Genomic DNA, 57,671 nt, shown 5'->3' with positions numbered 1-57,671 from the left:
ACGCCACGCTGGCGGCAATAAATGGGTAGGTACTGGCGGCACATCACCTTTTGGTGCATACGGCTATAACCCAGAAGGTGTGCGTATAGGGCAAGACGGTAACCGTAACCGCCAAGCAGTAAAAGTCTGGGATAAGCGCGAATACCGTAACCTCGACACCGACAGAGAAATTAGTTCGCGCACAGTTAAACTCGCCCTTAAAAAGTTACGAAAATTTGCCCGCACTGGCGCAAGCGACACGCTTGATTTAAACGAGACCATTCGCGCTACCGCAAAGCAAGGTGGCATGCTGGATGTAAAAATGGCACCTGAACGCCACAATGCCGTAAAAGTATTGATGCTGTTTGATATTGGCGGCTCAATGGATGACTACATTCATACCTGTGAAGAGTTATTTAGCGCCGCCCACAGTGAGTTTAAACATTTAGAGTTTTACTACTTTCATAACTGTTTATACGAGCATGTTTGGCAAGACAACGCGCGCCGCCATTCAAACGTAATAGACACCATGACGCTCATAAACAAATTTACCAGCGACTATAAAGTAATTTTTGTCGGTGATGCCACTATGGGCCCTTACGAAATAGCTTATGCGGGCGGCTCGGTAGAACACTACAATGAAGAGCCCGGCAGTGCCTGGTTACAACGTGTCACAAACCACTTTGATAAAGTCGCCTGGCTCAACCCACAACCGGTTGAACACTGGCCATACTATCAATCAATTGGCTTTATAAAAGAGTTAATGAACAAACGCATGTATGCGCTGAGCTTAGATGGAATAAGTAAAGCGATAAAAGAGCTGAGTTAAAATAAATTAGCAACTACTTCTAAATCTATAGTGCTTAGAAGTAGTTGAGCTATATGATTTTGTTATACACATTCGTTTTCTGAGTAATAATTCACCAGATTATTAGATAGTATATCCCATTTAAAACCTTTCCCACTATTTACGGTAAGTGGTTTTAAAATACTAAAGTCTAATAAACATGATTTAGAGCCATTTCCATAAACTCCATAAATCGAGCTTTCTAGTATTTGAACATTTTGTTCGGATTTAACAAATACCCTTGCTAAAAGTTCAAATGAAAATGTTTTTATTACTTCTGAATTAGAATTTTTGAAAATTTTATAAAACGAATGCCCCATAGATTCCAGTATATTATCGTAGCTTTGAGTGCTTTTGCTTTCAAAAATATGTTCAAATACTTTAATTTGGCTATTTAATATCTCAAATATGAAATAGCCAGCTCTGCTTTCGAATTCACAATTTTTTTGAACCTTCGCTGCATTTTCGTTAGAGAGTTCAATCAATTGCTCTACAATTTTTGTTAGTACCCAGCTAGGATGTCGAGAAGAAAATGATTGTTCTTTTTTGCTTACTTCAACTGAAGAATGGAATACGCAGTCTATATAAAAATTTAATCGTGTTTGCTTTATAAATGAGTCATTTGGTATGTACTCATGTGCCTCAACAAGTTGATTTTTGTTATTTAAAATATACGTTTTTACTATACTTTCTAGCCTATCAAAAAACTTAGATTTATCAATAAAACCAGCATTTCCAATAGACTCATCTAATAAAGGAGAAAATCCAAGAATATTTTCATAAAAATAGTAATCTTCAAAGAAAGTCTCTAACTCATGTTTAAAGTGTGAAGAACTTATTAATATTTCAATATCCTCTTCTGAAAAGTCATTTCCAGTAAGTGAAATGAGTTCGAATGCAACTCTAGGATTATTTTTCAGGATATGAGCTTTAACTCTAGAGGTGAAAAATTCTTTTTTCAGTACTTCAATTAATTTTTCTTGCCTGCTGCTTAACCTACTAAGTTGCTCAAATTTAGTTAAGGGAACTATAAGAAAGTGGTACTTGAAAAAGTTTTTGGCACTCAATGACTCTTGTTTAGGCTGCTCATTGGTGAGGGCAATCAATGGTTCGTTAAAGTAGTTTGATATATCTTGATTTAATAACTTTACCCTTAGTGATTTAAATAAAGTTTCCTTTATCAAATAACGCTTCAAAGTACAAAGATTTCTATTTAATAAGGAGTCAATGAGGCTCATTTTTTGTTCGTATTTAATATCATTTGAAATTGCATCAATAAGGTGAGGTATCTTATTTTCTCTGATTGATTTAGCTAAAATCAATTTAAAGATATACCCCAGAAAAAGAATCGAAATAAGCAGTAAAGCACTTTCTTGATCAAAGCCTTTTATCCATTTTAAAGGTATTATTATTCCCCAAGCAGAAAAAACATCATAAAGCAGGAAATAAGTAGAAAACGAACAAAATAATAGAAAAATGGAACACGTAACTTTTGATTTAAGATTAAGTGATAATTCTAATTTTTTATCTTCAGGTAATAAGGTGATTATTGCAGCTAGCACCGCGAATAAAGTTAAAAAGCCAGAAACATCCATTTATTGCCTACCCTCTTGTTCAAATCTATTTCATATTTCAAAGTGTGCGAAGCTCTATAACTCAGCTATATGGTTCAATGTCTCAGGATGACGCTGTACAAGCTTTAGCAAAGTTATCGCTTGCCCATTCGGTGCGCTGCGTCCTTGTTCCCAGTTTTCGAGCGTTCTTGCTGATGTATGTAGAATGTTTGCAAATACCCCACGCGACATATTAAATGTTTCTCGAATATTTACTATTTCATCCTATGAGATAGCAAGGTCTTTGATATCATTTACCTTATGGGAACGTAACGTAAGCTTTTCTAGTGAATGCGCTTTAGCATCTACAAGTGCTGTAATTAATTCTGAAAATAAATCACGTTTGCTCATTACGCTATACCTCTAAAAGCTATCTTAATAGTCTTGATATCATGCAGCAATATTTATTATTACTTGCTAATAAACTTACACATTCCTAATCCTAAACCATCTCCATCACGCTTTACATAACCATATTGTGTATAAAAGCTTTCTTTACCGTGAGCACTTAATAAAGCTATTGTAGCGCCATTAGAACAGGTGTTGCTTAGGTAGTTTTTAATGTGAGTCATAACTAAATGACCAATACCTTTGCTTTGATAACTTGGCGCAATAATTACATCTTGAATATAAAAATACATTGCGCCATCACCAACAATTCTGCCAGTGCCTATCAACTTATCAGTGTCGTACACTGTAACCCAAAAAAGTGAGTTTTCGATGCTTGCTTTTAATCTTTTATCGTCAGGATTTCGCCACTTTACTTGTGTACGTAAATTGGCAAACTCATTCAGTACTGGGGCTTTAAGTTCAACGTTATAAGCCATAATATCTCTTACTCACTTTTAAAACCCTTTACTCATAAACAAGCTATACGGGTCTAGCTCATAATCACCAAACGGTTCGCACTCTCTAAAACCAAATTGAGTATAAAGTTTTTGTGCGGGCAAAAATGCCTTTGCCGTGCCGGTCTCTAAACTTAGTGTTTTATAACCTCGCAAAGTTGCTTGCTCAATAATATGGGTGAGTAACTTAGCGGCTATGCCTTGGCGTAAATAGCTGCTTGATGTGCGCATTGATTTAATTTCGCCTTCGGTCGTATTTAGTGCTTTTAAAGCACCAACACCCGCTAAATTATTTCCAATCCATAAGCTATAAAAGGTTATATCGGGCTGAGTGAGTTTGCTCACATCAAGTGCATGTACGCTCTCAACGGGTGAATGTTTTAGCATATCGTTATGATGCGCTTGTAGTAACTTTATAACCTGTGGGTTTGAAAGCTCGCCTGTTCTAATTTCCATTTATATTTCTCGCAATTTAAGGTTACATTAAGCCCATAACATTATTTATCTAATTAACTCAATTTACACAGCTAGCTTCCACACTATAAACGCTACGGCAAAGCCGATTAAATAGACTAAACCTAACCAGCTTAAAATACGCAGTAATACACTGTGTTTAATATCGAGGTCTGAGCGTATTAGGCTAAAGTTAAGCCATGCAAATACAGGCGTTGTGACAAATGAAAGCGTCATCGCAAAGGTAAGCATTGGGCCAAGGGCTGATTTAAAAAATAATATAACTGCCATACCGGCAAGTGCTTGTAGTATTAACCAAATATTTAGGCTGTGTTTTGATTGCTTAAAGCCAAGTAACTTATGAGATTCGTTAAGCGTACGGGCGTAGCCATCAAGTACAGTAAGTGTGGTGCCAAACATACATAAAAACGCAATTGCAGATACCAGCGGTCTTGCCCATTCGCCTATTGTTAATGCGTACATATCAATAAGCTGCTTAGCAAAGGCGACTCCACCGAGTTCTATACTGCTGGTTTGCCCGTATTGCACTAATACACCTAAGCTAAAAAACACTAAGGCTAAGCCTGCTGTAAGCCAATAGCCTACGTTAAAGTCAAACAAGCCTTGGCTTTTAGTAATTGTTTGATGCTCTTGTTTTTCTTTTAGCCATAAAGAACTTAATGCGGATATTTCGATAGGCGCTGGCATCCAACCCATTAAAGCCACCATAAAGCTAAGCATTGCAAGCTCGTACGGTGAAGGGCCCACATAATCAGCAGGTGCCATTGGACCGTTATTAAACGCGATGACAAGAGCAATTAAAGTCGCGAGCGTAAGCAGCCCCATAATGCCTTTAGCCACGTTATCGAGCGCTTTGAAGTGCCCAAGTAATAATATAACTAAGCACACGCCCAATAGCATCCAACAAAGTAAGGTTACTTCAATGACAATAGGTAGAGCGTAATGCAGTAAGCTTGCGGTTAGTAATAATACGCCGGCGGTATTTACAATAGCAGCAATAATGTTTAAACCAATAAAGCTGTAAAAATAAAATGGACCTTTGCTTTTGTAACCCTCCACCAAGCTATTTTTAGTGGCCAGTGTGTATTCCATACCAAAACGAAAAAATGGATACTTTAAAACATTAACAACAAGTATTAGCCAAAATAATTGCCAGCCAAATATTGCTCCTGCTTGTGTAGAGGCAACTAGGTGAGAGCCGCCAATAGCGGCTGTTGCCATGAGGATTCCAGGTCCAAGCGCACCTAGTCGAGACTTCCATACTGCTTTTATTGTGTGCATTAATTTCTCAAAATATGTGTGTTGTACGCTACTTTTATTAATTCTTTTGATTAATAAACTGCAAGAACGCATAACTTACCTAAATTACAGGCAATAAAAAAGAGCCATACGGCTCTTTTTTATAATACTTTGGAACTAAATTTTATTTAAGATCCATCTCTTGGATGATCTCGTGTGCGATTTCAGGTGTCGTGCTAACAGGCTTTTCGTGTAGGTTTGCTTTTATCTGCCCTTTTCGATGTTTTAGTGCCGCATCGAGTTTTTTAGCTGCACTTGCAATGGCTGGGTACATAACTTCGTTTTCCCCTTTTACCGATATGCGCGTGCCTTCGTAATTAGTGCTAATTTCAGCTTGGATTTTATGATGCTCTTTAGACAAAATAATATCGAGTGCAATAAGCGATGGAAAGTGGCTCTCGATTTTTGAAAATTTTTCGTTGATGTGCTCTCTAATAGAGTCAGTAACTTCAACATGGTGACCAGAAAGATTAATTTTCATAGGGTATCCTTTTATTTGTTACCTCATAAATAGTATTGGGGGCTATTTAGATTAACACAAGGAAAAAAGAGAGATATTTGAGGTTTATTTGCGGCTTTTGGTGATTTAAATCATGTGTTGCGCAAAGTTTATGCAAAGCCCATAGTGCATGGGCTTTCAGACGTCTACTTAACTTAAGCTCTGATTGATTAATCTGTGTACGAACAACAGTAGTCAGCAAAATCAGATACTTTTACTTTAAAGCTTACGTTCGCATCTACGTTAAACGATTCACCTGCGTTAAATGTCTTCCACTCGCTCGCACCTGGTAATAAAATATCCCATTGGCCAGCTAAAAGCTCCATACACTCTTTTTGGTTTGTATCAAAAACAAACTCACCTGGTTGCATAAAGCCTAACGTTTTCGCCTCGCCATCACCTAAAATAACGGTACGGCTAGACACTTTTCCGTCAAAATATACATTGGCTTTTTTTACTACACTCACGTTATCGAACTTTGGCATTTTTAGCTCCTGCTATTAATTTAAGATTTTTATTTATAAATTTTATCGCACTACATTGCCTGATAGCTTACTTTCTTGCAAGGAAAGCTGCATTGTTCAAGGTGAAGTTGTTTCATGTAAGGGCATAAAAAAACCCGCAACATGTACAGGTTTTTCAATTACTTACTTTATTTAATCAAAAGCGATTAAAAAAGCTCGTTTGCTTTGCTTACAATGTTTGCCACTGTAAAGCCAAAGTGCTCAAACAGCTCACCAGCAGGCGCCGACTCACCAAAGGTAGTCATGCCTACTACTGCGCCGTTTAGGCCTACGTATTTGTACCAGTAATCAGCAATACCCGCTTCTACTGCTACGCGGCGTGTAACAGATGCCGGTAATACACTTTCTTTGTACTCTGCGCTTTGATCTTCAAAGGCATCAGTACATGGCATAGATACAACACGTACCTTTTTGCCTTGGCTGCGTAGTTCGCTTGCTGAATCTTGTGCTAGTTGCACTTCAGAACCCGTTGCAATAAAGATAATCTCTGGGTTGCCGTCACAGCTAAGGATGTAACCACCCTTTTTAACATCGCTTAATTGCTGTGCGTCACGCGCTTGTTGCTCAAGACCTTGGCGAGTAAAGATTAACGATGTAGGACCGTCTTTACGCTCAATAGCTTGTTGCCATGCAATTGCCGACTCAACTTGGTCACATGGGCGCCAGTTGTATAAGTTAGGCGTTAAACGCATGCTTGCAATTTGCTCTACTGGTTGGTGAGTTGGACCATCTTCACCTAGGCCAATTGAATCGTGCGTGTATACAAAAATGCTTGGTTGCTTCATTAATGCAGCCATACGTACAGCATTTTTTGCATATTCAACAAACATTAAGAACGTTGCACCATAAGGAATAAAACCTTTATGAAGCGCAATACCATTCATAATTGCCGACATACCAAACTCACGCACACCGTAATAAATGTAGTTACCGCTTGCATCATCGTGTGTTAAACCTTTAGAGCCATCCCAAATTGTTAAGTTTGAGCCAGCTAAATCGGCTGAGCCACCCATAAATTCTGGTAATAACGGACCAAACGCATTTAACGCATTTTGCGACGCTTTACGAGACGCTGGGTTTGCTGGGTTTGCTTGTAGTTGCTCAATGTACGCTTGAGATTTTTCAGCCCAATCGCCAGGTAGTTCATTATTAATACGACGCTTGTATTCTGCTGCAAGCTCTGGGTATGCTTTTGCGTATGCTGCAAATTTTTCGTCCCAGCTTGATTCAAGCTGTTGACCTTTTTCTTTGCTATCCCACTGTGCGTAAATATCAGCAGGAATTTCGAACGCATCGCCAGTCCAACCTAAAAATTCGCGAGACGCTTTAATTTCGTCATCACCTAGTGGTGCACCGTGACAATCGTGGCTACCAGATTTGTTAGGTGAGCCGTAACCAATAATTGTTTTACAACAAATTAGTGATGGTTTATCGGTAACGCTTTTAGCTTCTGCAATTGCAGCACTTATAGCATCGCTGTCGTGGCCATCAACACCACTAATTACATGCCAACCGTATGCTTTAAAGCGAGCTGGTGTGTCATCTGTAAACCAACCTTCTACTTCACCATCGATTGAAATGCCGTTGTCATCCCAAAACGCAACAAGTTTACCTAGGCCTAATGTGCCTGCAAGTGAACCTGCTTCATGAGAAATACCTTCCATAAGGCAGCCATCGCCCATAAATGCATAAGTAAAGTGATCAACAATATCGTGACCTTCACGGTTAAACTGCGCAGCAAGTGCTTTTTCAGCAATCGCCATACCTACGGCATTTGTGATCCCTTGTCCTAATGGACCCGTAGTAGTTTCGATTCCTGGTGCATAGCCGTATTCAGGGTGACCTGGTGTTTTAGAATGCATTTGACGGAAGTTTTTAATTTCGTCCAATGGTAAGTCGTAACCACTTAGGTGCAATAGAGAATATATAAGCATTGAACCGTGGCCGTTTGAAAGAATAAATCTGTCACGGTCAGCCCACTCTGGATTAGTTGGATTATGTTTTAGATAATCGCGCCATAATACTTCTGCGATATCAGCCATGCCCATAGGGGCTCCAGGGTGACCAGATTTGGCCTTTTGTACTGCGTCCATTGACAAGACGCGAATAGCATTTGCAAGTTCTTTGCGAGATGGCATGAATTCTCCTACCTTTATGTGTATTTGCGCGGGTATTTATGTGTTTGTTTATACACCCAAGTAACTTGGGTTTGTTTATAGTGACCATTCTTACTTATTGTGGGTGCAGTGTGCAATTAAAAACCCTATAAAAGTGAGGCATTATGAATATTTTTTAAGACCAAAAAGTTATTAGTAATTTTATTTAGACGTCTAGGCGTAAAAACACTATGCAAGGTGTTTTGTTTTCGATAAAATACGCCCCTTAATTTTTTAGCGCTAATACCGACGTTTGTGAAGCGCAATATTTGTGAGCAGAAATACAATGGCAAAACATTTATTTACTTCTGAATCAGTTTCTGAAGGTCATCCGGATAAAATCGCCGATCAAATCTCTGATGCGGTACTTGATGCTATCCTAGAGCAAGACTCTCATGCCCGTGTTGCGTGCGAAACTTACGTAAAAACAGGTATGGTTATGGTTGGTGGTGAAATCACGACTAGCGCATGGGTTGATATCGAAGAAATTACACGTAAAACAGTACGTGAAATTGGCTACACGCATTCAGACATGGGTTTCGATGCAGACTCGTGTGCTATTTTAAACACCATCGGTAAACAGTCTCCTGACATTAACCAAGGTGTTGACCGTACTAGCCCAGAAGAACAAGGTGCTGGCGACCAAGGTCTTATGTTTGGTTACGCATGTAACGAAACAGAAGTGCTAATGCCTGCGCCAATTACTTACTCACACCGTTTAGTACAGCGCCAAGCTGAGGTTCGTAAAAGCGGCGAGCTTAACTGGTTACGTCCAGATGCAAAATCTCAAGTTACTTTTGCGTACGAAAATGGTAAGCCAGTAGGTATTGATGCAGTAGTACTATCTACTCAGCACAGCGAAGACATTTCGCAAAAAGATTTAGTAGAAGCGGTGATGGAAACTATCATCAAGCCAGTACTTCCTGCAGAACTTGTTACTAGTGCAACTAAATTTTTCATTAACCCAACAGGTCGCTTTGTAATTGGCGGACCAATGGGCGATTGTGGTTTAACTGGTCGTAAAATCATTGTAGATACCTACGGTGGTATGGCTCGCCACGGTGGTGGTGCTTTCTCTGGTAAAGATCCATCAAAAGTTGATCGCTCAGCTGCATATGCTGCACGTTACGTTGCTAAAAACGTAGTTGCGGCTGGCCTTGCTGATAAATGTGAACTACAAGTGTCTTACGCAATCGGTGTTGCAGAACCTACATCTATCAGCGTTGAAACGTTTGGTACAAGTAAGTTAGAAGAAAGCCGTTTAATCGAGCTTATTCGTGAACACTTTGACTTGCGCCCTTATGGCTTAATTCAAATGCTTGATTTAGAGCGCCCTATCTACCTTCCTACAGCGGCTTACGGCCACTTTGGTCGTGACGAATTCCCTTGGGAACGTACAGATAAAGCTGATGCACTTCGTGCAGCCGCTGGCCTTTAAGTTAAAAGTGTTGAAGTAAATTAAAAACGGCCCTTAATAGGGCCGTTTTTGTATCTAAAACTTATCAGTTACATTATTTGTAGTGCGTCTACAAAATAACTATAAAATCGACCTCGAATTCTTTTGTACTTTAGGTATATACTCATTTCATTATAAAGCTTTAGGGATAGTTAAATGGCCGACAATTTTCGCGTTATATTTGTAGAACTTGCACAAGATGTTGATAGCAAAACAGTATGCGTAAACTTAGCAACTAAGTTAAAAACGTCAGAAGAAAAAGTGGCTCTTTTTTTAAAAGGTAAACCACTTTTTGCGCCAAATAATAAAGACAAAGCACTAAAGCAAGCCAAGCTTCTTACAAGCTTTGGTATTAATTGTAGACTTCAAGCTGTTTCAAGTGCGACTCAAAATAGTTCAGTCTCTATTACAAACAGTCTACGTGATGAACGTATTTTTGATGCACTAGATTACATCACAAGTAGCTTAATTCGTCTTGAAGAGAAACTTGAAGATCTTGAACAACGCCTTCCTGAAGCTCAATTAAAAACACCAGACGAAAGTGTTGACGAGTGGCAGAGTGATGACTTAATGCTTGAGGAGGATTTAGTCCCGCCTAAAAAACGCAGCAACATACTTTTGTATTCATTGATAACCACTGCGGTAATTTTGCTAATTGTATTGGCTGTTTATTTAGTTTTCCCAAATTTATTTTCTTTTTAGGGATAGTTAATTAGCCTTATGAGTAATAAACGCGCACATATAAGAAAAATGATTCGCGAGACGCGCAATAACCTATCAAAAAATCAGCAACATTTAGCTGCTCAATCGTTAATTATGAATTTCATTCAACATTTAAAAAGCGAAAAAACAGCGAATTCAAAGCATATTGCTATTTATTTAAGTAATGATGGAGAACTAGATACCTCACTGTTAATTAAGGAATTATGGAACTTAAACCATACTGTTTACCTACCTATAATACACCCATTCAATGGCGCTAATTTACTGTTTCAGCGCTATGAGAAAAACTCACCCATGAGGGCAAATCGCTATGGTATCTTAGAGCCTAAGCTGAACTGCTCTCAAATATGCCCATTACCAGCGCTTGACTACCTCCTTATGCCATTAGTTGCATTTGATAAACAAGGTAATCGCCTAGGAATGGGAGGTGGGTTTTACGACCGGACATTGGCGCGTTTACATGAACAAAGTTGGCAAAAACCACAACTAATTGGTCTTGCACATGAGTGCCAAAAAGTTGATTCTCTACCAATCGAGTCGTGGGACGTACCACTTAAAACCATTATCACCCCAGATAAAACATACTGTTGGTAACATTTAATTTTGATTACTAACCGCATATTTCTGACATATATGAGCACAAAGCAATGACACAAGACGAATTAAAAAAAGCAGCTGCCTGGGCAGCACTCGAGTTTGTAAAAGAAAACACTATTATAGGTGTCGGTACAGGCTCTACTGTTAATCACTTTATAGATGCCCTTGGCTCAGTAAAGGACACTATTGTAGGCGCTGTATCAAGCTCAGAAGCGTCAACTGTACGCCTACAAGAGCTAGGTATTGATGTGTTTGAACTTAATAACATTGATGCTTTAGATGTATACGTTGACGGCGCTGACGAAATAAACGCTCAAAACGAAATGGTTAAAGGCGGCGGCGCAGCACTAACACGTGAAAAAATAGTAGCGGCAGTTGCAAAACAGTTTGTGTGTATTGTTGATGACACAAAGCTGGTAGATACATTGGGTGACTTCCCGCTTCCAGTAGAAGTTATTCCAATGGCGCGCAGCTACGTTGCACGAGAATTATTAAAACTTGGTGGTGACCCTGTTTATCGCCAAGGCGTAGTTACCGATAATGGTAACGTAATATTAGATGTATTTAACTTAAAAATTACCAATGCCAAACAACTTGAAACACAAATAAATTCAATTGTCGGCGTAGTTACCAACGGCCTATTTGCGATGCGAGGTGCTGATAAAGTGATTATCGGTACTAAAAATGGGCCACAAATTAAATAGGATGTAGTTATGAGTAAGGTATCGTTAGCAAAAGACAAAATTAAAATTCTCTTGCTTGAAGGTGTTCACCAAAGCGCTGTTGAAACGCTAAAACGTAACGGTTACAGCAATATCGACTACGTTAAAACATCCTTACCTGAGGACGAGCTTAAAGAGCGCATTAAAGATGTCCACTTTGTAGGACTTCGTTCTCGTACTCATATTAACCAAGCCGTATTAGACTCAGCTGAAAAGCTAGTTGCTATTGGTTGTTTTTGTATTGGTACAAACCAAGTTGATTTAGATGCTGCACGTGAGCGTGGTATTGCTGTATTTAACGCCCCATTTTCTAATACTCGTTCAGTTGCTGAGCTTGTACTTGGTGAAATCCTACTTTTATTACGTGGTATTCCAGAGCGTAATGCAGCGGCTCATCGTGGTGGCTGGTTAAAAACAGCAAATGGTTCGTTTGAAGCACGTGGTAAAACACTAGGTATTATTGGTTATGGCCACATTGGTACTCAGCTGGGTATTATGGCTGAAAATATTGGTATGAATGTAGAGTTTTACGATATCGAAGATAAACTATCGTTAGGTAACGCAACGCAAGTTCATAACTTAACCCAGCTGTTACAACGCTCTGATATTATTAGCTTGCATGTACCAGAAACACCGCAAACAAAAAACCTTATTGGTAGTGCAGAATTTGCTGTTATGAAGCAGGGATCTATTTTAATCAATGCTTCACGCGGAACTGTTGTTGATATTGATGCACTTGCTGAAGCACTAACAGAGAAAAAACTAAGTGGTGCTGCAATCGATGTGTTCCCTGTTGAGCCAAAATCTAATGAAGAAGAATTTGTATCGCCACTGCGTGAATTCGACAATGTTATTTTAACGCCGCACATTGGTGGATCTACACAAGAAGCGCAAGAAAACATTGGTATTGAAGTAGCAGGTAAATTGGCTAAATATTCAGATAATGGCTCAACTATCACTGCGGTTAACTTCCCTGAAGTATCGCTGCCTGAGCTTGCTAATCGTAGCCGTTTATTACATGTACACCACAACCGCCCAGGTGTTCTAACGCAAATTAACCAAGCGTTTGCACAGCACGGTATTAATATTGCTGCGCAATACCTACAAACAGACGCATCCATTGGTTATGTAGTTATTGATGTTGATACAGATCAATCTGAAGTAGCACTTAAAGAACTAAGCGCTGTTGAGGGGACAATTAGAGCACGTATTTTACATTAATTTATTGTTATTAAGTTTAGATATAAAAAGGTCCTAATGGACCTTTTTATATTTAGATTACATATACTTTCTTAAATATTTTTTGAATACAGGATCTGTTGCAGCCAACTCTTTTTGCTCAGCTAATATCTCTTTTAAAATAGCGCCTGAGGTAAGCGGGTTAGCAAGTACCACTCTAAATACAACAGTTGGTTGATTATCGTATTGGTTTGGCGTTAAGCGCGTGCGTGATACAAATGAGCGACCTGACTCGCGTTGACGCTTTTGCATACTGGCAGTAAAACGGTTCAGTGAAGCAAAAATGTCTAACCGAGTTGCTGCATCAGCATCAGCTATAGCTTGTTTTATTTTCTTGGGTACATAACGATACGTTAATAAGCACAACTCAGGCTCAGAAATAAGCTCAAAGTCTTCATCAGCTTTAATTAAATCAGCAAAATAATGTGCTTTTTTGATGCTTCGATCAATCAGCATTTCGTAGCCTTTACGACCAATAACACGTAAGCAAGCGTGCACTAACATTGCCATCCCTGGTCGGCTGCCTTCAAGCGTATGGCTACCTAAGTCTTTTGAACCTTTACGTAATATGTACTCAGCGTGATGCTCTATAGCATCAGTTGCAGCGGGGTCTTTAAATAAAACCAAGCCCGCTCCCATTGGTACATACATTTGTTTATGTGCATCAATAGTAATTGAATCTGCTCGCTCAATTCCTTTGAGTAAAGAACGATGCGTGTTCGATAAAAGCGTTGCTCCTCCCCATGCAGCATCTACATGAAAATGACAGTTAATATCTTGTGCTAAGTCGGCCATTTCATCAAGTGGGTCAATATTACCGGTTTCAGTTGTTCCCGCGACCCCAATAATTGCCATTACTTTAATACCTTGCGCTTCAAGCTCACGTGCTTTTTCGCGCATTGCTTTTACATCGACTTTATTATTTTCGCAGGTCCTAATACCAATTAAGTTATCGCGACCAATGCCCAGTAAATCAACCGATTTACCTAATGAATAGTGTCCGCGTTCTGATATTAATACAGCTAAACCTTTATAGCCGTAATGTAACATACCAGCAACAATACCTTGAGCGCCTATTCCCCTAAAATCGCCATCGGGTTTTAATAAACAATTTCGTGCAATCCAAAGCGCTGTAATATTAGCAATAGTACCACCAGAGCAAAATGCGCCTAATGAGGTTTTAGCACTGTGCATCCATTTAGAATAAAACGAGTCTTCTTGCCCATAAGCTAGATGGTGCATCATCCCAAGTACTTGACGTTCAAGAGGTGTAAATGCTTTAGACGTTTCTATTTTTACTAGGTTTTGATTTAGCCCTACCATCAGTTTTGACAGCGGTAATAAAAAATGCGGCAAGGCTGAGGTCATGTGACCAATAAAACTAGGCGCAGCTGTATGCACAGAATGCGCAACAAGTTGCTCCATTATGTCTTGGGCATAAGCAGATACAAATGTTGGATCTTCAGGGATCACTGCCGATTGAAAATCTTTTTCTATTTCATGTAATGGTTTTTCAATTGCTGCTATATTTTCGTTTAAAAAACCTGCTAAATTACTCGAAATTTCAAGCTCGATTTTGCTTAAAGTTGAGTCTGGCGCTTCAGGTACAGTAAATATACGCTTAAGGCTTTCTTTAGAGGCGACGGCAAAACGCTTTTGATCCATCTTTATACCTAGTGTGTGTAGCTAGAACACCTGTTTATCTATCTAATAATGCCAAATTCAGACAACAGTGCTTCTTTAAAAATTGCGCTAACTTTACTGCAATATAAGCAAAATGTCTCGCTTAAACCTCTAAAAGCATTCAAACCGATGACAAAAAAATGATAATTTAGTTAAAACTCTACTAAACCTAATTACTTATTGGGCATTTGTTTATTTTGGGTATAATAAATTCAAAACAAAAAGGGACCCATATGCCAGAAGGAAGAGTCAAAATTAGTTGGATAATAGCAGGCTTTAGTCTGTTTTTAATCAGCCTACTTACCTACGTTTACTATACTTACCAAACTACGCGCACTGAGATAATGCAGTCGGTTGACAATCGCTTACTTAATGCCGCCACCAGCGTTAAGCATATCTTAGGCGAGGAATATTTAACGTCCGTTAACCAAGGAAATAACATAAGCTTTTCGGATTATCACAGCAAAAGTAAACAACTATCTGAGTTTGCTCAAGCACTTGATATTGCCTATGTGTATTCAATGATTTTAAAAGACGGTAAAGTTCTTTTTAGTTCATCAAGCTATACACAAGACGACCAGAATAATGGCAAAGTAACTCAGTTTATGGATTTATACCCAGAAGCAACTGACACAAACATCAGTGCTTTTTACTCTACAGAGCCAGTCTTTGAAATATCAAGTGATCAGTGGGGGGACTTTAAAAGTATTTTTATCCCTTACGTCGATCCAATTAACGGCAAAACCTATTTAACAGGCGCTGACATAACCATTTATAACCTAAACAAACAGCTAAAAGAAAGTGTATCAAAAGCAGCTGCAATGGCTAGTTTCTTCTTTTTTATAGCAATACTTGTTGCCGCTATTTATATCTATTTGTTAAAACGCTCTATAACCACCGATTCAAGTACAGGTTTTGCAAATCATATTGCACTAGAATACTTTATCAAAAAAAGTAATGCTCACCACATGCAACTAGCGGTAATTTGGATTAACGAAATTGAAGATATAAATAGTTTCTATGGTACTGAGGTGGGCGATAAAGTAATGAAAAATTTACTTATACATTTTAAAAAACGTACCTCTTCCCATTGTCATATATATCGTTTAGCGACGAATAAATTAGTATTACTCGCCCCTAAGGAAATTCCATCCGATGAGTTTAACAGCCTAATTGAAACTTATAACCTTAATACCCCGCTACTAACTGACCCATTTATTTATATTACGCTATGCGCAGGTATTGCAAGTGGCAATAAACACCTACTACTAGAAAACGCACATATTGCAGCTCTACAAGCAAAACAAGGTCGCCATACTGTCGTTAATTACTCAAAAGCGCTACATGATGTGAAGGCACAATATCAATATAACGTAGAGATGGCTAAAGAAGTCCGTGAAGCATTTGATAACAACCGTATAGTTCCTTATTTTCAAGCTATTTTTGATACCATTACCAATAAGGTTATTCAATATGAGTGTTTACCCCGCCTAGTGACCGCACAAGGCGAGATACTAAAACCCGAAGCATTTATAAATGTAGTGAAGCGTTCAAGAATGGATGGTTTATTAACACGTACCATATTTTCCCAGTGCATTAGCCGTTTCAGAAAGACAGATATTTGCTGGAGCTTAAATATAACAGCCCAAGATATACTTGATCCAAGTTTGAGTGAATTTATTGCGGACGAACTTAAGCGCTACCCGCACCCGGGTAATATCACATTAGAGCTTTTAGAAACCCAAGCTATTGCCAACTTTTCTGAAGTAAAAGCATTTATTGGAATGGTTAAAACGAAAGGCGTTAAGGTTATTATTGATGACTTTGGTAGTGGTTATTCAAATATATCAAACGTACTTAAGCTTGAAGTAGATGGTATTAAATTAGATCCCGCACTAATAAAGCAAATAGTGAATGACAAAGATATCTACTTGTTTATTGAGCATATAGCCAGCTTTGCTAATCAACTTGGTTTACAGTTAATGGCGGAATCGGTAGAAAATACAACTATAGTAACTGCACTTAAAAAGGCGAATGTGACACTAATGCAAGGTAATTATTTTGCCTACCCAGTGCCACATGTTAATACGGTTACAGAAGAATTCGCACTTTAACTTACTTTAGCTAAGGTAAGTTAATAACGAATCGGTGGCTTTGCTGGCCACTGGCCCAGTATTTACGCTCAAAAGGCGTAATTGCATCGTCAGACTCATAAAGTGTTACATCGCAAGGATTGCCTGTTAATTCAAGCGCCCGAGCAAACTCCTTAACGTAAATATCCCAATTACTGCGCACTTCTAATTGCCCACCTAACTTAACGATAAACGGAAAAATAGCCGCGCCATGCCAGCGCCTACGAATATGCTTAGACTTAGGCCACGGGTTTGGATACAACAGATAATGGTGCGTAGGTTGCCAATTAGCAGCAACCGCTAAACGCCAAAAGTCATTTAAGTCTGCTTGCACTAAGATGTACTGACCACTGTCGGTTTGCTTATATTCAACATCGTGCTTATCTAATCGGTGCGACGATTTATCAATACCAATTATAAGTGCATCAGGGTGGCGCTTAGCTAAGTTAGCTGAGCTTTCACCCACGCCACAACACGAGTCTAAAATAAGCGGGCCATTAAAGGCTTGTACTTTAGCATTAACCTCGTCAAATGCAGCTTGAGTGTGCGCTGCAATTGGTTTTTTAAATTCAGCATCTAAGTGCTTATTTACTATTTCATCAAGTTTTTCGTGAATACCCGCTTGATTGGATACAATACTACGTGAATTTGCATCACTCATTAGTGTCTTAGCCCCACACCTTTTTTAATTAAAGTTAGCGCTAAAGTAAATAACACCGTAATAAACACCAAAATAACACCTAACGCTACACTTAAATCAACATCCGACACGCCTAAAAAGCCATAACGGAACGCGTTAACCATATAAATTATAGGATTGATTTGTGATACATTTTGCCAAAACTCAGGCAGCAACGTAATTGAATAAAATACACCACCTAAGTAAGTTAATGGCGTTAAAATGAAGGTGGGTATAATGCTTATATCGTCAAAGCTATTTGCGTAAATTGCATTAATTAAACCACCTAAAGCAAACACAGCTGAGGTTAAAATAACCGTCGCCATAATTACAAAAATATTGTGAATTTGAATATCAACAAATAATAACGACACACAGGTAACTATAAAACCCACCATAATACCGCGCGTCATACCGCCACCCATATAACCTAGAACAATGATGTAGTTAGGTACAGGTGCAACTAAAAGCTCTTCAATGCTTTTTTGAAACTTTGTTGAGTAAAAACTGGAGGCTACGTTGGAATAAGAGTTAGTAATAACCGACATCATTATAAGGCCGGGTACAATAAACTCCATATAACTAAAGCCGCCCATTTCGCCAATGCGTGAACCAATTAAATTACCAAAAATAACAAAATATAAGCTCATTGTAATTGCCGGTGGTACTAAGGTTTGCACCCAAATACGTAAAAAACGAATGCACTCTTTAATCCACAAACTCTTTAAGGCTACGCCATATTTAAACATTTATTCGCCCCGCCCTTGCTCTAATAATCCTACAAATAACTCTTCTAATCTGTTAGCTTTATTTCGCATACTCAACACAGTATTACCTTGAGTTGTTAACGCACTAAATACCGCGTTTAAACCCTGTGATTTAGCTACTTCGACTTCAATAGTATGATCGTCCGTCATGGTAAATTTATAGCCGTCTAGCGTGACAGGATTTGCTGGCATTTTTAAATCTAAAATAAAGGTTTCTTTATCAAGTTTTGCAAGCAGTGCTTTAATAGTGGTGTTTTCAACAATTCGACCAGAATCAATAATAGCGATGTTTTTACACAGTAACTCTGCTTCTTCAAGATAATGCGTGGTTAAAATGATGGTAACGCCTTGCTCATTTATTTGACGTAAAAAATCCCACATCGAACGACGAAGTTCTATGTCTACACCCGCCGTTGGTTCATCAAGTATAAGTAATTTTGGTTCGTGCATAAGGGCACGCGCAATCATTAATCGGCGTTTCATACCGCCTGAAAGCGTACGTGCTTGTTTGTCTTTTTTCTCTAGTAAACCAAGCTGCGCTAAGTACTTATCAGCACGTTTATGGGCTTCGCTACGTGGCACACCATAATAACCAGCTTGGTTAACAAGTATTTGTCCTAATGTTTCAAACTGGCTAAAGTTAAACTCTTGCGGCACTAGGCCTAAATGCGCTTTTGCAGCTTCTAAATCAGTATCAATATCACAACCGAATACTTCTACTTTGCCTTTTGTTTTATTAACAAGTGACGAAATAACACCAATAGTGGTTGATTTACCGGCTCCGTTTGGACCAAGCAAAGCGAAAAAATCACCTTCATGAACTTGTAAATCAACGCCCTTAACAGCCTCAACACCATTTTTATAGACCTTGGTAAGGCCTTCTATATTTAAAGCAATATTTTGCTTATCCATTACTTACCCTCACCATAACCCCAACGTTTTGTTAGGTTATGTTCAATATTTAAATGATCTAAAACTCTCGCCACCATAAAATCCACTAAGTCTTCAATACTTTGTGGTTTATGATAAAAACCTGGGGCTGCTGGCATAATTGTCACCCCTAAACGAGATAACTTAAGCATGTTTTCTAAATGAATTTCGTTAAACGGGGTTTCACGCGGCACTAAAATTAACTGTCCGCGTTCTTTAATTACAACATCAGCGGCGCGCTCTAGCAGATTATCTGACGCCCCTACTGCAATTGCAGAAACCGACCCAGCGCTACATGGGCATACCACCATTTTTTTAGGTGCAGCAGAGCCCGAAGCCACAGGGCTAAACCAGTTATCTTTACCGTATACTTTTAGCTGCTCAGGTTTAGCATTAAGCAGCGTACTTAACTGCTCAGTGGCTTTATCTTCATTACCAGAGAGCTTAATATTTGATTCTGTATCAAGCACCACTCGTGCTGCACTTGAGATAAGTACGTAAACTTGAAATTGCTGCTCAAGCAATACTTCAAGTAACCTTAAACCATAAGGCGCACCTGATGCACCGCTAAAAGCGAGCGTAATTCTATCTTTAAATTGCACACTATTCTCCGCTGTATTTATCAGCTAAACCATCAACAAGATGTTGATGAAGGTCATTAAAACCGCCATTGCTCATAATTAAAATATGTTGATTTGGCTCAATATTTTCAAGCACCGTATCAATGATTGTTTGTGTACTGCTAAAGCATTGCATGCCCGCTTTATCTGCTTGCTCTTTTAGCGACCAATTTAGATTCTCTGGTTCAAAAAGCAGTACGTCGTCAGCATCACGCAGTGAATCTAATAATGTATATTGATGCACACCCATTTTCATCGTGTTTGAGCGCGGCTCCAAAATAGCGATAATTTTTTCATCGCCTACTTTTTCGCGCAGTCCTGCAAGCGTAGTTTTAATTGCTGTTGGGTGATGCGCAAAATCGTCATACACCTTAATATTATTTATATCAGCCTTTAGCTCCATACGCCTTTTAGGGCTAATAAATTCTCTTAAGGCATCAATACTATGATCAACAGCTATACCCACATGGCGCGCTGCTGCGATAGTCATAATTGCATTTTTAACGTTATGCACACCAATTGCTTGCCAACGGACAGTACCCTGCTTTTCGTTATTTAAAAGCACATTAAACTCACTTCCATCGGCTTTTATTAACTCATAGCTCCAATCATCGCCTAGAGTTTCGCTTTCGCTCCAAAGCCCCTGTGCTATTACATCATTAAGCGCTACATCTTGCTTTGGCCAAATTACCTTGCCACTTTGAGGTAATGTACGCATTAAGTGATGAAATTGTTTTTTTATCGCGTTTAAATCTTCAAAAATATCAGCGTGATCGAATTCAAGATTATTTAAGATAAGTGTACGCGGGAGGTAATGCACAAACTTACTGCGCTTATCAAAAAAAGCAGTGTCGTATTCATCGGCTTCAATAACAAAAAATGGCGTTTCACCTACTTTGGCCGATACACCAAAATTTTGCACAACACCGCCAATTAAAAAACCTGGCTTTAAACCCGCATATTCTAAAACCCATGCCAGCATACTCGCCGTGGTCGTTTTTCCATGAGTACCCGCTACAGCAAGTACCCATGAGTTTTGTAATAAATTATGCTTAAGCCACTCAGGGCCTGAAGTATAAGGCAGACCTTTATCAAGTACATATTCTACACATGGGTTACCACGGCTCATTGCATTACCAATGACTACCATATCTGGCCTTGGCTCTAATTGAGATACGTCGTAGCCTTGAGTCAGTTCAATGCCAAGCTCTTCAAGTTGCGTACTCATTGGTGGGTAAACGTTTTGATCAGAACCCGTTACTTTATGACCCAATGATTTAGCAATGGCAGCAATACCGCCCATGAACGTGCCACAAATGCCCAAAATATGTATATGCATATATTTTCCTTAAATCGTATGCTCACTTTACAGCTATGCAAAGTTTAATGGCGCTATAATGCCAAAATTCGTGCTTAGTTACTATGTACGTCTGCACAATTCACTCGTGCCAAAAATACGTTAATTAATTTTTTAAACACTAAAAACTTTAAAATAGGCACGTTCACTTAACCTGTATTGCTTTTAATCAATTATTATCAATGTTATAAACCAGCTTGCTGTATAACTTTAAAACTTAAAAAGGACTTAATATGAAAAAACTATTCTTTATAGCCTGTATTTTACTTAGTCAAAAAAGCTTTGCTTTGGAATTTGCTAAGTACCCAATAGAACTTAGTTCAGGCGAAGGCGTTAGTGTTGTTATTGCCCCAACAACAGATAAAAAACAAGCCTTAGTAAAAGTAACAGGTATAAACCATGATATTGATGGTATTGTATTTTTAACCGATTTAAAGCCTCACGGTAGTAATAATGCTTACAAGTATACTTACGATGGTACACAAAGAAGCTTAGTAAGTGTTGATGATGGCTATCGCTGCTGCAATTACACCCTTTATATCCCAGATACTCGTGATGGAACTTACTTATCAAAAAAAGAAGAATCAAACCCTGCCATTGTTGAAGATTTAAAAGCACAATACGATCAACAGTTAAATAAAGGTACTCAAGCTAAACTAGCAGAATTTAACCGTAACAAACATTTGGGGTATCAACAAAAAAATATAGCAGCCGCTAATAGCGAAATAAGTAAACAATGCGGATTAAAAATAAATACCAGTGTAAATTGGGAAAGCATTGATGATGAAAACTTAAAGAAATATGCCGTAGGTTCATTTTGTGCACAAGTTGCAAACGAAATGGCTTACATGTGCGAAAAAGATCAAAGCTTTAAAAGTGACATTGCACAATTTAATGCTATTGAATGTAAATTTACTAATGAGCTTAAATTACGTAAAAATGGTAATACTTTGATATTTAAAACAGCGCCAAAAGCAGCTAACCAACGTCAGTTTATAGAATCTTATTTGTTAAATTTATAAGCTGGATTTGAAACTCAAAAAGCACTTTAAGGTGCTTTTTTAATTTGTGTATACCAATTGCATTTAATACCAACCTGCATAAATCTTTGATCAATTTAACGAATTAAATTGCACTATAACGTCGTTAAAAATTTTTTATTTACGACTGCATGGATGCAGAAGGTAGAGCAATGCAGGGAGCAATTGCCGAGAACAACTAGATACAAAAATTTTTGCCTAGTTCTAGCGTAATTTTCTCAACGTTAAATAGACCCAGTATATAAGCAGATTGGTATAATTAGTGATTAACGACTACTTACAACGATAAAAATACAATTAAACCTACACCAAGTAATAAACGATATATTACAAATGGAAGCATCCCCATTCGTTCTATTACTTTTAAAAACATAAATATACATGCATAAGCCGATAAAAATGATAACACTACACCTAGCAATAATGTGCTCCAATTAACTACATGGTCACCCAACGCAAGCTCTGCAGTATAATAAAGTCCCATCATAGAAATAATCGGGATAGCTAGTAAAAACGAAAAACGCGCCGCGCTTTGCTTATTCATTCCAAGCATTAGACCAGCGGTCATTGTAATACCTGAGCGAGAAGTACCAGGGATCATAGCAACAGCTTGTGCAAAACCAATGATAAGTGCCGTTTTCCAATTGAGCTGATGAATAGTTTTCATTTGCTTACCTTTTGCATCGGCGCACCAAAGCAATAAGCCAAATACAATTGTGGTGGTAGCAATTACCCAAGCGCTTCGCAGGTATAACTCAACAAAGTCTTTTAAAAGCAAGCCTAGAATAGCGGCAGGTACAGTGCCTAAAATTATCCACCAGCCTAGCTTACTATCATCAGTTGTACCTTGTGAACCAAAGGATTTAAACCACGCACTGAGTATGTCGACGACCTCTTTGCGAAAATAAATAATAACGGCGATTAAAGTACCAACATGGACTGCAACATCAAATGCGAGCCCTTGATCTTCCCAGCCTAAGATTTGTGATGGGAGAATTAAGTGCGCAGAACTCGATATTGGTAAAAATTCGGTAAACCCTTGAATGAGTGCTAAAATAATTATTTCGATAATACTCATGGGTTAGAAAACTCCACCTTCCATAGCTTTTGTTGAGGGTTATTATATTCATTCCATAACTGCGCAATCGTTTGTTTGGCTACAGGATGATAAAAATCTGGGGCAATCTCGCTGAGAGGTTGCAATACAAATGCATTTTTAGTTATTTCATCACGTGGTAATTGTGCTGGAGAACCGCAAATTACATCATCATAAAATAGTAAATCTAAATCGAGCGTTCTTGGGCTAAATTTTTTATCGTTCGCTGTGCGTCCATTATCACGCTCTATTTTTTTTAATAAAGCACATACATCAACAAGCGACATATCAGTTGTAGTGCCAACAACTGAATTATAAAAATTATTGCCAGCAAACCCAACAGCTTCACTTTCAAAAACAGACGAGTGCACAATGTGTTCAAAGTGCTGCTTAAGTGCAATTAATGCACATTGTATATAATGCGCTTTATTTATATTTGACCCTAGGCTGATATAAATTTGAGCCATTTAGCCAGCTACCTTAACACGTGTAATTTCAACACCCACAGTTTGTGCTTGCGCTACTGCTGCTGGTTTACTTACTCTGATAGTAACTTGTGGAGTATTGAATTCAGTTAAAATAATATTTGCCAATTGCTCAACTAAAGTTTCTAGCAACTCTACAGGTTTTAATGTGCAGTGCTCAATAACTCGCTCACTTACTTTTGAGTAATCGAGTGCTAAATTAATATCGTCATTTGCGGCTGCAGGCTTAATATCGCTAAGCATTTCAATATCAAAATAAAGGCTCTGTTTACTTTCTTTTTCAAAGTCGTACACTCCAATAATAGTGTCGACGTGCAATTGAGATATAAAAACCTTATCCATTGATACTCCAAATAAAAACAAACGGCTAAGCAACTATACACAGCATCAATAAAATTAATACTGACTATGGTTTAACCAGTGTTTAAATATGTGAAAATAACTTCTACAATAGCAAAATAAACAAACTAGCTACTAAATAGCCTGTTAATAATTTTCACAATAAATTTTGCTGCCAATAATAGCTTAAAAGTACTATCAATTGGTATAGCGATTAAAAAATAAGGAAGCGTGTGTTAGCCACTTTAATGTTTGTTTTAGCTTATTTACTTGGGTCGATTTCGTCGGCTATTTTAGTGTCGCGGTTGTTCAAACTCCCTGACCCTCGTAATAGTGGTTCTAACAACCCAGGGGCTACAAATGTTTATAGATTAGGCGGAGCATTTCCGGCTTGCTTGGTTTTAGTGTTTGATATTTTAAAAGGCACTATTCCAGTATGGGGCGCTTATTTTTTAGAAGTTGAACCTTTAGAGCTTGGTTTAGTCGCTGTAGCAGCTTGCTTAGGCCATATGTACCCACTGTTTTTTAGCTTCAAAGGCGGTAAAGCTGTAGCAACTGCATTTGGCTCATTACTACCTATTGGCCTATCATTGGCTGGTTTACTTGTTTGTACATGGCTGGTTATAGTCGCAATAACACGCTATTCATCACTTGCGGCGCTTGTGGCAGTCTCTTTAGCGCCCTTATATACATGGCTGATAAAACCACTTTATACACTTCCTGTTGCTTTTATTACGCTGTTAATTATATTTCGTCACCGTACTAATGTTATTAGACTATTTAGTGGAGACGAACCAAAAGTGGGCGCTAAAAAAGCACCCACTGATGAAAACAAAAATCTTTAAAATATGAGCAGTTAAATCGGCTCAAGACTATCTAATGGCCAGCGAGGTTTTGTTTTCATATCAAGACTTGCAAACTGACCTGCTTTTAAACGTTGCATTCCTGCATAAGCAATCATTGCACCGTTGTCGGTACAAAATTCAGTACGCGGATAAAAAACTTCGCCTTTCATACCTTTCATTACTCGTTCTAGCTGTAAGCGTAATTGCGTATTAGCACTTACGCCACCGGCGATTACTAAACGCTTAATACCTGTTTGTTTAAGCGCTCGCTTGCACTTAATAACAAGTGTATCAATAACCGCTGTTTGAAATGCATGCGCTATATCTGCTTTAGTTTGATCGTCGTCGTCATTTTCACGAATGGTAATTGAGGCCGCGGTTTTTAAACCACTAAAGCTAAAATCAAGACCTGGTTTATCGGTCATCGGGCGAGGAAAAATAAACCGCTTCGCAACGCCTTGTTCTGCCATTTTAGCTAAGCGCGGGCCACCTGGATAGTCAAGACCAAGTAACTTAGCTGTTTTATCAAAGGCTTCGCCTGCCGCGTCATCTACTGACTCTCCTAGTACTTCGTATTGACCAATACCCGCAACTTTAACCATCATGGTATGGCCGCCCGATACAAGTAATGCAATAAACGGAAACTCAGGGATGTTTTCTTCAAGCATCGGAGCAAGTAAATGCCCTTCCATGTGATGTACTGCTACGGCAGGTATATCCCAACCGTATGCTAATGAACGACCAATAGAAGTACCTACCAATAATGCACCAACCAAACCTGGGCCTGCGGTATAAGCAATGCCATCTAAATCTTCGGGGCCACAACCTGCTTGTGCAAATGCTGCGTCTATAAGTGGTAGCGTTTTACGAACATGATCGCGCGATGCAAGTTCCGGCACTACACCGCCATAATCAGCATGTACTTTTACTTGGCTGTATAATTGATGAGCTAACAAACCTTTTTCGTCATCATATATTGCAATGCCCGTTTCATCGCATGATGATTCAATGCCTAAAATTCGCACTGTACTTCTCCTGCCTTTAAAATTTTCACTTCGCTGTTTTTTATAACGTAAGACCAATATTTGTTTGGCCATCTTCAAGGGCAAACTTTTTAAGTGCTTTTACACTATCTGAGGTGATACGCCCCATATTTTCTACAAAATCGATTAGCTCACCTAATACTTCAATTTCGTATTGCATTAATGGATGCTCCCTAACAGCTTTGTTATCTGCAACTTCACCTTCAACAGTTATTTGATATTCGATAAAGCGAGCCACTGTTGCTTGAGATATTTTACTGACACTAATGAACTCTTGCTCATCTTGCGCCATTAAACCGTGCATTAGACTAAGTAAAGACGTTGCAGCATCAATAGCAGGGTAAGTACCAAACATATCAAAATCAGCAAGTTCAGGAACATTCGGCTCTATTTTTTCAACTTGCTTTTCGAGATCTATTTTACTTTTAGGCAGTAATATTTTTTCCCAACAAACATTAAGCGAATTACGTAATAAGGTTTCGTCACCAAACCCCGTTGCTTCGCTAAATAAACCGTAATTTGGCAGCATTCGCTCTATTAAAGCACTTGCTAAAACAGCTTTTTGTAAATAGTTAAGCTCTCTAATACGCTGAAAATTATTTGCTTTAGTCATTCTTTAACGTCTCACACGACCAACAAAAATCAAATGTTGATCCATTATGCTCATTACAGTTAGGGCATACCCAATCTGGAGCGGATTGTTTTACTTGTTGATAGTTTACCAATATTTGCCGCGCATGGCGCTCTTTTATCGCATAAACCTGCACACTAACTTGCGCCTGATCATATGGAATTTCTCCAAGCGCCCCTTGGAGCATCTCGCCTTTAATTTTACACTCTATTGCGGCAGTTTGTATTAAACCTTTTATGATATTCGCTTCCAAGGTATTTTCAGCTTTATAAATTGTAACCCATTGAAAAGAGCTATCTGTTGAACTGTTATTATTAATATTTTGCAATATTCACCTCATTTATTTTGTGTTAACAATATCCTACGCTAAATTACTATGGCGCGTTGCACTTTTAAGGAATAAACATGACACTAACAACTCCTGGCTTACTTTTTCCCGCCATATCGCTGCTATTACTCGCCTATACAAACCGGTTTTTAGTTTTAGCGCAATTAATTAGGGAGCTAAATGCGCGTGAAGGTGAATCTATTCGGCCTGTTGTAGTGGCTCAAATCACTAATTTAAGAAAGCGAATTAATTTAATTAGAACGATGCAAGTATATGGTGTAGCGTCTTTTTTACTTTGCACACTCTCAATGTTTGCCTTATTTATTGAGTTTAATACCACGGGTATTATTTTATTTGGTATCAGCTTAACTTGTTTAAGCTTGTCGCTATTAACATCTTTATTCGAAATACATATTTCCTGTGATGCAATCGAAATTGAGTTACAAAGCATAGAAAACAAACCATTGAGTAGTAGAATTAATCGTAACTTTGTCAAATGATACTCGTGCACTTCAAATATTCTACCAATTGCCATAATAACTATTTATGAACGCCCCATTTTAGGGCGAACTTTTTTACTAATTAGAATATTAAAATCAAATTTTTAAAACTAACTAACTGACTACAAATAACTTTGAAAAAACATCAGCTGTATAAATGTAAACAAAGAATAATAAACAATGAGTCCTCAATTTAAAAAGCAATACTATTTGGTCGCTTTTCTCTTTAATTAATACTAAAAGGGGAGTATCCTGCCCAAATAATGCATGAACTTGTAAACGTATTTTCAGTATTAAATTTCACTAATTTTTAGAATGAAAATTAGTAAAATTTATGTTCGCGGTACCTGCGACTTACTTATAAAAAGGGACTATAAAGTGAGATTTGAACAATTAGAGCAATTTGTTGCACTTGGTATATTACGTCATTTTAGACAAGCTGCTGAACAAACCCAAATTAGTACTTCAGCGCTAACGCGCAGCATTCAAACACTTGAAGATGAAATGGGATATGAGTTAGTAAAACGCTCAACACGCTCTGTTAAATTAACGCCAGAAGGCGAGCTTTTTCTAGAATATGCTAAAACGGCCCTATCTGAACTTGAGCTAACGAAAAAGCGAATTTTTCAATCAGTAAACGGTAATGCCAATGAAAAACTCGTTATTGGGTATACCAATAAGGCAAGCAGCATAGTTCCTATTTCTTGTGGACAGTTTTTAGCTCAATACCCTCATATAAAAATTGAGATGCAGCTACAAGATCAGCAAGAGCTAACACGCAAACTCCAACAGGGTGAAATAGACATTAGCGTATACTCTCAAGCTATTAATAGTATTGGCAGTGACATTCACTTACCTGATCAGCTTGTATTATTTGTTTCAAAAAACCACCCTCTTGCACATAAAAACGATATAAGTAAACAGAACCTTGATAGCTATCCGATGTTTGGCTGTTTCTCTGAGTCTAAACAAGTGCAAACTATGATTAATGAAGCAATTGATTCTTTAAATAAATCATCAAGTATTAAGGTGGGCAGTATTGAGCAAGTAATGGCAGGTGTAGTTAAATCAGATCATTTTGCTATTGCAAGCATTGAACATGCTAATGCAATCGCAGAGAATTCTGAATTAGTACAACTTAAAACAAATAAAGATTTAAACCACGAACAACTCGTTGTACAAACAAGCCAACAAACGTCTATTACTGAGCATGTAGAGCATTTATTATCGCTTATAAAAAAAGCGGGTGCTACATTTAGCTAATCTGATATTTCAAAAAGTGCGGCGCAATAAACAGTAGCTTTTAACGGCTTTTCGGCTACACTGTCGCACCTTTTTTAAACAACTGATGTGAATGAACACACTTTTTGGACCTGGTGTCTATTTAGATGATATAGAACGCCAAGGATATACCGTAATTCATAACGCGCTTATTGCCGATTTAGTTAACGATTTAGTTGCAGACTGTCACCGTATAAACCCTCACTTTAGCCTTGCCGCTATTGGTCGATTAAATGACTTACAAATAGATAAAACTGTACGTACTGATAAAACCTATTGGTTTGACGGCAGTTCTCAAGCACAGCTTACCTATCAAGCAATAATGCAAAGTATAAAGACCACGTTAAATCGCAGTTTTTTTATGGGATTATTTGATTACGAATGCCATTATGCAAAATATACACAGGGGGACTTTTACAAAAAGCACTTAGATGCATTTAAAGGTCGCTCTAATCGAGTATTTACAACGGTGCTTTATTTAAATACGCCTAAGCAAGGTGGCGAACTTATTATTTATAAACCTAAAAGTAAAGAGGTAGAAATCACAATTAAACCAACTGCTGGCACATTAGTAATGTTTGAAAGCGAACGTTTTACCCACGAAGTACTTCCCGCCGTTGACGAGCGCTATTCTATTGCAGGGTGGTTTAGAAAAAACGCCTCTATTAGCGGTATTATTGATCCGCCCCGATAGCCCTAAATAGAGAACTTTAACAGGCTTTAAAATGCTATTGGGTATGAGAACAATAACCCTATAAAGATAGCCAACCCCACGTAATGATTATTTAAAAACGCTTTAAAACAGGCATCTCTTTCACGTTTATGAATAAGCGCTTGTTGATATGCCAATAAACCCGCAGCAATGCTTAAACCAACGCCAAACGCGACACTTAAATGATTGCTTATACCAATAAAAGCAACCAACGCTATAAATACGGCATTAAGTAAAAAGATAATATGGCGGTCGTATTTACCGAATAAAATAGCGGTTGATTTTACCCCTATTTTTAAATCGTCGTCTCTATCAACCATCGCATACATAGTGTCGTAAGCCACCGTCCAGCAAATATTGGCTATAAATAATAACCACGCTTGCTGTGGTAGTACATTAATTGAAGCCATATACGCCATAGGTATAGCCCAACCAAATGCAGCCCCTAAAACAACTTGAGGTAATTGTGTATAGCGCTTCATGAAAGGGTAACAAAAGGCTAAAACCAAAGCCCCAAAAGAAAGCAAAATAGTATTAACGCTAAGCATTAATACTAAAATGAGCGCAATAACTATGAGCAGTAAAAATAGACTAAGCGCTTCACCACTACTAACCAGCCCTGATGCTAGCGGCCGTTGAGCTGTGCGTTTTACCGAGCCGTCTATTTTTCTATCTGCAAAATCATTAATTACACACCCAGCACTACGCATAACAACAACGCCCAGCGTAAATATAACAAAGTTTAGTAAGCTCGGCATCCCACTATTAGCAAGCCACAAAGCCCAGTATGTTGGCCAAAGTAATAACAAGGTACCAATGGGCTTATCTATACGCATTAACTGTATATAATAAGGAATATGTTTTGGTTTTAAAGCGGCTAACTTCATGAGTATAAATATGCTCCAGGTAAAAAGACTTCACACACTAAAAATTTATATTCTTTGAGTGAGAATACGCTTCTACGCCCTAGTAATTTTTTCTCGGGTAAGTTCAATTTTGTAACTAATTGCTGAATAAGGTGCGTGTCATCAAAATAAGCAATTTCTATATCCGCTCGTTTGAGTGCTGGGTCTTGAAAAATCACATCACCTAAAGGACGCTCGCCCATATTGTGCAAAGGATTAATCGAATCATTTTTAGGAAGCCAGCTTTGTGCGTAGACCATAGGTTTGTTATCGCACAATAAGAGTACTTCTCGATTAATAGCGGTTTTAGCTGTGCTATTTAGTAGTAAATTTTGTTCTGGACTTAAAGTAAATAACTGCTCACTTAATACCTTTACATTAAAATTTTTTGAGTTGCTTTTTAATTTAGCCGTTAATGAATTCTGTTCAAAAAGCCACTCTTGCTCTAGAGGAGATAAGTCACTTATATAAGAAGTAGACTGCCAATTAGCAGATATAGACAGAGGATAAGTAATCACAATAGCTCAACAAAATAAAAAACAACGAGATGATACCATTGCCAAAGCTTTTGAAAAAGTGATGTTTTATAACCATAAATAATTGCTTGGCGCTGTTTATTACCTACTATTAAGTATAAACTATTTGTAACAAGTTTTAAGAAACGCTCTAAATATGAAAAAAATAGTATACGCAGGTCTTTTTACGTTCTTTGTAAGCGTTATTAATTTTACAGCTCGTGCTGAATCCACAGTTGGTTATTTTGGTTTTGAGCCAGATATAATTACCAATTACATTGGCTATTCCAATAGAAAAATGGGGTATGTTCGTGTCACTGTTGATTTAATGCTTGATAAAACAACCGATATAGTAATTGTTGAGCACCATACCCCACTACTTCGTGCTGCACTTGTTGAAATATTGTCAAAAGAGCCTGAAGAAAAAATAAAATCACTGACTGGTCGTGAAGAAATACGTGCAAAGTGCGCCGAAAAACTAAAAAGTCTGCTAAAAGAAGAAACAGGACAAGAGATCATCCGTGAAGTATTGTTCACTAAATATTTATATCATTAATATTTAACGTTTTGCGTTAAATATTTTGGCGGTATAGGCAAAAGCCATACCGCTAACTAACCCACCTAAGTGCGCCCAATTAGCCATACCTACAAACAATACATCAGCAAACCCAAGCACTAACCAAATCAACATAAAGCCAACAATAGCCGTACTTACAAGTGCTGGCTTATTAGGATTTAAAAAGCTATGGATCCAGCAAAAACCAAGTAGCCCATACACAACACCACTCAAGCCGCCAAAATTGGGGCCAACCATTAAGTATTGTGCCCAATTACTTATAAGTGCAGCCACTAAAAACAAGCCTATTAAGCTTAGTTTTCCGCATTGCTTTTCGATATTGTCACCAAGCGATATCCACCAAATTAAATTAAACACAATATGCATCGCACTAAAGTGAACGAGTGCGGGGGTTAACCAGCTAAGTGGTTGTGTTGGATTAAATTGCAGAGCTGTATAAATCTCATCAAATCCACCCAATAGAAAAGCAATATAAATAACAATACTCAATATGCTAACCGTTTGATTAAGCCAGCTAAGCGCTTTAAATCGCGTCATTAAATTAAGTGATTGCCCTTGATATTTAAGCGGCGATTGTGTGCTACCTACATCCCATGAAGCTTGTTGGTAGCGTTCATGGTTAGGGTTTTGTGTAAATTCAGCCCATAACGGTTGTATTTGATGAAAATGCTCAGGCGCAACACTAATAATGACATTGCTGCCATCTGAAGAGCTTAATTGCCCTTGTAAACCTTGGCTTTTTAAATAATCTATAAAGCCCTGTGCGGCGCGCGGGTTATTTAAACTGCCAAGCTCTATCATCGCTCTACTTTCTCGCTGTAAGCAGCTTCCCAAGCTGTAAAGCCGCCATCCATACTGTAAACGTCTTCAAAACCTTGCTCAACTAAGTAGTTAGCTGCACCTTGAGAGCTCATACCGTGGTAGCAGACAATAATAATTGGCTGATCAAATTCTTTTTCCATCATAAATTGTGCGATATTACCGTTAGAAAGTACTTCTGAGCCTGGAATGCGACCGGCTTGATACGAGTTAGGATCGCGAATATCTGCAATTACCACGTCTTCTTTATCTAAAAGCTCTAACGTTTGCGCTATAGAAATATGTTTAAATGCCATTGAAGTCTCTTTAATTAATAGTATAAAAAAGGCGGCTAGCGCCGCCCTTCTTGTAATTTAGTGAGGAACTAATCCCAGTTTAAAATCACTTTACCTGACTGACCTGAAACCATCATATCAAAGCCAGCTTGGAAGTCATCTACAGAATACTGATGTGTAATGATTGGATTTAAATCAAGACCTGATTGAATCAGGCTTGCCATTTTGTACCACGTTTCGAACATTTCGCGACCGTAAATACCTTTAATTACTAAGCCTTTGAAAATAACTTGGTTCCAGTCAACTGCCATATCAGATGGTGGAATACCTAGCATGGCAATTTTACCGCCGTGATTCATGTTATTAAGCATTGAATTAAAAGCGCTTGGCACACCTGACATTTCAAGACCAATATCAAAACCTTCTGTCATACCTAGCTCTTTCATTACATCTTCAAGCTTATCGCTTGCAACGTTTACAGCGCGTGAAGCACCCATTTTACGTGCTAAATCTAGACGATATTCGTTTACGTCGGTAATTACAACGTGGCGAGCACCAACATGTTTCGCAACAGCTGCCGCCATAATACCAATTGGGCCAGCACCAGTTATTAGTACATCTTCGCCAACTAAGTCAAACGATAGTGCGGTATGAACTGCGTTACCAAATGGGTCAAAAATAGAAGCCAGTTCGTCAGAAATATTATCAGGAATTTTAAATGCGTTAAATGCAGGAATAACTAAATATTCGGCAAATGCACCTTCACGGTTTACACCTACACCCGTTGTATTACGGCATAAATGTACACGCCCTGCACGACAATTTCGACAGTGACCACACGTAATATGCCCTTCGCCAGATACGCGGTCGCCAACCTGAAAGCCACGAACTTCTTGTCCCATATCAACGACTTCACCAACATATTCGTGACCAACAACCATAGGAGTAGGAATCGTTTTACTTGCCCATTCATCCCACTTGTATATATGTACGTCAGTACCGCAAATAGCTGTTTTGCGAATTTTAATCAGTAAGTCGTTATGACCCACTTCTGGCTTTGGTGCATCTGTCATCCAAATGCCAGGTTCTGCTTTTAATTTAGATAATGCTTTCATAATCCACACTCAACTAAAAAACCGAAGCGAGGCTTCGGTTTAAAATAAAATTAAATAACGCCCATTTCTTTACCAATACGGGTAAATGCATCAATAGCAATATCAAGTTGCTCAATGCTATGCGCCGCTGAAATTTGTGTACGAATACGAGCTTGCCCTTTTGGTACTACAGGGAATGAAAAACCAGTAACGTAAATACCTTCAGCAAGTAGCTTATCAGCCATTAACGAGGCTACTTTTGCATCTCCTAGCATTACGGGGATGATGGCATGATCTTTACCTGCACACGTAAAACCAGCAGCTTCCATTTGCTCACGGAAATATTTTGCATTTGACCAAAGTTTAGCGCGAAGCTCGCCGCCATTTTCTAGCATTTCAAGTACTTTAATTGATGCCGTCACAATTGAAGGTGCTAATGAATTTGAGAACAAATATGGGCGTGAGCGTTGGCGTAACCATTCAACAATTTCTTTTTTACCCGATGTATAACCACCTGATGCGCCGCCTAGTGCTTTGCCTAATGTACCGGTGATAATATCTACACGGTCTAATACATTACAGTACTCTGGTGTACCTTTACCGTTTTCACCAACAAAGCCGACTGCATGAGAGTCATCAACCATAACAAGTGCATCGTATTTATCGGCTAAGTCGCACACAGCTTCTAAATTACAAATAACGCCGTCCATAGAAAACACGCCATCGGTCGCTATTAACTTTGTTTTAGCACCAGCTTCATCTGCTGCAATAAGTTGCTTTTCAAGATCAGCCATGTCGTTATTTGCATAACGAAAACGCTTAGCTTTACACAAACGTACACCATCAATAATTGATGCATGGTTTAGAGAATCAGAAATAATAGCGTCTTCTGCGCCTAAAATAGTTTCAAACAAACCGGTATTTGCATCAAAACACGAAGAATATAAAATGGTGTCTTGCGTTTCTAAAAACTCACTGATTTTTTTCTCTAACGTTTTATGAATATCTTGCGTGCCACAAATAAAACGAACAGACGCAACACCAAAACCATGATTATTTAAACCGTTTTGCGCAGCTTCAATTAGCTCTGGGCTATTAGCTAAACCTAAATAGTTATTAGCACAAAAGTTGATTACTTTACCTGACGCAACTTCGATTTGAGCTTGCTGCTGAGATTTAATAATACGTTCGCTTTTATACAAACCTTCGGTTTTTACGTCTTCAATTTGCTGTTGTAGCTGGCTAAAAAAAGCAGATGCTCTCATCTAGGTTCTCCATTTATTTGAACGGGTAAACAACCACATTTAAGCGACTGTTTATTATGAGGGGTATTGTAAAAGTTTAATGGGGAAAATGCACGGTTTGTAGTTCGTAGTAAACGCCATAAACTGGAAGGAATTCCTGCCAGTTTACAACCTAATCTGTTTAGTTTATTTATGTATTTAAAAGTGCAGGTAAGCTGTTTATAGAATCGATAATTAAGTCAGCCTCTTGTTTTGCACTTTCATCAAAGCTTTGTCCTGAGCGAACTAAAATACGAGTTGAAATACCCGCTTTTTTCGCGGCCTGCATGTCACTGAGTTTATCGCCCACCATAATGCTGCAAGCAGGGTCGATATTATGCTCTTGTATGCCTTGTAATAACATACCTGGCGCAGGCTTTCTGCAACTACACTCTTTCAAATATTCAGGGTGCGCTTTTTTAGGGTGATGAGGGCAAAAGTAGACATCGGCAACTTCAATACTGTTATCGCTAAATTGGTCTTTCATCCAATCAGTTAGTGCTAAAAAATCAGCTTCGGTGTAATAACCTCGACCAATTCCAGATTGATTAGTGACGATTATGATTTTATAACCTGCATTGTAAAATGCTTTACAAGTACTAAAAACACCTTCAATAAATTCAAATTTATCGCTTTGATACACATAACCATGGTCAACGTTTACTACGCCATCTCGATCTAAAAAAAGCGCTTTACTTTTTTGTTGTGCATTCATTACAAAGACTCTTTTTGTACAACATGATCAAACATTGCTTTTACATCATCAACTGTAATTTGGCTCATTAAATCATCGCCTTTTACCCGCGTACCCCACGGTACTTGCTCAGCCGTTTTACCTGTTTGCTTAAGCAAATTTGGATGATAAACCTCAACCACGTAATCTTGATATAAGTAAGGACCCGTGCGTGCTGGGTTTGAATGTGCATATAAACCAATAACCGGCGTACCAACAGTTACTGCCATATGTGCAGGACCTGTATCGGGCGCGAGCACTAAACTGCCACGCTTTAACACGCACAACAACTCTTTGAGTTTCGTTTTGCCCACTAAATTTAAAATAGGTGTTTTGCTATACTCAATAATGCTATTTGCTAGGTTAATTTCAAGCTCTGTTGGACCACCCGTCAATACAACTTTAAAGCCTTGCTCATTTGCATAATCAGCCAATGCTGCATAACGCTCAGCTAACCAATTGCGCTGTGCTTTACTAGCTGCGGGCGATATTACAAATAGTTTATTAGTTAGGTACTCTGGTGTTAGTAACTCATCCGCAACCGCTTGGTCTTGCTTTGTATATGGCATGTTCCAACTAGGCTTATAATCAGCTACACCAATGGCTTTTGCAAAACCTTTAAATCCTTCAAGCACATGCGCCTGAGCTTCTGGGGCTATTCGTTTATTAATAAATAAACTGTGCAATTCTTTTGAGCGCGCCCAATCGAAGCCTATTTTCACTTTTGCCGGAATACAACGTGCTACAAACCCAGCCCTTAATGCAACTTGCATGTTAAGTAGTACATCAAACTGTTGATCTTTAAAGCGCTGTTTTAAGCTTTTAAGCGCTGCTTTGCCTTGCTTTTTATCAAATACTACCAGCTCAACACCCGGTAAATCGGCAAGTAGCATCGCTTCTATTTTGCCAATAACCCAGGTGATTTTTGCATTAGGGTGTGCTTTTTGAATAGCTTGTACAGCACTCACACCATGACATACGTCACCAATGGCTGAGAGTCTTAATATACAAATAGATGAATAATTAGGAGCTTGAGTCACACATTCCCTTAGGTATTAAATACAAAAGCCGATTTTAAATTATAATCACGCTATTGCAAGCACTTATCCTACGCTTTAAAACGCGCTAATATAGACATATTATTTAGCAATTACACAGAGCTATGTTTAAACAACACGTGCAAGGCAACCACACTTTATTAAGCCACCCTAAATACACAAGCCAAATTACCCTCGATTGGTTTGATGCAAATTATTGGCAACAACAAAATAAAATAGTGGGCGCTAAAAAAGGCAGAGCAACTGCGTGGTTTTTTAAACAAGACGAATTAACAGCCGTACTCAGGCATTATTGGCGCGGTGGCTTAGTGGGTAAATTGCTAAGCGATCAATACTTATACCCAGGGCTTGAACAAACCCGTGTTTATAAAGAATTTAGCTTAATGAGTAAACTTATAGAGCTTGGTTTAAATGTACCAACCCCTATTGCAGCTAAAGTAACCCGCAGCGGATTAATTTACCGTGGTGATATTATTACAGAGGCTATTAAAGGCGCTAAAAGCTTACTCGACATATTAATTGAACGCTCATTGACTCAAGATGAGTTGGAGCGCATTGCGAAAACAATCGCGCTATTTCATACAAAAGGTGTATACCACGCCGATTTAAACATTAATAATATTTTATTTGATGATACTGGTGATGTGTATATTATCGACTTTGATAGAGGTGAAATAAAAACACCTAATCAGCAATGGCAACAAGGTAATATGGCACGTCTTGAGCGCTCATTTTTAAAAGAACAAGCTCGAAACGAGTCATTTAATTGGCAAGCGACTGACTTTCAAACTCTACTTACATTTTACACTAAAAAATTAAATTATAAGCCACTATAATTTGAGGTCTAAGTTAACTAACTAGGCCATAATTATTAATAACAAGGATTTGAACTTTGCGAAACAGAATTTTTCTACTTTCGACTCTTTTTTGCGCTATGAGTGCTTCGGTTAATGCTGAACCCTGGATAAAACCAGATGATTATGGATTAAGGGCTGATATTCAACAATTATCTGATGCGGGTATCATTTTAGCTCCTGTAACAACCTACCCTCTTATGTGGAAAAGTTTTATTAACGATGTAGAGAGCACTTCTCTTGAGCAACTTTCCCCTAGCTTGCAAGATTCACTATTACGGGTAAAACACCGTTATGAATCAGAGAATAGTAGCTCACATAGCTTTCAGCTTTCAGCTTTTGCTGCTACAGACTCTGTAAATACGACAAGTTTTGGCGCAACGAACACTCAAGAATCCGAACTTTCAGCAGCTTATGCATATTTAGGTCATAATTTTGCAGCTAAAATAGCAATAAATAGTAGAAGCAATGGAAAAAAATGTTTAATCGAAGGCAAAGCAACTGATGATATTATCACTTATGAGCAAGCCCTAACCGATTGCAATGATACGTCATTTGACGATAGTTATTTAGCGTACCGCATAGGTAACTGGGTCTTTAGAGCCGGTGCGGTTGAACAATTTTGGGGCCCTGGCGTTGATAACAGTTTAATTATGTCTGGTAACGCGAAACCGTTACCTGCACTCAGTGTAACCAGGGAGCAAAGCACTGCGTTCGAAACTCCATGGTTAAGCTGGGTTGGTCAATGGAGCTTTACCGCACAAATGGCAAAACTTGAGTCAACCCGTGCTGTTCCTGATGCATTGCTTTGGAGCAGCCGTTTAAACTTTCGCCCTATTCAGCAGTTAGAAATTGCACTTAGTTGGTCTGCACAATGGGCCGGTGACGGTCAGCCTAGTTCTGCCGGTGATTTTATTGATGTTATCACTGGGCAAACAGCATGTATTGATGGCAATGATAGCTGTGATAGTCAATTAGAATCAAAAATTGGTAATCAATTAGCGGGTATTGACGTTCGTTGGTCAGATACACTTTTCAACCAACCTTATGCTGTATATGCCAGTACGATTGGCGAAGATGCTAGTTCACAGTTTAAACCCGCTGATAGAGCCTACTTATTTGGTGTGCAGACAACACAACGTGTATATGATCAAAGCTTATTAATAAATGTAGAGTACATAGATACAGGTGTTTCATGTTCAGCTGAGTCTACCAATGAAAATTGCTATTATGAGCATTCAGATTATAAATCGGGTTACCGTTACCACGGTCGCACTATTGGTTCTACTTATGATAATGATGCACAGTCAGTTGTTTTAACCCTATTAGGTCAATTATCAAATGGTAATGATTGGCAGGTAAAATTACGCAGTGTTGATTACAACAGCGATAGCCGTGACCTTTATCCTAACAATCCAGACTTAGGTAACACTATAACTAAAACAGGCTTTAACTCTAAGCAGTTAGAGCTTCGTTATAGAATGCTTTCTATGGGAGGGCGGGTCACTTTAGGTGCTTTTGCATCTAACAATGACGGTGCTGAAAACGATACATCAGCATTTGCCAAGTACGAATTCAATTTTTAATAAGTTACTTTATTAAAAACAAAAAGGGATGAAAACAGTGTTTTCATCCCTTTTTTGTATTTGTTTAATTAAATTAGGGCGTGTTGATCCTTGGTGGGTGAATTTGCAGCAGACTGTTTGGTTTTTAGGCAAGGCGGAGCCTATATAGTGTGGTTATTCCCCATAAATAGGCGATAACGCAGCATAAATACCAAACAGGCGCTGCCCTTTGGGTTCTTTCTAGGGACGATTAACTCTTTGTTGCTCGGTTTTTACTTAGCCCACTAGGTTACAAACCTCGCGCCGCGATTAAATCGCCCCTAGATTGAACAAATTTCAATCCACAAAGATCAACACGCCCTAGTAGTTACTGTTTAATCTTACTAATTACTTTTGATGTTGAACACCCATCTAAAAATTCAAGCACTTCAACTTTTCCGCCATGGCGCAGTACATGCTCAGCACCTGCTATTTGCTCTACGGTGTAGTCGCCACCTTTAACTAAAATATCAGGGCTGATCTGCTCGATTAATTTAGCGGGCGTATCGTTTTCATCTAAGCTACCAAACGGAATAACCCAATCAACTGATGAAAGTGCGCTAAGTACCATTGCACGCTCATCTAGTGGGTTAATAGGACGTTCTGCCCCTTTTAAACGTGAAATAGATTCATCGTTATTTAATCCAACAACGAGTCTATCGCCTCGAGCTTTAGCTTGTGCTAAATAGCGTACATGCCCTGCGTGTAAAATATCAAAACAGCCATTAGTGAATACAATGGTTTCGCCGTTTTGTTTTGCAAACTCAATATGTTGAAGCACATCATCAAATGGGGTTTGGTAATGTTCACCAGTAGTATGTAAATACTGACCAAGTTTACGGCTTAACTCTTCTGGTGAAACAGTTGCAGCCCCAAACTTGCTTACAACAATACCTGCGGCTAAATTAGCAATTTCTACAGCATCTTTTGGTGCCATTCCCGCGCCAAGCATAACGGCTAATGTAGCTATAACGGTATCGCCAGCGCCAGTTACATCACTTACTTCAAGTTCTTGCGCTGCAAAATCAAACTTATCATCTGCATCAATGAGCGACATACCTTGCTCAGAACGCGTAAGCAACATAGCTTTAATGCCACTTTTGCTAATTAAATCACGTGCACTTGAAACTAAAACCTCTTCTGATTCGATTAGACCACCCGCTAATTTAAACTCATGTAAATTAGGCGTAATATAATCAGCACCTTCATATAAATGTAAGTCTGGCGATTTAGGATCGATTAAAACTATTTTACCAGCCTCTTTAGCAAGGCTTACCATCTCTTTGATTAAGCTTAAAGAGCCTTTGCTGTAATCAGAAAATACAATAAAGTCGTATTCATCTAGTACCAACTCTAAGCGATTTAATAAAAGTTGGCTGTGTTGCTCAGTGAATATTTCTTCTAAATCTAGGCGAACGAGTTGTTGATGACGACTAATAACGCGCATTTTTGAAATAGTTGGCAAATCACATACACTGACTAATTGTGAGCTAATATTTTCACCTTTTAGAATTGTCTCTAAAATCTGTCCGCTTTCATCTTCACCAATTAAACCGAGCAAGCCGACTTTTGCATCTAACCGCGCTATATTTTTTGCAACGTTAGCTGCACCGCCCGCTTTGTCTTCAAATTTACTTACTTTAACGACAGGTACTGGCGCTTCAGGCGAAATACGCCCTGTATCACCGTACCAATAACGGTCTAGCATTACGTCGCCAACAACTAATATGCGTGCAGCCGATAAGTTTTTTAATAACGACAAATCCATTACTGCTGCTCCGCAACAACCATATCCATGGCTTCACATAACCAGTGACCTATAAACATGTGAGCTTCTTGGATGCGTGCTGTTTCATCATTTTTTATAATAATAGGTAACTTAGCAATATATTTTACTTTACCGCCATCACGACCAGTTAATGCCACGGTAAAAGCGCCTAATTTATTTGCAGCTTCTAGCGCTAAGTTAATATTATTGCTTGTACCCGAAGTAGTTAAACCAATTACTAAATCTTCTGGCTTACATAGTGCTTGAACTTGGCGTTCAAACACCGTATCAAAGTGATAATCGTTACTGTGAGCGGTTAAAATAGAGGTGTCGGTAGTCAATGCCATAGAGGCAAGCGGACCTCGTTCTAGTTTATAACGCACTACAAACTCTGCGGCTAAATGCTGCGCATCGGCTGCGCTACCGCCGTTACCAAACCAAATAATCTTGCCACCAGCTTGTAATGCACTGTGGCATGCTTCTAATAGTTGCATAGATTCTTGATGATAAGCCTCCATCGTTTCAAATAATGCTTGATGGCGGTTTAATGTTTCAACGTAGCTAGTTGCCACTGAATCGATAATTGACATAAAATATTCCTCTTAAAATTATTACCAGAACAATGCAACTGACAACCAAGCATAATCCTCTCCAAATACATCTTCCCCGTAGGTCAAAGTCGTCTCTATATTATACTCTTGCAAACTACGGTTATTACTAACTTGCAATTCAATCGCTCGCTCGTACTTGTCACCTGCCTGTCCAAGCTCATTGAGATAATTGCTAGCATTATCAATCACAGTAAGCTTAGCGCGCCAAAGCGAGAAAGTATCTTCATTATAAGAAGCTTCTAAAACATGAATATCGCTAGGTGTGGCATCACCGAATGTGCGCTGATCACCAGCAAAATGCCCAATAACATAGCCATCTTTAGTATTGCCATAAGTTGAATAAATTTGATTTACATACCATAGGCTATGCATATTGGTATATTCATAACGCAAAGCTAGATCTGCAGTTAAATAAGGCATAAAAAGCCCTACACTTGATACTGTATTACCCAATTGATAGTTACTATGGTTTTTAGTATCTTCGCCACCGTATTCAAAATATAACTCAGCAGGCAATCCCCAATCAAAATTAAAACTCGAAGTTATAGAGGCAAACTGGTCGCCTAACTCATTATCTCTACCACCATCAACCAAATCTGCATTGTCCTGTCCTGCAGGGTCAAAAAATGCTTTAGCCACATCACTGAAGCCAACTTCTCGTGGACCACCACCAAATTGCATCATTCGGTTTAAACCAATTTTCCAACCAGACATAGGTTCAAAGCTAATATGGGTACCCGCTAATTGAGGGGTGCCATCATGTAGCTCGCCTTGATATAAAATACCTTTATCTACATGCTCAAGTTCAGAGTAATAGAGCTCGAAATCGAAGTTCCACCAGTTATGCGCTGGTGCAACCATCCCTAATGAAATAGAAGGTGAAGTACGTGCATTGGTTGAAACAATCTGCGCTGACTGTTTAAATGGTGAAAACCAATGTTCTTTATAGCCAACATTTAATTGTAAATCATCCCCAGCAACACTCACAAAAGTATTGTAATTAGTAAGTTTATTTTGCTTAGCACGGTAATCAAGGCCAACTTGTATCAGACTGTAATCATTAGGGCGTAAAATCCCTTCAAAAAACACCTGCCCCCACTCATCAGAACTGACACCTCGTTGATTGGCAAGCTGAACCGCATTATCACTATCTACCCGTAGCTTTAAGCCAGTTCGGGTAGTGCCGCTTTTAACTTGGTAAGGTTTTATCTTATCTGAAATTACTTTAGCCAATGCTGGTTTTTTATTTTGTAATTTTACCAGTGCAGCTTCAACCTCTGTTAATCGATAAGGTTTAGTCATAGGCGTACCAGAAGTTAACGCAAATAAAGTATCGAGTTGATGATCAAGCTGTGCGTCTATACCTACAGGTAAATAAGCTGTTGGGCTCGCAAAAACTTGTAAAGTAAACCCCATTAGAATGGTTAAAAGCGATGGTTTTATTAATTTTAGTTTCATAATGACTATAATTTCCGGAATGATAATTAAATATTACCAAATTTAGTATCAACTAAACAATTAATACTCTTGCTATCGTGGTTTTTAGCAACTTAATATTTTGTTGGTTAGTTTTTCACGCTATCATTAATCTTTGTTATTGGAGATTCAAAAGTGGTACGTATTTTTTATTCATTGGCATTAATTATGATTAGTCCACTAATTGTATTTTATCTCTATATTTTACGAGGTAAAAAAAACCAAGGCTATCGTGCACACTTTAAAGAGCGCTTTGGGTTTATTAGTAAGTCTTTATTTACGACTAAAACCAAACCTTTAGTTTTTCATTGTGCGTCTGTTGGTGAGGTACTTGCCGCAGCGCCGCTTATTAAAGCGCTTCAAAAAGCGCATCCAAATTTAAATATACTTATAACCTGTAATACCCCAACAGGCAGAGATCAAATACTTAACCAGTTTAAAAATACTGTGGCGTGTAGCTATTTACCAATCGATTTTCCGTTTGCGACAGCTCGATTTTTAAAGCGTATAAAGCCACAAGCATTATGTATTTTAGAAACAGAGCTATGGCCAAATTTAATGGCGATAAGCCATAAAAAAAATATACCGGTCCTTGTTATCAATGCAAGGCTCTCTGAAAAGTCGCAGCAAGGCTATCAAAAAGTCGCTAAATTAACGCATATTATTATGCGCTCAATTACAGTACTTGCGAGTCATAACAAGGCAGATGCGGAGCGTTTTATAGAGCTTGGTCTCGAAACTTCAAAAAGCCATGTAACAGGCTCTATAAAATTTGATATAACACCAAGCGACGAGCAATTAGGCAAAGTACTCAACCTTAAACAGCTTTACAGTATTAATAAAAATAGTAGTAATGAACATATCAATGACGAACGCTTTGTATGGGTAGCAGGTTCAACACATCCTATTGAGCATGAGTTGGTACTTTCAGCCCATCAAGAGTTACTAAAAAAGCAACCTAATGCATTACTTATAATTGCTCCGCGCCATCCAGAACAATTTGATAAAGTAGCTGAGCTTTTAACACAAAGCTCACTTAGTTTTAGTCGTCGTAGCCAAAGTAACTATAGCAATGAGCAAGTACTTCTTGCTGATACGCTTGGTGAGTTACAGTGTTTATATGGTGCTGCAAATGTAAGCTTTATTGGTGGCAGCTTAATTCGCAGAGGTGGGCATAACCCACTAGAATCAGCGGCGTTTTCGGTAGGTGTAATAACAGGTCCACACACATATAATTTTGACCATGTTTATCCCGAGCTAATAAAGCTTAAAGGCGCTATAGTGGTTGATAACAACGACGAACTAGCAAAGCAGCTCATAACGTTTAGCCAAAACATAAAAGCATGCCAAACCTTAGGTATTAAGGCTGCTCAATGCGTTGCTAAAAACCAAGGTGCTATACAAAAAACACTTACCATTATTAATCAATATTTAGAGCCAAAACCGTGATCAACATAGCTATAAGCCAAACTCGCGAATGGGTGTCATCTGTTATTGTTAAATATAACTTTTGCCCATTTGCTCGAAAAGAAGTAGAAAACAACTGTATTCATTACATAGTAAGCCCAGCAGCTAGTGTGGATGATGCTGTAATGGATATGCTTGAGCAATGTGTTGAGCTTGACCGCGAACCAGAGCGCGAAACAACCCTTATCATGTTTGATAATGGCTTTAGTGATTTTGAAGACTTTTTAGACTTGGTCGATTTAGCTAATGCGCTTTTAGTCGCGCAAGGGTTTGAAGGAAAGTATCAAATCGCTAACTTTCATCCTGATTACGTATTTGCTGACAGTGATGAAACCGATGCTGCAAACTACACAAATAGAGCGCCCTTTCCTACTTTACATTTAATTCGTGAAGCAAGTATGAGCGAAGCACTTGATAGTTACAACGAGCCCGAATCTATTCCAGAGCACAATATAAACCTAGCAAGACGTAAGGGTATTGATTTTTGGCAGCAGTTACTTGAAGGCTGTAAAAAACCGAGCGCTTAATGGCTCGGTTTTATTTTGGTTTGTAAAAAACTTTGTACAAAACTTTTGCAAAACAAGGCAATAACTTAAGCTTATTTTTTAACCCAGTTACCATTCACTTCAACATAATGACCACTTTGCGTTTTTTCAATTGTTTTGGCAGCGGCGAGTGCTTCTACTTGTGAAAGCGACAAGTTATTCTTTTTAGCCAGCTTTAAGTACTGCGCTTTACGCTTTGCATTTATGTCATCAACAACCGCTTTTGCTTCTGCGTTTTGTACAACAAGTCCTAAATAACCAGAGCTATCTTCACCTACTAAACCTTGGTTTTTAGCGTCATCAAGGCTAATAGCCCATACAGAGAAAGACATACATACTGCACTAACTAACGTAATAATATTTAATTTTTTCTTCGTATTCATGTTTTAGCTCCTTAAAATAACTCACTATCGTCACTAAATAAACTGTCGAGTTCTTTGTCTACTTTTACGCGAATTTCGTGATCGACCTTCACATTTAAATTAATAGTAATAGGCTCTTTTGCAGACACCTCAACACGGTGCGTGCAGGCACTTAATGCACTAATAGCACTCAGCGCGAGCAGTACTTTTATCAATAACGACGGTCTCATTATTAGTTTCCTTTTTGTGAGTATTGTTGCTCAACTTTCTGTGTAATTTCGTCACTTAAACGCAGTGCGCGTAAAAGTGTAAATATGTTTTCTTCGTGGTTATAATTAAAGTTAACTTGCTGCTGCTCTGCTTTATTATAGCCTTGTAAATTAACCCCAAGCTTTAACCAGCCATCGTTTTTTAATGCCACACTGCTATCAAGCTTTTGAATATCTAAATTAGTTAATAACCCTAACACAGGTTGCAACTCTTGCTGTTGCTGCATTACTGAATCAAACGCGGCATTATTGGTGATTTTTAAATTACCTGTCCCTTGGCTAAATAAACTGCCATCAATGATTTCAATTTCACCATTATTAAAGTGGACTGGCAACGCACCTGCTAGGCGTCCCGTTAATACTATGCCCGACTTATCGTCGAGTGTAACTAGCTTGCTTGCATCAATATTTTCAAACTTAACATTAGCAACTTGGTTTGACTGACCTAATGTGTAGGTATCTAACGAAAACTCGCCGCCAAATACATCGCCCGTTATATCGTTTACTAGAGCGCTATTATCGTTAACTTGCCACTGCCCTTTAATATTTTTTACAACAGCACCGGCTCTAAATTCATTTAAATTAAAGGTAGTTGGTTTTACATTAAGCTTACCTGAATTATATTCCCCGCTAAATGTACTGCTTAAATCACTCGCAAGGTAATCGTTATACAGTGCGCTTGTATGACTAATCCCTATATTGAACGATGCACTTTGTAAGTTTACATCGCCACTAATATAGCCATTAAATTCGCCCTCTGTTAACTTTGCAAGTGGCTCAAATTGACTAATAAACGAATTTAACGGCAGCGCACTTTGTTCAGGAATAACCACTTCAAACGGATGAGCTTGCGAGGATATATGATGATTTATCACTAACTCAACATCATTCATAAATGCGTGATGCGTAGCTTTTAGTGCACGGCTTTGTAGCCCAGTAGACTCTACTTTTATATTATTAAGTTTTATGTCAGGGCTATTAACTGCTTTTATATTCGTTTTTGCTGTTAGATCAGCAAATAATTCGCCTACGCCTAAATTAGCATTTACTTTTAATGTGTTATTTATACTTGAGGCTGTAAACTCTTTATATTCTGCACTTTTTAATTGCTGAGTTAACGCTATCTCTGCGTTTAACTGTTTATCCATTTTTGCTGTTAAATCACCTTCGTATTGCACTGCACTTATATCAAACGCATCTACACTATTAAGTGTTAATTTAGCATTTATAAGCCCAACTGGTCTTGAGTCTATAAACTCACTTATATCAAAGCGACCACTAAGGTGAAGTTCATTCGCTATTGCAGGAACAAAATCAGGCAAGCTTTCAAGCATAACGGCGTAATTGCCTTTAATCGCAGCACCAGATAACTGAGCATTAACGTTAATATTATTTATATTGGGAGTACTTATTTGAACTGATAAATTTGTCTGTACGTTTTCAAGTGGCGATTTAATATTAAGTGTTGTATCTGTTATTAGAATATCAAATTGCTTATCGCCCTCACTCATCAAATTAATTACAGGTACACTGAGCTCACTTCCCTCTAAGCGAATTGATTGAGGGAGTTTAAGTTGCCAATTTAAAAGCACTTGTTTGCTAATAAAGCCTGCATATTCACTCGGTGGAATTAACTCAGTACAGCTTGGTGTTAAATTAATTTTGTTATTAAGCAAATCGGTATCAAACATTAACGCTTGGCTATTTAAATTAAAATGAGTTGCCAACTTGCCCGTAGTTAATACATCAACCTGGCACTGCTCATAAGTATGAGCAAACTGGGCACTAACATCGCCATTTAATTTAAGCTCTATACCGTCAAAACTAAACGCTTGCTGAGTATTAAAATTAGCATCTGCTATTGAGGTGTTTTTAGTGTTTATAACTTGCTTTAAAAGAGTGTCATTTACTGCAAACTGACCACTTATTTTATTAACAGTCAAAGTTGCACTCGCGTTTATATCACCAGTGACATTAAACTGATTCAGTGCGGGTTCCAATATACTTATTTTCAGTGGCTTATTGAGCTGTTCACCTTTTACTACAAGCTGTTTAATATTGATTAATGGGCGATTTAAAGAAAGCGCTAAATCGAGATTTTTATCAAGTTGATTAGCATTATCGCTTTTAGGGAAAGGATTAACCGTTAGCACAGCATTTTTAATATCTACACGTTTTATATTTGCAGTAATACCAGTGAGTTGTAATTGTTGGTTTTGATAATTTACACACACTTTATCAGCATGAATATTTAGTTCAGACGTAATTGAAAAATCGAGACAACTTAGCGTAATGCCTGCTTTTTTAAGCTCAGGAGCTATAGCCCATTGTAATAATGGCAAGCGAAATACATAACCAAGCAGCAAGGTACTTAGTAATACAGCTCCAACAATTAAACCAACTCGCTTAAACATACTCTCCTTAAATGCTATGTGCTTTTAGCTAAAACTATACTAATCAAAAAAGGCTGCACAATGCAGCCTTTTTTATTTTACAGTAAGATTATGAATCTAACTTGTATAAACGCAAATGTAATTAACCTACGTTTTTACGTGCGTTACGGAACATACGCATCCACGGGCTATCCTCTTGCCACTCATCAGGATGCCAAGAGTTAGCAACGCTTCTAAATACGCGTTCTGGATGCGGCATCATTACAGTGGCGCGGCCATCAGTTGACGTAATACCGGTAACACCTTCTGGAGAACCATTAGGGTTAGCTGGGTACTGCGTTGTAGGGTTACCGTAGTTATCTACAAACTTAACCGCTACAGTGCCGCTATCAAGCGCCGCTTTAGTGGCTGCATCGTTTGCAAACTCAGCATGACCTTCACCATGAGAAACTGCAATTGGCATACGCGATCCAGCCATTCCGTTAAAGAATACAGACGGATTCTCTTGTATTTCTACTAAACTAAAGCGTGCTTCAAAACGCTCTGATTTATTAGTTACAAAGCGCGGCCAATGTTCAGTACCAGGGATCAACTCCTTTAACGTTGATAACATTTGGCAACCGTTACATACACCTAAGCTAAAAGTATCTTCACGGTGGAAGAAGTTTTGGAACTGATCACGTGCCATGTCGTTAAACAAAATAGACTTAGCCCAACCTTCACCCGCACCAAGTACGTCACCGTATGAGAAACCACCACATGCCACTAAACCTTTAAATTGCTCTAGTGTTAAACGACCTTCTAAAATATCGCTCATGTGTACATCAACAGCAGCAAAACCTGCACGGTTAAACGCAGCAGCCATTTCTAAATGAGAGTTAACACCCTGCTCACGTAAAATAGCCATTTGCGGTTTAGCACCTGTTGCGATGTATGGCGCTGCTATATCTTCGTTTAAATCAAAGTTAAGTTTTACGTTTAAGCCTGGATCTTTTGCATCAAATTTTGCATCAAACTCTTGCTTAGCACACTCAGGATTATCACGGCGAGCTTGCATTTGATACGTTGTTTCAGCCCAGATAGTACGAAGCTCAGTACGCGTATGATTAAGTACCGTATTTTCGCCACGGTTAAATATAATCGTATCGTCACTGTTAAGCGTGCCAATGTTGTGACTAATGGCTGCTATACCATGTTGCTCAAACACCGCATTTACTGCATCTAAATCAGCATTTGCAACTTGAATTACGGCACCTAGCTCTTCGTTATAAAGCGCTTCAATGTCAGAGCCTGTTAAAGCTGCTAAATCAACCGTTACACCGGTATGACCCGTAAACGCCATTTCAGCTACTGTAGTAAATAAACCACCGTCTGAGCGGTCATGATAAGCAAGTAACTTACTATCAGCCACAAGCGCTTGCATTGCGTTATAAAAGCCTTTTAATAACTCAGGGCTATCAACATCAGGGGTTACATCACCCAATTGCTTATAAACTTGCGCAAGACTTGATGCGCCCATGCGGTTTTTACCCGCACCTAAATCAATTAATATAAGCGATGTATCGCCTTTATCTGTACGTAGTTGTGGCGTTACTGTTTTACGTACGTCGTCAACACGACCAAACGCAGTTATAACTAGTGAAAGCGGCGATGTTACTGATTTTTCTTGTGAGTCACCTTCATCTTTCCATGTCGTTTTCATCGACATAGAATCTTTTCCTACTGGAATCGTTAAACCAAGCGCAGGACAAAGCTCTTCGCCTACGGCTTTAACAGCTTCGTATAAACCAGCATCTTCACCTGGGTGACCCGCAGCAGCCATCCAGTTTGCCGATAACTTAATGTTTTCAAGGCTACCAATATTTGCACAAGCAATATTAGTTAACGACTCTGCCACAGCTAAACGAGCAGATGCACCGTAATTAAGTAATGCAGCCGGAGTACGCTCACCAAGTGACATAGCTTCGCCGTGGTAAGTGTCATACGTTGCTGCGGTAACCGCACAGTTAGCAACAGGCACTTGCCAAGGACCAACCATTTGGTCGCGCGCCACCAAACCAGTAACTGAACGATCGCCGATTGTTATTAAAAATGTTTTTTCTGCAATGGTTGGTAAGCGCATTAAGCGCTGCGCTGCATCTGCTGCATTTATTGATGTGATATCAAGCGCTTTGCCAACAACTTGCTTTGACGTTACATCGCGGTGCATTTTAGGTGCTTTACCTAATAATACGTCCAGCGGCAAATCAACAGGGTTATTTTCAAAGTGGCTGTCTGACACTGTTAAGTGAGGTTCCGCGGTTGCTTCACCAATTACAGCGTACTGGGCTCGTTCACGCTTACAAATAGCTTCAAAGCGGTCAAAGTCCTCTGCGCCAACAGCGAGTACATAACGCTCTTGTGATTCATTACACCAAATTTCGTGTGGTGCCATGCCTGGCTCATCGTTAGGAATGCTACGTAATTGGAACTTACCACCACGCCCACCATCATTAACAAGCTCAGGAAACGCATTTGATAAACCGCCAGCACCTACATCGTGGATGAATGCAATTGGATTTTCATCACCTAGCTGCCAACATTTATCGATAACTTCTTGGCAACGACGTTCCATTTCAGGGTTTTCGCGTTGTACTGAAGCAAAATCTAAATCTTCGTTCGATTGACCTGAAGCCATACTTGATGCAGCACCACCGCCTAGACCAATGTTCATTGCAGGTCCACCTAGCGCTATTAATTTAGCGCCTACAGGAATATCACCTTTTTGAACATGATCTGAGCGAATATTACCTAAACCACCGGCAAGCATAATTGGTTTATGGTAACCACGTACTTCTTCACCATTATGGCTTGTTACTTTTTCTTCGTAAGTACGGAAGTAGCCTAATAAATTAGGGCGACCAAACTCATTATTAAATGCAGCACCACCAAGTGGACCTTCTGTCATTATATCAAGTGCGTTTACAATACGACCCGGTTTACCAAAATCGCTTTCCCACGGTTGCTCGTAACCTGGAATACGTAAGTTTGATACGGTAAAGCCAACTAAACCTGCTTTTGGCTTAGAGCCACGGCCTGTTGCGCCTTCATCGCGAATCTCACCACCAGAACCTGTAGCCGCACCTGAGAATGGTGCAATAGCTGTTGGGTGGTTATGAGTTTCAACTTTCATTAGTATTTCAATGTCTTCTTGGTGATACGCATATTCACCTTGCGCATTTGGGAAGAAGCGACCCGCTTTTGAGCCTTTCATTACCGCAGCGTTATCTTTGTATGCCGACAATACATTTTCAGGATTTAGCTCAAAAGTATTTTTAATCATTTTAAACAGCGATTTTGGCTGCTCTTTGCCATCGATTGCCCAGTCAGCATTAAATATTTTATGGCGACAATGCTCTGAGTTCGCTTGTGCAAACATAAACAATTCGATGTCGTTAGGGTTACGCTCTAACTTTGTAAAATTTTCTACTAAGTAGTCTATTTCATCATCAGCAAGCGCAAAACCTTGTTCAACATTGGCTGTTGCTAGTGCTTCGCGTCCACCACCTAAAATATCAACAGACGACATTTGGCGTGGAGCATCACTGCGAAACAGCTGAGCCGCATCTTCAAGTTCATTGTGTGTGGCTTCAGTCATGCGGTCGTGCAGTAACGCAGTTACTTGTGTAAGTTGTTCTGCGTTTAAATCACCTTCAACATAATAAGCAATACCGCGTTCAACACGGTGTACTTGCTTTAAACCACAGTTGTGGGCGATGTCGGTAGCTTTAGATGCCCAAGGTGAAATGGTACCTGGGCGAGGTGTAACAAGTACAAGTTTGCCAGCTGGGGTATGCTCAGCAATAGTTGGACCGTAAGTTAATAGTTTTTCAAGCTTGGTTTGCTCAGAGCTACTCAGCGGCGATGTTAAATCGGCAAAGTGAGCATACTCGGCGTATACGTTAGTGACTGGAAGTTGCGATTGTTGGCAACGCGCTAAAATTTTATTAACTCTGAACTCTGAAAGTGCTGGTGCACCACGAAGGATCAACATAGGTAATTTCATCCGGGGTTAGGGATTGAACGATATTTTAGGCACGCATTATAGTCCAATTAGCATTCAGATTTAACTCAAAATTACGCTTTTCATAAAATTAACTTTTTAGCTTTATTTATAGCCTCTTTTGGTTAATAAAATAAAAGGTAAAGTGACGCGATGGCTTAGTTTTGCTATAACGGTAGCTGGCGAGCTTAAGGGGCACTCAATGTTCAAGGAAAAACTAATAATAATCATTACTTTAGTTATGCTGTTATGTGCATGTGATATGCAAGAGCAGCCAACTCAACTCGCCCAAATAAAAGAGCAAAACAAAATACGTGTGGGTACACTTGCAAGTGCTAGTAATTATTATCAAGCCGTTCAAGGTGAACAAGGCTTTGAATATGAGCTATCTCAAGCATTTGCTGAATATTTAGGTGTAGAGCTTGAAATAGTGCCATTTTTTAACTTATCCGATATGTTTGAACGCCTTGAAAGCGGGGATTTAGATTTAATTGCCTCAGGACTTACCTATAATAAAACCCGTGCAGAGCAATACCGTTATGGACCAACTTACAGAACAATCAGCCAAAAATTAGTTTATAAGCAAGGACGTGTTCGTCCTCGTGAGTTTGCCGACTTAGATGGCAACTTTACTGTTATCGCTAAAAGTAGCCATTCGCTTACTCTACAAAAAATGAAAAAAAACAATCCAGATCTTACTTGGATAGAAAGCGAAGAGTTTGATGAAGAAGAACTACTTCAAGCAGTTATTGATGGCGAAATAGATTACACTCTCGCTGATACACATACGCTATCGTTGTTTCGCCGTTATCATCCTAATTTAAGTATCGGTTTTTCAGTTACCCATAACGACCCAATTGCATGGATACTTAACAAATCAAATGATGATTCTTTATATTCACTATTAGTGCCATTTTTTGGTTATATAAAACAGAGTAATCAGCTCTACGTACTTGAAGAAAAATACTTTGGTCACGTGCGTCAATTTAACTATGTGAATACTCTTGCTTATATCGAAGCGATAAAAGAAATCTTACCAACGTATCAACCATGGTTTGAACAATATGCTGGTAGCCTTGATTGGCGTTTATTAGCGGCACTTAGCTATCAAGAATCTATGTGGAACCCTCGCGCTAAATCGCCAACAGGCGTTCGCGGTATTATGATGCTAACCCGTAATACAGCAAAACAAGTGGGGGTTACCAACCGCTTAGAGCCTGAGCAAAATATTCGCGGTGGTGGTAAATATTTAAGTAAACTGATTAAGCGTATTCCTGACAGAATTCCTCAACCCGATAGAACATGGCTTGCACTAGCAGCTTACAATGTAGGTTGGGGGCATGTTAACGACGCGCGTATAATTACCGAGCAGCAAGGCGCAAGCCCTGATAAATGGGCTGATGTAAAAAAACGCTTACCGCTGTTAATTAAAAAGCGCTATTACCGCAAAACCCGCTATGGTTATGCTCGTGGCGATGTCGCGGTTAAATATGTTGATAATATTCGTCGCTATTACGATGCACTTGTTTGGCTCGATGAGAATAATGCTATTGCTGTAGAGCCTGAGTCAATCACAGAGCAGAGCACTGATAGCGAGCCAAAGCTAAATGAAAAAAGTAATGTGAAAAATAAGAAAGATGAAGCGCAAACAGAAAAAAAACTACCTATAATTGAGCCTGAACAGCCGAGTGAAAACAATAACTAAGACTTGTATAGGTATCTGTTTTTTGAGCAAGTCAATAAGCTAAATTTAACTAAATTAAATATCTGTTTACTTGTCATCAAATGATCACTAATGTGTGTTACATGTATATTATTATTTTATAAGATATACCCTGCGCCTTTCTCACTCTTGCATTAGGAGAAAACATGCTAAAACGTAGACGCACACAAAAATTAAAACGCAATGTAATTTATTCAACTGCCACACGTCGCCGTGTTATGTTGAGAAAACTGCACAAAAAAATCATCTGGCGCCGCCGAATGTTTGCTATGCAGCAAATGGCTGAAACAGAAATAGAACCAATCGCGAGTTAACTTTAGCTAGGCTTATTTACCTTGTCATCACGAGCAGCTTTCTTAGCTGCTTTAATTTGCGCTCTTCTACGCTTAAAAAAATTTGAAATAGTATCACCACACTGTTTTGCTAAAACACCACCACATACCTCTACTTGATGATTTAACCTTGGATCTTGTAATAAGTTCATAATTGAACCTGCAGACCCTGTTTTAGCATCTAGGGCACCAAATACTAAACGCTTTATTCTGCTATGCACCAACAGCCCTGCACACATAAAGCAAGGCTCTAACGTCACATATAGTGTGCAGTCAATTAAGCGATAATTATTAAGTACTTTTCCAGCTTCTCTCACTGCAATCATTTCAGCATGGGCAGATGGGTCGTTATCGATTATTGAGCGGTTGAATCCGACTGAAATTAGCTGATTATCTTTTACTACAATCGCCCCGACAGGAATTTCATCGAGCAACTCTGCTTGCTTTGCATACAAAAGCGCTTGTTCCATCCAGTAGGCATCATTAAATGGATCGTTCATTCTTTCTACTTAAATAACTTTTTATGCTGTAATTATACCTAGTTAGCACCATAAAGTGGGTCATTCATTACTTTATTGCAAAAATAAAACGATATTTACCTCTTTGTAATGGCTCAGTAGTGCTGATTTACGCTATAATCTCACGCTTTTTTTATTTAGCTCACAACACGGGTAGCAAATGAAATTTCCTGGACGCCGCAGGCATAAACATTATTTTCCAGTGGAAGCCAAAGATCCACTTACCAATCAACTTAACGCAACAGAGCGATTACAACGTAGTTATATTACGGGTATCGATCAGATCGTTGTTGATATAGAGGCAAAAGTTGATCAAGCTTTCCTTGACGAATTTCAACTACGTAGAGGTATGTCGCAAGTTATTGATAGCGATACAACAAACGCCTTATACGATCGTTTAAAATTAAACGATATGGTTGATTTTGAGTTTGCAGGTGGAACCATTGGTAACACTATGCACAACTACTCTGTACTTGCAGATGATCGCTCAGTTTTATTAGGCGTTATGAGCGAAAATATTAAAATTGGTAGCTATGCTTACCGTTTTTTATGTAATACCTCAAGCCGTGTAGATTTAAACTACCTTCAACCAGTTGATGGGCCTGTAGGTCGTTGTTTTACATTAATTGATGAAACCGGTGAGCGTACTTTTGCAATAAGTGCAGGCCTAATGAACCACTTACGTCCTGAATCTATCGATAAAAGCCTTATTGAAAATTCATCAGCGTTAGTGATCAGTGCCTACCTTATGCGCACCCAAGGTAGCGAAACGATGACTGAAGCGACTATGCAAGCGGTAAAATATGCTAATGATGCAGGTGTTCCAGTTGTACTTACACTCGGTACTAAATTCTTAATTGAACAAGACCCTGTTTGGTGGGCTAACTTTGTTGAAAAGCATGTGGACATTCTTGCCATGAACGAAGAAGAGGGACTTGCTATTACAGGTTTTGAAGACCCTCTCCTAGCTGCAGATAAAGCACTTGATTGGGTTGACTTAGTTATTTGTACCGCTGGCGAAAAAGGTTTATTTATGGCCGGCTACGTAGACGAAAACTTTAAACGTGAAACTGAGTACCCGTTATTACCAGGAGCAATACCTGACTTTAACCGTTACGAATTCTCACGTGCTATGCGTAAAACCGAGTGTGATACGCCTATCAGAGCATATAGCCACACAGCACCATTTATGGGCGGGCCTGATTCAATCAAAAACACCAATGGTGCAGGAGATTGTGCATTAGCCGCTGTGCTACATGACTTATCGGCGAATGTTTATCATAAACTTAACGTGGCAAACTCTGCTAAGCATCAGCAACAAGCTATTACTTACTCATCACTATCGCAAATTAGTAAATATGCTAACCGAGCTAGTTATGAAGTGTTAGTTCAGCATTCTCCACGCTTATCGCGTGGTTTGCCAGAGCGCGAAGACTGTCTTGAGCAAGTGTACTGGGAGCAATAACGTAGGGAGCTAAGTTAACTCCCTATCGGTGTTTTAAAAAATTGAAATATCGAGTTTTTTAGATAGCAGCTCTAGTGCTGCTATCCCTGCCACTGAATTCCCAAAACTATTAAGCCCAGGAGAGTACACAGCCACTGTAAACTTACCCGGTAATACCGCTAAAATAGTCCCTGACACTCCTGACTTTCCTGGCATACCAACCCTATAACCAAAATCACCAGCCGCATCATATAACCCACTTGTAAATAAAAGTGAGTTAAGCTGTTTGTTTTGACGACTCGATAGCACACGTTTACCAGAACTAAAATCAATCCCTTTATTAGCTAAAAAATTGTACGCTTTCGCAAGTTCAACACAGTTGAGTTCAATTGAGCAGTAATTAAAATACGACCAAAGCACATCATCCACATCATTTTCAAAATTGCCAAAAGACTTCATTAAATGTGCCATGGCGGCATTTCTATGTCTAAATTCATATTCAGAGTTAGCTACTTTTTTATCAACAACAATAATGCTATTGCCTGAGAGTAACCTAAACGTTTCAAGCATTGAGTGACGCGGAGCTGATAAACGACTATACAGCGCATCACATGTAACAATTGCACCGGCATTAATAAAAGGGTTTCGTGGGATCCCTTTTTCAAACTCTAACTGAGTTAGTGAATTAAACGCGGTACCAGAAGGCTCTTTACCCACTCTATTCCAAAGCTCATCACCATAGCGCTTTAAGGCCATAGTAAGTGTCATAACTTTTGAAACAGACTGAATAGTAAATCGTTGAGAGCAATCTCCGGCGCATATAGTTTCACCATCAGTGGTGTAAATGGCGATAGAAAACTGCTCAGGATCAACCTCAGCAAGCGCAGGTATATAATCAGCCACCCTCCCTTGTGATAATAAAGGACGCACTTCATGAGCTATCTCATCAAGCACCTTTTGGTAATCAGCAGTCAGCAATCTATACCTCTACATCGTCATTGATAAAAATTGGATTTTAGCACGCACCAAGAGGCGCACATAGTTTTGTTAATAAATTCAAAGGTAAGATTTTTTAAATTGAAAGAGAAAAGCGGTACATTGCAGTAACTGATATCTCTTATTATAGGTCGGTGCTCATGTCACCTACACCGGTGGTGAGTCACAGTGAAATGCTAAACTATCTTTGTGTCTAGGTCTCTTTGTTTAATGTAAAAGAAAAAAATGCACTAGGCATAGGATGGAAAAGCGGCCACAACTTAGTTTGGAACGGGCTTTTTTACTAAGTCCTAGACGGAAAAAAACCCGTCACATCACTGTAACGGGTTTCTTTTAATTAAATCCTGGTAATGTCCTACTTTCACATAGCAAATGCTACACTATCATCGGCGCTGTTTCGTTTCACTACTGAGTTCGGCATGGAATCAGGTGGGTCCAAAACGCTATTGTCACCAAGAAAATTCTTTTCAATTTTCTTATTTTTAATTATTAAGATTAAAGTCCTTCGACGGAATTTGAAGCCTGGTAATGTCCTACTTTCACATAACAAATGCTACACTATCATCG

Annotated in this window: 56 protein-coding genes, 1 rRNA gene and 1 pseudogene (1 of these 58 running past the window's edge); 20 read left to right on the top strand and 38 right to left on the bottom strand. The window is 38.8% G+C overall.

Annotated features, from left to right (window positions below; translation table 11 throughout):
• Window positions 1-808, top strand: the 3' portion of a protein-coding gene (locus V6260_RS07895) for a vWA domain-containing protein (protein ID WP_341593557.1). 380 nt of this gene lie to the left of the window's left edge; the window shows 808 of its 1,188 coding nt (coding positions 381-1,188); its start codon lies beyond the left edge, outside the window; it ends in the stop codon at window positions 806-808.
• 62 nt (window positions 809-870) lie between these two features.
• Here V6260_RS07895 and V6260_RS07890 read toward each other — a convergent pair whose 3' ends face one another.
• The 8 genes and pseudogenes from V6260_RS07890 to tkt form a co-directional block, all read right to left on the bottom strand.
• Entirely contained in the window at window positions 871-2,421 is a 1,551-nt protein-coding gene (locus tag V6260_RS07890) for a hypothetical protein (RefSeq protein WP_341593556.1), read from the bottom strand.
• Window positions 2,422-2,475: 54 nt separating this feature from the next.
• A pseudogene (locus V6260_RS07885) lies at window positions 2,476-2,790 on the bottom strand (helix-turn-helix domain-containing protein).
• Between the two features lie 59 nt (window positions 2,791-2,849).
• A complete protein-coding gene (locus V6260_RS07880; RefSeq protein WP_341593555.1) occupies window positions 2,850-3,266 on the bottom strand; it encodes a GNAT family N-acetyltransferase in 417 nt (138 codons plus the stop codon).
• Window positions 3,267-3,284: 18 nt separating this feature from the next.
• Window positions 3,285-3,740 (bottom strand): GNAT family N-acetyltransferase, encoded by a 456-nt coding sequence (locus V6260_RS07875; RefSeq protein ID WP_341593554.1) that lies wholly within the window; start codon window positions 3,738-3,740, stop codon window positions 3,285-3,287.
• Window positions 3,741-3,803: 63 nt separating this feature from the next.
• The gene (locus V6260_RS07870; RefSeq protein WP_341593672.1) at window positions 3,804-4,979 is read right to left on the bottom strand and encodes a divalent metal cation transporter; all 1,176 of its coding nucleotides are present in this window, start codon (window positions 4,977-4,979) and stop codon (window positions 3,804-3,806) included.
• Window positions 4,980-5,181: 202 nt separating this feature from the next.
• The gene (hpf, locus tag V6260_RS07865; protein WP_007376058.1) at window positions 5,182-5,538 is read right to left on the bottom strand and encodes a ribosome hibernation-promoting factor, HPF/YfiA family; all 357 of its coding nucleotides are present in this window, start codon (window positions 5,536-5,538) and stop codon (window positions 5,182-5,184) included.
• Window positions 5,539-5,726: 188 nt separating this feature from the next.
• Window positions 5,727-6,041, bottom strand: coding sequence for a pyrimidine/purine nucleoside phosphorylase (locus tag V6260_RS07860; protein WP_002958974.1), 315 nt, complete (start codon window positions 6,039-6,041; stop codon window positions 5,727-5,729).
• Between the two features lie 185 nt (window positions 6,042-6,226).
• Entirely contained in the window at window positions 6,227-8,218 is a 1,992-nt protein-coding gene (tkt, locus tag V6260_RS07855) for a transketolase (protein ID WP_341593553.1), read from the bottom strand.
• Between the two features lie 304 nt (window positions 8,219-8,522).
• On the opposite strand from tkt, the gene metK reads away from it, so the two are divergent.
• From metK to serA, 5 genes are all read left to right on the top strand, one after another.
• The gene (gene metK / locus V6260_RS07850; protein WP_182755259.1) at window positions 8,523-9,674 is read left to right on the top strand and encodes a methionine adenosyltransferase; all 1,152 of its coding nucleotides are present in this window, start codon (window positions 8,523-8,525) and stop codon (window positions 9,672-9,674) included.
• A gap of 174 nt (window positions 9,675-9,848) precedes the next feature.
• Window positions 9,849-10,394, top strand: a complete 546-nt coding sequence (locus V6260_RS07845) for a hypothetical protein (protein ID WP_341593552.1) — start codon at window positions 9,849-9,851, stop codon at window positions 10,392-10,394.
• Between the two features lie 18 nt (window positions 10,395-10,412).
• Complete coding sequence (locus V6260_RS07840) at window positions 10,413-11,009, top strand: 5-formyltetrahydrofolate cyclo-ligase (RefSeq protein ID WP_341593551.1); 597 nt, start codon at window positions 10,413-10,415, stop codon at window positions 11,007-11,009.
• A gap of 53 nt (window positions 11,010-11,062) precedes the next feature.
• Entirely contained in the window at window positions 11,063-11,716 is a 654-nt protein-coding gene (rpiA, locus tag V6260_RS07835; protein ID WP_341593550.1) for a ribose-5-phosphate isomerase RpiA, read from the top strand.
• Between the two features lie 9 nt (window positions 11,717-11,725).
• The gene (gene serA, locus V6260_RS07830) at window positions 11,726-12,955 is read left to right on the top strand and encodes a phosphoglycerate dehydrogenase (protein WP_341593549.1); all 1,230 of its coding nucleotides are present in this window, start codon (window positions 11,726-11,728) and stop codon (window positions 12,953-12,955) included.
• Window positions 12,956-13,012: 57 nt separating this feature from the next.
• On the opposite strand, the gene panP is transcribed toward serA, so the two are convergent.
• Window positions 13,013-14,638: a pyridoxal-dependent aspartate 1-decarboxylase PanP gene (panP, locus tag V6260_RS07825; RefSeq protein ID WP_341593548.1), complete on the bottom strand. Its 1,626-nt coding sequence runs from the start codon at window positions 14,636-14,638 to the stop codon at window positions 13,013-13,015.
• A gap of 251 nt (window positions 14,639-14,889) precedes the next feature.
• Between panP and V6260_RS07820 the strand changes: the two genes are divergently transcribed.
• The gene (locus V6260_RS07820) at window positions 14,890-16,770 is read left to right on the top strand and encodes a GGDEF domain-containing protein (RefSeq protein WP_341593547.1); all 1,881 of its coding nucleotides are present in this window, start codon (window positions 14,890-14,892) and stop codon (window positions 16,768-16,770) included.
• Window positions 16,771-16,780: 10 nt separating this feature from the next.
• Here the strand turns inward: V6260_RS07820 and trmB are convergent, their stop codons facing one another.
• The 5 genes from trmB to mpl are packed head-to-tail and all read right to left on the bottom strand — an operon-like array spanning window position 16,781 to window position 21,123.
• Complete coding sequence (gene trmB / locus V6260_RS07815) at window positions 16,781-17,449, bottom strand: SAM-dependent methyltransferase (RefSeq protein WP_341593546.1); 669 nt, start codon at window positions 17,447-17,449, stop codon at window positions 16,781-16,783.
• Window positions 17,449-18,216, bottom strand: a complete 768-nt coding sequence (locus tag V6260_RS07810) for an ABC transporter permease (protein ID WP_341593545.1) — start codon at window positions 18,214-18,216, stop codon at window positions 17,449-17,451. The genes trmB and V6260_RS07810 overlap by 1 nt, the downstream gene beginning before the upstream one ends.
• Window positions 18,217-19,146, bottom strand: coding sequence for an ABC transporter ATP-binding protein (locus V6260_RS07805; protein ID WP_341593544.1), 930 nt, complete (start codon window positions 19,144-19,146; stop codon window positions 18,217-18,219). It lies immediately after the preceding gene.
• Entirely contained in the window at window positions 19,146-19,766 is a 621-nt protein-coding gene (locus V6260_RS07800; protein WP_341593543.1) for a flavin prenyltransferase UbiX, read from the bottom strand. Before V6260_RS07800 ends, V6260_RS07805 begins: the two co-directional genes overlap by 1 nt.
• A 1-nt stretch (window position 19,767) precedes the next feature.
• The gene (gene mpl / locus V6260_RS07795; RefSeq protein ID WP_341593542.1) at window positions 19,768-21,123 is read right to left on the bottom strand and encodes a UDP-N-acetylmuramate:L-alanyl-gamma-D-glutamyl-meso-diaminopimelate ligase; all 1,356 of its coding nucleotides are present in this window, start codon (window positions 21,121-21,123) and stop codon (window positions 19,768-19,770) included.
• Window positions 21,124-21,374: 251 nt separating this feature from the next.
• Between mpl and V6260_RS07790 the strand changes: the two genes are divergently transcribed.
• On the top strand, window positions 21,375-22,163 hold the full coding sequence (locus V6260_RS07790; protein WP_341593541.1) for a hypothetical protein: 789 nt from the start codon (window positions 21,375-21,377) through the stop codon (window positions 22,161-22,163).
• A gap of 295 nt (window positions 22,164-22,458) precedes the next feature.
• On the opposite strand, the gene V6260_RS07785 is transcribed toward V6260_RS07790, so the two are convergent.
• The 3 genes from V6260_RS07785 to folB are packed head-to-tail and all read right to left on the bottom strand — an operon-like array spanning window position 22,459 to window position 24,104.
• Window positions 22,459-23,259 (bottom strand): undecaprenyl-diphosphate phosphatase, encoded by an 801-nt coding sequence (locus V6260_RS07785; protein ID WP_341593540.1) that lies wholly within the window; start codon window positions 23,257-23,259, stop codon window positions 22,459-22,461.
• Window positions 23,256-23,744 (bottom strand): 2-amino-4-hydroxy-6-hydroxymethyldihydropteridine diphosphokinase, encoded by a 489-nt coding sequence (gene folK / locus V6260_RS07780; protein WP_341593539.1) that lies wholly within the window; start codon window positions 23,742-23,744, stop codon window positions 23,256-23,258. Before folK ends, V6260_RS07785 begins: the two co-directional genes overlap by 4 nt.
• A complete protein-coding gene (gene folB / locus V6260_RS07775) occupies window positions 23,745-24,104 on the bottom strand; it encodes a dihydroneopterin aldolase (protein WP_341593538.1) in 360 nt (119 codons plus the stop codon). It lies immediately after the preceding gene.
• Between the two features lie 230 nt (window positions 24,105-24,334).
• On the opposite strand from folB, the gene plsY reads away from it, so the two are divergent.
• Window positions 24,335-24,946, top strand: coding sequence for a glycerol-3-phosphate 1-O-acyltransferase PlsY (gene plsY / locus V6260_RS07770; protein WP_341593537.1), 612 nt, complete (start codon window positions 24,335-24,337; stop codon window positions 24,944-24,946).
• Between the two features lie 11 nt (window positions 24,947-24,957).
• Here the strand turns inward: plsY and tsaD are convergent, their stop codons facing one another.
• Genes tsaD through V6260_RS07755 form a run of 3 tightly spaced genes read right to left on the bottom strand, consistent with a single transcriptional unit; the run spans window position 24,958 to window position 26,948 of the window.
• Window positions 24,958-25,971 carry a tRNA (adenosine(37)-N6)-threonylcarbamoyltransferase complex transferase subunit TsaD gene (tsaD, locus tag V6260_RS07765; protein ID WP_341593536.1) on the bottom strand — a complete coding sequence of 338 codons (1,014 nt, stop codon included), beginning with the start codon at window positions 25,969-25,971 and terminating at the stop codon, window positions 24,958-24,960.
• 40 nt (window positions 25,972-26,011) lie between these two features.
• Window positions 26,012-26,602: a YjaG family protein gene (locus V6260_RS07760; protein WP_341593535.1), complete on the bottom strand. Its 591-nt coding sequence runs from the start codon at window positions 26,600-26,602 to the stop codon at window positions 26,012-26,014.
• Window positions 26,595-26,948, bottom strand: a complete 354-nt coding sequence (locus V6260_RS07755) for a DUF2007 domain-containing protein (RefSeq protein WP_341593534.1) — start codon at window positions 26,946-26,948, stop codon at window positions 26,595-26,597. Before V6260_RS07755 ends, V6260_RS07760 begins: the two co-directional genes overlap by 8 nt.
• A 77-nt stretch (window positions 26,949-27,025) precedes the next feature.
• Between V6260_RS07755 and V6260_RS07750 the strand changes: the two genes are divergently transcribed.
• The 3 genes from V6260_RS07750 (at window position 27,026) to V6260_RS07740 (ending at window position 29,423) form a co-directional block, all read left to right on the top strand.
• Window positions 27,026-27,448, top strand: a complete 423-nt coding sequence (locus V6260_RS07750; protein WP_341593533.1) for a DUF2721 domain-containing protein — start codon at window positions 27,026-27,028, stop codon at window positions 27,446-27,448.
• A gap of 378 nt (window positions 27,449-27,826) precedes the next feature.
• Window positions 27,827-28,711: a LysR substrate-binding domain-containing protein gene (locus V6260_RS07745; RefSeq protein WP_341593532.1), complete on the top strand. Its 885-nt coding sequence runs from the start codon at window positions 27,827-27,829 to the stop codon at window positions 28,709-28,711.
• A gap of 91 nt (window positions 28,712-28,802) precedes the next feature.
• On the top strand, window positions 28,803-29,423 hold the full coding sequence (locus tag V6260_RS07740) for a 2OG-Fe(II) oxygenase (RefSeq protein ID WP_341593531.1): 621 nt from the start codon (window positions 28,803-28,805) through the stop codon (window positions 29,421-29,423).
• Between the two features lie 26 nt (window positions 29,424-29,449).
• On the opposite strand, the gene ubiA is transcribed toward V6260_RS07740, so the two are convergent.
• Window positions 29,450-30,328, bottom strand: coding sequence for a 4-hydroxybenzoate octaprenyltransferase (gene ubiA / locus V6260_RS07735; protein WP_341593530.1), 879 nt, complete (start codon window positions 30,326-30,328; stop codon window positions 29,450-29,452).
• Window positions 30,325-30,864, bottom strand: a complete 540-nt coding sequence (locus tag V6260_RS07730) for a chorismate--pyruvate lyase family protein (protein WP_341593529.1) — start codon at window positions 30,862-30,864, stop codon at window positions 30,325-30,327. The genes ubiA and V6260_RS07730 overlap by 4 nt, the downstream gene beginning before the upstream one ends.
• 154 nt (window positions 30,865-31,018) lie before the next feature.
• Between V6260_RS07730 and V6260_RS07725 the strand changes: the two genes are divergently transcribed.
• Entirely contained in the window at window positions 31,019-31,417 is a 399-nt protein-coding gene (locus V6260_RS07725) for a flagellar basal body-associated protein FliL (RefSeq protein ID WP_341593528.1), read from the top strand.
• Between the two features lie 3 nt (window positions 31,418-31,420).
• On the opposite strand, the gene glpG is transcribed toward V6260_RS07725, so the two are convergent.
• The 6 genes from glpG to V6260_RS07695 form a co-directional block, all read right to left on the bottom strand.
• Entirely contained in the window at window positions 31,421-32,239 is an 819-nt protein-coding gene (glpG, locus tag V6260_RS07720; RefSeq protein ID WP_341593527.1) for a rhomboid family intramembrane serine protease GlpG, read from the bottom strand.
• Complete coding sequence (glpE, locus tag V6260_RS07715) at window positions 32,236-32,553, bottom strand: thiosulfate sulfurtransferase GlpE (protein WP_341593526.1); 318 nt, start codon at window positions 32,551-32,553, stop codon at window positions 32,236-32,238. The genes glpG and glpE overlap by 4 nt, the downstream gene beginning before the upstream one ends.
• A 68-nt stretch (window positions 32,554-32,621) precedes the next feature.
• Window positions 32,622-33,647 (bottom strand): L-threonine 3-dehydrogenase, encoded by a 1,026-nt coding sequence (gene tdh / locus V6260_RS07710; protein ID WP_341593525.1) that lies wholly within the window; start codon window positions 33,645-33,647, stop codon window positions 32,622-32,624.
• Window positions 33,648-33,697: 50 nt separating this feature from the next.
• On the bottom strand, window positions 33,698-34,891 hold the full coding sequence (locus V6260_RS07705) for a glycine C-acetyltransferase (RefSeq protein WP_341593524.1): 1,194 nt from the start codon (window positions 34,889-34,891) through the stop codon (window positions 33,698-33,700).
• Between the two features lie 169 nt (window positions 34,892-35,060).
• Window positions 35,061-35,624, bottom strand: a complete 564-nt coding sequence (gene gmhB, locus V6260_RS07700; RefSeq protein WP_341593523.1) for a D-glycero-beta-D-manno-heptose 1,7-bisphosphate 7-phosphatase — start codon at window positions 35,622-35,624, stop codon at window positions 35,061-35,063.
• Complete coding sequence (locus V6260_RS07695; RefSeq protein WP_341593522.1) at window positions 35,624-36,682, bottom strand: glycosyltransferase family 9 protein; 1,059 nt, start codon at window positions 36,680-36,682, stop codon at window positions 35,624-35,626. The genes gmhB and V6260_RS07695 overlap by 1 nt, the downstream gene beginning before the upstream one ends.
• 122 nt (window positions 36,683-36,804) lie before the next feature.
• On the opposite strand from V6260_RS07695, the gene V6260_RS07690 reads away from it, so the two are divergent.
• Both V6260_RS07690 and V6260_RS07685 read left to right on the top strand, forming a co-directional pair.
• On the top strand, window positions 36,805-37,536 hold the full coding sequence (locus V6260_RS07690; RefSeq protein WP_341593521.1) for a 3-deoxy-D-manno-octulosonic acid kinase: 732 nt from the start codon (window positions 36,805-36,807) through the stop codon (window positions 37,534-37,536).
• A 98-nt stretch (window positions 37,537-37,634) separates the two neighbouring features.
• Entirely contained in the window at window positions 37,635-39,140 is a 1,506-nt protein-coding gene (locus V6260_RS07685) for a capsule assembly Wzi family protein (protein ID WP_341593671.1), read from the top strand.
• A 346-nt stretch (window positions 39,141-39,486) separates the two neighbouring features.
• Here the strand turns inward: V6260_RS07685 and hldE are convergent, their stop codons facing one another.
• The 3 genes from hldE to V6260_RS07670 are packed head-to-tail and all read right to left on the bottom strand — an operon-like array spanning window position 39,487 to window position 42,995.
• Window positions 39,487-40,926, bottom strand: coding sequence for a bifunctional D-glycero-beta-D-manno-heptose-7-phosphate kinase/D-glycero-beta-D-manno-heptose 1-phosphate adenylyltransferase HldE (gene hldE / locus V6260_RS07680; RefSeq protein WP_341593520.1), 1,440 nt, complete (start codon window positions 40,924-40,926; stop codon window positions 39,487-39,489).
• Window positions 40,926-41,516: an SIS domain-containing protein gene (locus V6260_RS07675; RefSeq protein ID WP_341593519.1), complete on the bottom strand. Its 591-nt coding sequence runs from the start codon at window positions 41,514-41,516 to the stop codon at window positions 40,926-40,928. Before V6260_RS07675 ends, hldE begins: the two co-directional genes overlap by 1 nt.
• A gap of 21 nt (window positions 41,517-41,537) precedes the next feature.
• Entirely contained in the window at window positions 41,538-42,995 is a 1,458-nt protein-coding gene (locus tag V6260_RS07670; RefSeq protein WP_341593518.1) for a capsule assembly Wzi family protein, read from the bottom strand.
• A gap of 153 nt (window positions 42,996-43,148) precedes the next feature.
• Here V6260_RS07670 and waaA point away from each other — a divergent pair, with 153 nt between their 5' ends.
• Complete coding sequence (gene waaA, locus V6260_RS07665) at window positions 43,149-44,462, top strand: lipid IV(A) 3-deoxy-D-manno-octulosonic acid transferase (protein ID WP_341593517.1); 1,314 nt, start codon at window positions 43,149-43,151, stop codon at window positions 44,460-44,462.
• Window positions 44,459-45,007 (top strand): DUF1415 domain-containing protein, encoded by a 549-nt coding sequence (locus V6260_RS07660; RefSeq protein WP_341593515.1) that lies wholly within the window; start codon window positions 44,459-44,461, stop codon window positions 45,005-45,007. The genes waaA and V6260_RS07660 overlap by 4 nt, the downstream gene beginning before the upstream one ends.
• Window positions 45,008-45,078: 71 nt before the next feature.
• On the opposite strand, the gene V6260_RS07655 is transcribed toward V6260_RS07660, so the two are convergent.
• The 4 genes from V6260_RS07655 to purL all read right to left on the bottom strand — a co-directional run bounded on the left by V6260_RS07655 (window position 45,079) and on the right by purL (window position 52,082).
• Window positions 45,079-45,408, bottom strand: coding sequence for a YdbL family protein (locus tag V6260_RS07655; protein WP_341593514.1), 330 nt, complete (start codon window positions 45,406-45,408; stop codon window positions 45,079-45,081).
• Window positions 45,409-45,419: 11 nt separating this feature from the next.
• Window positions 45,420-45,617 (bottom strand): YnbE family lipoprotein, encoded by a 198-nt coding sequence (locus tag V6260_RS07650; RefSeq protein ID WP_341593513.1) that lies wholly within the window; start codon window positions 45,615-45,617, stop codon window positions 45,420-45,422.
• A gap of 2 nt (window positions 45,618-45,619) precedes the next feature.
• Window positions 45,620-48,070, bottom strand: coding sequence for a YdbH domain-containing protein (locus V6260_RS07645; protein ID WP_341593512.1), 2,451 nt, complete (start codon window positions 48,068-48,070; stop codon window positions 45,620-45,622).
• A 121-nt stretch (window positions 48,071-48,191) separates the two neighbouring features.
• A complete protein-coding gene (gene purL, locus V6260_RS07640; protein ID WP_341593511.1) occupies window positions 48,192-52,082 on the bottom strand; it encodes a phosphoribosylformylglycinamidine synthase in 3,891 nt (1,296 codons plus the stop codon).
• Window positions 52,083-52,293: 211 nt separating this feature from the next.
• Between purL and mltF the strand changes: the two genes are divergently transcribed.
• Complete coding sequence (gene mltF / locus V6260_RS07635) at window positions 52,294-53,796, top strand: membrane-bound lytic murein transglycosylase MltF (protein ID WP_341593510.1); 1,503 nt, start codon at window positions 52,294-52,296, stop codon at window positions 53,794-53,796.
• A gap of 164 nt (window positions 53,797-53,960) precedes the next feature.
• Window positions 53,961-54,128 carry a hypothetical protein gene (locus V6260_RS07630; protein WP_002961076.1) on the top strand — a complete coding sequence of 56 codons (168 nt, stop codon included), beginning with the start codon at window positions 53,961-53,963 and terminating at the stop codon, window positions 54,126-54,128.
• Between the two features lie 2 nt (window positions 54,129-54,130).
• On the opposite strand, the gene tadA is transcribed toward V6260_RS07630, so the two are convergent.
• A complete protein-coding gene (gene tadA, locus V6260_RS07625; RefSeq protein WP_341593509.1) occupies window positions 54,131-54,646 on the bottom strand; it encodes a tRNA adenosine(34) deaminase TadA in 516 nt (171 codons plus the stop codon).
• Between the two features lie 178 nt (window positions 54,647-54,824).
• Here tadA and V6260_RS07620 point away from each other — a divergent pair, with 178 nt between their 5' ends.
• A complete protein-coding gene (locus V6260_RS07620; protein ID WP_341593507.1) occupies window positions 54,825-56,129 on the top strand; it encodes an inosine/guanosine kinase in 1,305 nt (434 codons plus the stop codon).
• Between the two features lie 33 nt (window positions 56,130-56,162).
• On the opposite strand, the gene glsB is transcribed toward V6260_RS07620, so the two are convergent.
• Window positions 56,163-57,086: a glutaminase B gene (glsB, locus tag V6260_RS07615; RefSeq protein WP_341593505.1), complete on the bottom strand. Its 924-nt coding sequence runs from the start codon at window positions 57,084-57,086 to the stop codon at window positions 56,163-56,165.
• 360 nt (window positions 57,087-57,446) lie between these two features.
• Window positions 57,447-57,561: ribosomal RNA gene (gene rrf, locus V6260_RS07610) — 5S ribosomal RNA — on the bottom strand.
• Window positions 57,562-57,671 lie beyond the last annotated feature (110 nt).

This window comes from Pseudoalteromonas aliena, assembly GCF_038155085.1.
Classification (GTDB): Bacteria; Pseudomonadota; Gammaproteobacteria; order Enterobacterales; family Alteromonadaceae; genus Pseudoalteromonas; species Pseudoalteromonas aliena_A.
The sequence above is the reverse complement of the archived record's forward strand: the minus strand, read 5'-3'. Positions and strand labels throughout refer to the sequence as shown.

Bases quoted from the DNA above. Each gene is read 5' to 3' on its own strand.
- V6260_RS07890 (WP_341593556.1), bottom strand. From the start codon at position 2,421: ATGGATGTTTCTGGCTTTTTAACTTTATTCGCGGTGCTAGCTGCAATA.
- V6260_RS07880 (WP_341593555.1), bottom strand. From the start codon at position 3,266: ATGGCTTATAACGTTGAACTTAAAGCCCCAGTACTGAATGAGTTTGCC.
- V6260_RS07875 (WP_341593554.1), bottom strand. From the start codon at position 3,740: ATGGAAATTAGAACAGGCGAGCTTTCAAACCCACAGGTTATAAAGTTA.
- V6260_RS07870 (WP_341593672.1), bottom strand. From the start codon at position 4,979: ATGGCAACAGCCGCTATTGGCGGCTCTCACCTAGTTGCCTCTACACAA.
- hpf (WP_007376058.1), bottom strand. From the start codon at position 5,538: ATGAAAATTAATCTTTCTGGTCACCATGTTGAAGTTACTGACTCTATT.
- V6260_RS07860 (WP_002958974.1), bottom strand. From the start codon at position 6,041: ATGCCAAAGTTCGATAACGTGAGTGTAGTAAAAAAAGCCAATGTATAT.
- tkt (WP_341593553.1), bottom strand. From the start codon at position 8,218: ATGCCATCTCGCAAAGAACTTGCAAATGCTATTCGCGTCTTGTCAATG.
- metK (WP_182755259.1), top strand. From the start codon at position 8,523: ATGGCAAAACATTTATTTACTTCTGAATCAGTTTCTGAAGGTCATCCG.
- V6260_RS07845 (WP_341593552.1), top strand. From the start codon at position 9,849: ATGGCCGACAATTTTCGCGTTATATTTGTAGAACTTGCACAAGATGTT.
- V6260_RS07840 (WP_341593551.1), top strand. From the start codon at position 10,413: ATGAGTAATAAACGCGCACATATAAGAAAAATGATTCGCGAGACGCGC.
- rpiA (WP_341593550.1), top strand. From the start codon at position 11,063: ATGACACAAGACGAATTAAAAAAAGCAGCTGCCTGGGCAGCACTCGAG.
- serA (WP_341593549.1), top strand. From the start codon at position 11,726: ATGAGTAAGGTATCGTTAGCAAAAGACAAAATTAAAATTCTCTTGCTT.
- panP (WP_341593548.1), bottom strand. From the start codon at position 14,638: ATGGATCAAAAGCGTTTTGCCGTCGCCTCTAAAGAAAGCCTTAAGCGT.
- V6260_RS07820 (WP_341593547.1), top strand. From the start codon at position 14,890: ATGCCAGAAGGAAGAGTCAAAATTAGTTGGATAATAGCAGGCTTTAGT.
- trmB (WP_341593546.1), bottom strand. From the start codon at position 17,449: ATGAGTGATGCAAATTCACGTAGTATTGTATCCAATCAAGCGGGTATT.
- V6260_RS07810 (WP_341593545.1), bottom strand. From the start codon at position 18,216: ATGTTTAAATATGGCGTAGCCTTAAAGAGTTTGTGGATTAAAGAGTGC.
- V6260_RS07805 (WP_341593544.1), bottom strand. From the start codon at position 19,146: ATGGATAAGCAAAATATTGCTTTAAATATAGAAGGCCTTACCAAGGTC.
- mpl (WP_341593542.1), bottom strand. From the start codon at position 21,123: ATGCATATACATATTTTGGGCATTTGTGGCACGTTCATGGGCGGTATT.
- V6260_RS07790 (WP_341593541.1), top strand. From the start codon at position 21,375: ATGAAAAAACTATTCTTTATAGCCTGTATTTTACTTAGTCAAAAAAGC.
- V6260_RS07785 (WP_341593540.1), bottom strand. From the start codon at position 23,259: ATGAGTATTATCGAAATAATTATTTTAGCACTCATTCAAGGGTTTACC.
- folK (WP_341593539.1), bottom strand. From the start codon at position 23,744: ATGGCTCAAATTTATATCAGCCTAGGGTCAAATATAAATAAAGCGCAT.
- folB (WP_341593538.1), bottom strand. From the start codon at position 24,104: ATGGATAAGGTTTTTATATCTCAATTGCACGTCGACACTATTATTGGA.
- V6260_RS07760 (WP_341593535.1), bottom strand. From the start codon at position 26,602: ATGACTAAAGCAAATAATTTTCAGCGTATTAGAGAGCTTAACTATTTA.
- V6260_RS07750 (WP_341593533.1), top strand. From the start codon at position 27,026: ATGACACTAACAACTCCTGGCTTACTTTTTCCCGCCATATCGCTGCTA.
- V6260_RS07740 (WP_341593531.1), top strand. From the start codon at position 28,803: ATGAACACACTTTTTGGACCTGGTGTCTATTTAGATGATATAGAACGC.
- ubiA (WP_341593530.1), bottom strand. From the start codon at position 30,328: ATGAAGTTAGCCGCTTTAAAACCAAAACATATTCCTTATTATATACAG.
- V6260_RS07725 (WP_341593528.1), top strand. From the start codon at position 31,019: ATGAAAAAAATAGTATACGCAGGTCTTTTTACGTTCTTTGTAAGCGTT.
- glpG (WP_341593527.1), bottom strand. From the start codon at position 32,239: ATGATAGAGCTTGGCAGTTTAAATAACCCGCGCGCCGCACAGGGCTTT.
- glpE (WP_341593526.1), bottom strand. From the start codon at position 32,553: ATGGCATTTAAACATATTTCTATAGCGCAAACGTTAGAGCTTTTAGAT.
- tdh (WP_341593525.1), bottom strand. From the start codon at position 33,647: ATGAAAGCATTATCTAAATTAAAAGCAGAACCTGGCATTTGGATGACA.
- V6260_RS07705 (WP_341593524.1), bottom strand. From the start codon at position 34,891: ATGAGAGCATCTGCTTTTTTTAGCCAGCTACAACAGCAAATTGAAGAC.
- gmhB (WP_341593523.1), bottom strand. From the start codon at position 35,624: ATGAATGCACAACAAAAAAGTAAAGCGCTTTTTTTAGATCGAGATGGC.
- V6260_RS07690 (WP_341593521.1), top strand. From the start codon at position 36,805: ATGTTTAAACAACACGTGCAAGGCAACCACACTTTATTAAGCCACCCT.
- V6260_RS07685 (WP_341593671.1), top strand. From the start codon at position 37,635: ATGAGTGCTTCGGTTAATGCTGAACCCTGGATAAAACCAGATGATTAT.
- hldE (WP_341593520.1), bottom strand. From the start codon at position 40,926: ATGGATTTGTCGTTATTAAAAAACTTATCGGCTGCACGCATATTAGTT.
- V6260_RS07675 (WP_341593519.1), bottom strand. From the start codon at position 41,516: ATGTCAATTATCGATTCAGTGGCAACTAGCTACGTTGAAACATTAAAC.
- V6260_RS07670 (WP_341593518.1), bottom strand. From the start codon at position 42,995: ATGAAACTAAAATTAATAAAACCATCGCTTTTAACCATTCTAATGGGG.
- V6260_RS07655 (WP_341593514.1), bottom strand. From the start codon at position 45,408: ATGAATACGAAGAAAAAATTAAATATTATTACGTTAGTTAGTGCAGTA.
- V6260_RS07650 (WP_341593513.1), bottom strand. From the start codon at position 45,617: ATGAGACCGTCGTTATTGATAAAAGTACTGCTCGCGCTGAGTGCTATT.
- V6260_RS07645 (WP_341593512.1), bottom strand. From the start codon at position 48,070: ATGTTTAAGCGAGTTGGTTTAATTGTTGGAGCTGTATTACTAAGTACC.
- purL (WP_341593511.1), bottom strand. From the start codon at position 52,082: ATGTTGATCCTTCGTGGTGCACCAGCACTTTCAGAGTTCAGAGTTAAT.
- mltF (WP_341593510.1), top strand. From the start codon at position 52,294: ATGTTCAAGGAAAAACTAATAATAATCATTACTTTAGTTATGCTGTTA.
- V6260_RS07630 (WP_002961076.1), top strand. From the start codon at position 53,961: ATGCTAAAACGTAGACGCACACAAAAATTAAAACGCAATGTAATTTAT.
- tadA (WP_341593509.1), bottom strand. From the start codon at position 54,646: ATGAACGATCCATTTAATGATGCCTACTGGATGGAACAAGCGCTTTTG.
- V6260_RS07620 (WP_341593507.1), top strand. From the start codon at position 54,825: ATGAAATTTCCTGGACGCCGCAGGCATAAACATTATTTTCCAGTGGAA.